The sequence below is a fragment of the Fibrobacter sp. UWB11 genome (assembly GCF_900143015.1).
Lineage (GTDB): Bacteria > Fibrobacterota > Fibrobacteria > Fibrobacterales > Fibrobacteraceae > Fibrobacter.
Window position 1 is genome coordinate 1,787,819 of record NZ_FSRT01000001.1, and the last position, 57,671, is coordinate 1,845,489.

43 protein-coding genes and 1 tRNA gene (2 of these 44 running past the window's edge) are annotated in these 57,671 nt (G+C 46.2%); 15 read left to right on the forward strand and 29 right to left on the reverse strand.

What is annotated here, in order from left to right; translation table 11 throughout:
• The 6 genes from glyA to BUQ91_RS07490 all read right to left on the reverse strand — a co-directional run.
• On the reverse strand, positions 1-607 hold the 5' end (the start) of the coding sequence (glyA, locus tag BUQ91_RS07465; RefSeq protein ID WP_074208729.1) for a serine hydroxymethyltransferase. Its footprint begins 677 nt before the window's first position; the window shows 607 of its 1,284 coding nt (coding positions 1-607); it begins with the start codon at positions 605-607; its stop codon lies beyond the left edge, outside the window.
• 205 nt (positions 608-812) lie between these two features.
• On the reverse strand, positions 813-2,507 hold the full coding sequence (locus BUQ91_RS07470) for a pectate lyase family protein (protein ID WP_074208730.1): 1,695 nt from the start codon (positions 2,505-2,507) through the stop codon (positions 813-815).
• On the reverse strand, positions 2,504-3,454 hold the full coding sequence (locus BUQ91_RS07475; RefSeq protein WP_254842280.1) for a TIGR02147 family protein: 951 nt from the start codon (positions 3,452-3,454) through the stop codon (positions 2,504-2,506). Before BUQ91_RS07475 ends, BUQ91_RS07470 begins: the two co-directional genes overlap by 4 nt.
• A gap of 412 nt (positions 3,455-3,866) precedes the next feature.
• Complete coding sequence (locus tag BUQ91_RS07480; protein ID WP_074208731.1) at positions 3,867-5,615, reverse strand: GDSL-type esterase/lipase family protein; 1,749 nt, start codon at positions 5,613-5,615, stop codon at positions 3,867-3,869.
• Between the two features lie 23 nt (positions 5,616-5,638).
• Positions 5,639-7,480: a GDSL-type esterase/lipase family protein gene (locus BUQ91_RS07485; RefSeq protein ID WP_074208732.1), complete on the reverse strand. Its 1,842-nt coding sequence runs from the start codon at positions 7,478-7,480 to the stop codon at positions 5,639-5,641.
• An 11-nt stretch (positions 7,481-7,491) separates the two neighbouring features.
• Entirely contained in the window at positions 7,492-10,122 is a 2,631-nt protein-coding gene (locus BUQ91_RS07490) for a rhamnogalacturonan lyase family protein (protein ID WP_074208733.1), read from the reverse strand.
• A 273-nt stretch (positions 10,123-10,395) separates the two neighbouring features.
• Between BUQ91_RS07490 and BUQ91_RS07495 the strand changes: the two genes are divergently transcribed.
• Both BUQ91_RS07495 and BUQ91_RS07500 read left to right on the forward strand, forming a co-directional pair.
• Entirely contained in the window at positions 10,396-11,361 is a 966-nt protein-coding gene (locus tag BUQ91_RS07495) for a YihY/virulence factor BrkB family protein (RefSeq protein ID WP_074208734.1), read from the forward strand.
• Positions 11,361-11,963 (forward strand): hypothetical protein, encoded by a 603-nt coding sequence (locus tag BUQ91_RS07500; protein ID WP_074208735.1) that lies wholly within the window; start codon positions 11,361-11,363, stop codon positions 11,961-11,963. The genes BUQ91_RS07495 and BUQ91_RS07500 overlap by 1 nt, the downstream gene beginning before the upstream one ends.
• A 188-nt stretch (positions 11,964-12,151) precedes the next feature.
• Here the strand turns inward: BUQ91_RS07500 and BUQ91_RS07505 are convergent, their stop codons facing one another.
• Positions 12,152-12,901: a fibrobacter succinogenes major paralogous domain-containing protein gene (locus tag BUQ91_RS07505; protein WP_074208736.1), complete on the reverse strand. Its 750-nt coding sequence runs from the start codon at positions 12,899-12,901 to the stop codon at positions 12,152-12,154.
• Between the two features lie 118 nt (positions 12,902-13,019).
• Here BUQ91_RS07505 and BUQ91_RS07510 point away from each other — a divergent pair, with 118 nt between their 5' ends.
• The 4 genes from BUQ91_RS07510 to BUQ91_RS07525 all read left to right on the forward strand — a co-directional run bounded on the left by BUQ91_RS07510 (position 13,020) and on the right by BUQ91_RS07525 (position 18,623).
• A complete protein-coding gene (locus BUQ91_RS07510) occupies positions 13,020-15,590 on the forward strand; it encodes an excinuclease ABC subunit UvrA (RefSeq protein ID WP_074208737.1) in 2,571 nt (856 codons plus the stop codon).
• Between the two features lie 24 nt (positions 15,591-15,614).
• The gene (locus tag BUQ91_RS07515) at positions 15,615-16,871 is read left to right on the forward strand and encodes a glycoside hydrolase family 18 protein (protein ID WP_074208738.1); all 1,257 of its coding nucleotides are present in this window, start codon (positions 15,615-15,617) and stop codon (positions 16,869-16,871) included.
• Positions 16,872-16,945: 74 nt separating this feature from the next.
• Positions 16,946-17,371, forward strand: coding sequence for a Fur family transcriptional regulator (locus tag BUQ91_RS07520; protein ID WP_074208739.1), 426 nt, complete (start codon positions 16,946-16,948; stop codon positions 17,369-17,371).
• Between the two features lie 94 nt (positions 17,372-17,465).
• The gene (locus tag BUQ91_RS07525; protein WP_074208740.1) at positions 17,466-18,623 is read left to right on the forward strand and encodes a CobW family GTP-binding protein; all 1,158 of its coding nucleotides are present in this window, start codon (positions 17,466-17,468) and stop codon (positions 18,621-18,623) included.
• 76 nt (positions 18,624-18,699) lie between these two features.
• Here BUQ91_RS07525 and BUQ91_RS07530 read toward each other — a convergent pair whose 3' ends face one another.
• Entirely contained in the window at positions 18,700-20,169 is a 1,470-nt protein-coding gene (locus tag BUQ91_RS07530; protein ID WP_074208741.1) for a glycosyl hydrolase 53 family protein, read from the reverse strand.
• Between the two features lie 159 nt (positions 20,170-20,328).
• On the opposite strand from BUQ91_RS07530, the gene BUQ91_RS07535 reads away from it, so the two are divergent.
• The 3 genes from BUQ91_RS07535 to BUQ91_RS07545 all read left to right on the forward strand — a co-directional run bounded on the left by BUQ91_RS07535 (position 20,329) and on the right by BUQ91_RS07545 (position 23,710).
• Positions 20,329-21,693, forward strand: a complete 1,365-nt coding sequence (locus tag BUQ91_RS07535) for a THUMP-like domain-containing protein (RefSeq protein ID WP_074208742.1) — start codon at positions 20,329-20,331, stop codon at positions 21,691-21,693.
• Between the two features lie 55 nt (positions 21,694-21,748).
• A complete protein-coding gene (gene ung / locus BUQ91_RS07540; protein WP_014547073.1) occupies positions 21,749-22,426 on the forward strand; it encodes a uracil-DNA glycosylase in 678 nt (225 codons plus the stop codon).
• A 147-nt stretch (positions 22,427-22,573) separates the two neighbouring features.
• Complete coding sequence (locus BUQ91_RS07545; RefSeq protein WP_074208743.1) at positions 22,574-23,710, forward strand: cation diffusion facilitator family transporter; 1,137 nt, start codon at positions 22,574-22,576, stop codon at positions 23,708-23,710.
• A gap of 20 nt (positions 23,711-23,730) precedes the next feature.
• On the opposite strand, the gene BUQ91_RS07550 is transcribed toward BUQ91_RS07545, so the two are convergent.
• Genes BUQ91_RS07550 through BUQ91_RS07560 form a run of 3 tightly spaced genes read right to left on the reverse strand, consistent with a single transcriptional unit; the run spans position 23,731 to position 25,843 of the window.
• Positions 23,731-24,474 carry a hypothetical protein gene (locus BUQ91_RS07550; RefSeq protein WP_074208744.1) on the reverse strand — a complete coding sequence of 248 codons (744 nt, stop codon included), beginning with the start codon at positions 24,472-24,474 and terminating at the stop codon, positions 23,731-23,733.
• Entirely contained in the window at positions 24,471-25,100 is a 630-nt protein-coding gene (locus BUQ91_RS07555; protein WP_074208745.1) for a hypothetical protein, read from the reverse strand. The genes BUQ91_RS07550 and BUQ91_RS07555 overlap by 4 nt, the downstream gene beginning before the upstream one ends.
• Positions 25,097-25,843, reverse strand: a complete 747-nt coding sequence (locus tag BUQ91_RS07560; RefSeq protein ID WP_074208746.1) for a hypothetical protein — start codon at positions 25,841-25,843, stop codon at positions 25,097-25,099. The genes BUQ91_RS07555 and BUQ91_RS07560 overlap by 4 nt, the downstream gene beginning before the upstream one ends.
• A gap of 509 nt (positions 25,844-26,352) precedes the next feature.
• Here BUQ91_RS07560 and BUQ91_RS07565 point away from each other — a divergent pair.
• Positions 26,353-26,679 carry a DUF4321 domain-containing protein gene (locus BUQ91_RS07565; protein ID WP_072826975.1) on the forward strand — a complete coding sequence of 109 codons (327 nt, stop codon included), beginning with the start codon at positions 26,353-26,355 and terminating at the stop codon, positions 26,677-26,679.
• Positions 26,679-28,097 (forward strand): Asp-tRNA(Asn)/Glu-tRNA(Gln) amidotransferase subunit GatA, encoded by a 1,419-nt coding sequence (gene gatA, locus BUQ91_RS07570; RefSeq protein WP_074208747.1) that lies wholly within the window; start codon positions 26,679-26,681, stop codon positions 28,095-28,097. Before BUQ91_RS07565 ends, gatA begins: the two co-directional genes overlap by 1 nt.
• A 43-nt stretch (positions 28,098-28,140) precedes the next feature.
• On the opposite strand, the gene BUQ91_RS07575 is transcribed toward gatA, so the two are convergent.
• The 14 genes from BUQ91_RS07575 to ispE form a co-directional block, all read right to left on the reverse strand.
• Positions 28,141-29,229 (reverse strand): expansin family protein, encoded by a 1,089-nt coding sequence (locus BUQ91_RS07575; RefSeq protein ID WP_074208748.1) that lies wholly within the window; start codon positions 29,227-29,229, stop codon positions 28,141-28,143.
• A gap of 74 nt (positions 29,230-29,303) precedes the next feature.
• On the reverse strand, positions 29,304-30,047 hold the full coding sequence (locus BUQ91_RS07580; protein WP_139299710.1) for a hypothetical protein: 744 nt from the start codon (positions 30,045-30,047) through the stop codon (positions 29,304-29,306).
• 119 nt (positions 30,048-30,166) lie between these two features.
• Positions 30,167-31,624, reverse strand: coding sequence for an IMP dehydrogenase (gene guaB, locus BUQ91_RS07585; protein ID WP_073423085.1), 1,458 nt, complete (start codon positions 31,622-31,624; stop codon positions 30,167-30,169).
• A gap of 145 nt (positions 31,625-31,769) precedes the next feature.
• Positions 31,770-32,714 carry an Rpn family recombination-promoting nuclease/putative transposase gene (locus tag BUQ91_RS07590; protein ID WP_074208750.1) on the reverse strand — a complete coding sequence of 315 codons (945 nt, stop codon included), beginning with the start codon at positions 32,712-32,714 and terminating at the stop codon, positions 31,770-31,772.
• A gap of 293 nt (positions 32,715-33,007) precedes the next feature.
• Complete coding sequence (locus BUQ91_RS07595; protein ID WP_074208751.1) at positions 33,008-35,725, reverse strand: DEAD/DEAH box helicase family protein; 2,718 nt, start codon at positions 35,723-35,725, stop codon at positions 33,008-33,010.
• An 8-nt stretch (positions 35,726-35,733) separates the two neighbouring features.
• Positions 35,734-37,554, reverse strand: a complete 1,821-nt coding sequence (locus tag BUQ91_RS07600) for a site-specific DNA-methyltransferase (protein WP_074208752.1) — start codon at positions 37,552-37,554, stop codon at positions 35,734-35,736.
• 54 nt (positions 37,555-37,608) lie between these two features.
• Positions 37,609-40,557, reverse strand: a complete 2,949-nt coding sequence (locus BUQ91_RS07605; protein WP_074208753.1) for an ATP-dependent helicase — start codon at positions 40,555-40,557, stop codon at positions 37,609-37,611.
• A 525-nt stretch (positions 40,558-41,082) separates the two neighbouring features.
• Entirely contained in the window at positions 41,083-42,186 is a 1,104-nt protein-coding gene (locus BUQ91_RS07610) for a glycoside hydrolase family 11 protein (protein ID WP_074208754.1), read from the reverse strand.
• A 106-nt stretch (positions 42,187-42,292) separates the two neighbouring features.
• Entirely contained in the window at positions 42,293-42,847 is a 555-nt protein-coding gene (pth, locus tag BUQ91_RS07615) for an aminoacyl-tRNA hydrolase (protein ID WP_015732305.1), read from the reverse strand.
• Between the two features lie 22 nt (positions 42,848-42,869).
• Positions 42,870-43,022: a hypothetical protein gene (locus BUQ91_RS15685; RefSeq protein ID WP_175566614.1), complete on the reverse strand. Its 153-nt coding sequence runs from the start codon at positions 43,020-43,022 to the stop codon at positions 42,870-42,872.
• Positions 43,023-43,043: 21 nt separating this feature from the next.
• Positions 43,044-44,102 (reverse strand): virulence RhuM family protein, encoded by a 1,059-nt coding sequence (locus BUQ91_RS07620; protein WP_074208755.1) that lies wholly within the window; start codon positions 44,100-44,102, stop codon positions 43,044-43,046.
• Positions 44,103-44,219: 117 nt separating this feature from the next.
• Positions 44,220-44,849, reverse strand: a complete 630-nt coding sequence (locus BUQ91_RS07625; RefSeq protein ID WP_074208756.1) for a 50S ribosomal protein L25 — start codon at positions 44,847-44,849, stop codon at positions 44,220-44,222.
• 31 nt (positions 44,850-44,880) lie between these two features.
• A tRNA-Gln gene (locus BUQ91_RS07630) sits at positions 44,881-44,952 on the reverse strand.
• Positions 44,953-45,034: 82 nt separating this feature from the next.
• Positions 45,035-45,907: a 4-(cytidine 5'-diphospho)-2-C-methyl-D-erythritol kinase gene (ispE, locus tag BUQ91_RS07635; protein ID WP_254842281.1), complete on the reverse strand. Its 873-nt coding sequence runs from the start codon at positions 45,905-45,907 to the stop codon at positions 45,035-45,037.
• 165 nt (positions 45,908-46,072) lie between these two features.
• On the opposite strand from ispE, the gene BUQ91_RS07640 reads away from it, so the two are divergent.
• From BUQ91_RS07640 to BUQ91_RS07655, 4 genes are all read left to right on the forward strand, one after another.
• Positions 46,073-46,861, forward strand: coding sequence for an outer membrane lipoprotein-sorting protein (locus BUQ91_RS07640; RefSeq protein ID WP_074208757.1), 789 nt, complete (start codon positions 46,073-46,075; stop codon positions 46,859-46,861).
• Positions 46,862-46,870: 9 nt separating this feature from the next.
• Positions 46,871-49,300, forward strand: a complete 2,430-nt coding sequence (locus BUQ91_RS07645) for an efflux RND transporter permease subunit (protein WP_074208758.1) — start codon at positions 46,871-46,873, stop codon at positions 49,298-49,300.
• A gap of 35 nt (positions 49,301-49,335) precedes the next feature.
• Positions 49,336-50,721: a DUF1302 family protein gene (locus BUQ91_RS07650; RefSeq protein ID WP_074208759.1), complete on the forward strand. Its 1,386-nt coding sequence runs from the start codon at positions 49,336-49,338 to the stop codon at positions 50,719-50,721.
• A 65-nt stretch (positions 50,722-50,786) separates the two neighbouring features.
• Positions 50,787-51,782 carry a hypothetical protein gene (locus BUQ91_RS07655; RefSeq protein ID WP_074208760.1) on the forward strand — a complete coding sequence of 332 codons (996 nt, stop codon included), beginning with the start codon at positions 50,787-50,789 and terminating at the stop codon, positions 51,780-51,782.
• Here BUQ91_RS07655 and BUQ91_RS07660 read toward each other — a convergent pair.
• The 4 genes in view from BUQ91_RS07660 to BUQ91_RS07675 are tightly spaced (at most 8 nt apart) and all read right to left on the reverse strand, a layout consistent with a single transcriptional unit that may run on beyond the window.
• Positions 51,779-53,239 (reverse strand): PP2C family protein-serine/threonine phosphatase, encoded by a 1,461-nt coding sequence (locus BUQ91_RS07660; RefSeq protein WP_074208761.1) that lies wholly within the window; start codon positions 53,237-53,239, stop codon positions 51,779-51,781. The two genes, BUQ91_RS07655 and BUQ91_RS07660, sit on opposite strands and share 4 nt — an antisense overlap.
• Positions 53,236-54,966, reverse strand: coding sequence for an MATE family efflux transporter (locus BUQ91_RS07665; protein ID WP_074208762.1), 1,731 nt, complete (start codon positions 54,964-54,966; stop codon positions 53,236-53,238). Before BUQ91_RS07665 ends, BUQ91_RS07660 begins: the two co-directional genes overlap by 4 nt.
• Before the next feature lie 8 nt (positions 54,967-54,974).
• Entirely contained in the window at positions 54,975-55,274 is a 300-nt protein-coding gene (locus BUQ91_RS07670) for an STAS domain-containing protein (RefSeq protein WP_014547052.1), read from the reverse strand.
• On the reverse strand, positions 55,274-57,671 hold the 3' portion of the coding sequence (locus tag BUQ91_RS07675) for an AMP-binding protein (RefSeq protein WP_254842282.1). The gene runs 527 nt beyond the window's last position; only the last 2,398 of its 2,925 coding nucleotides appear in the window; its start codon lies beyond the right edge, outside the window; its stop codon occupies positions 55,274-55,276. The genes BUQ91_RS07670 and BUQ91_RS07675 overlap by 1 nt, the downstream gene beginning before the upstream one ends.

Sequence of the window (57,671 nt, forward strand, 5' to 3'; positions counted from 1 at the left end):
TGTGAGAAATGTCGGCCATGGTGAGGGCGCCGACTTCGTCTGCGATTTCCTTGAAGCGCTTCCAGTCGAGGTTGCGGCTGTAGGCAGAGAAACCAGCGAGAATCATCTTCGGCTTTTCGCGGAGAGCAATTTCGCGAACCTTGTCCATGTCGATGCGGCCAGTTTCCTTATCGACTTCGTACTGCACGAAGTTATAGAGCATACCGGAGAAGTTCACCGGATGGCCGTGAGAAAGGTGTCCACCGTGGTCGAGCTTGAGGCCGAGGACCTTGTCACCCGGTTTGAGAACGGCGAAATAAACAGCAGCGTTAGCCGGAGAACCGGAAAGCGGCTGGATGTTCACGTGGTCGCAACCAAAGAGCTTCTTGCAACGATCGATAGCGAGAGCTTCCATTTCGTCGATAACTTCGTTACCGCCATAGTAGCGCTTGCCAACGTAACCTTCACTATACTTGTTGGTGAGGACGGAACCCATGGCTTCCATCACAGCCTTGGAAGTGTAGTTTTCAGAAGCGATAAGTTCGATACCATATTCCTGGCGTTCGGCTTCCTTCTGGATAATGTTATAGATTTCCGGATCTGTCTGTTGCAATGTAGATTTAAGCATTATAGCTCCTTTAAAGTTCGCGCTGCAAATATAGCTTTTTTAGACGAAAGACGAGAGACGAGAGACGAGAGATTTTTCTTAAAACTAGCGCAAAGTGCAGTCTTTTTATGGAAGGGGGATGTATCCCCCTGGTTCGCACGTTGTTACTCTCCACCCCCTCTACGGGCTTCAAACGCCAGCCCGTAACGCCCGGCTTAGCAAGATTCTACCGGGGACCGGCTTCGTTTTTCACACGAACGGCAAGTTCTGCACCAGCTTCATCAACAGAAACCTTGTAATCGGGCTTATAGCCCTGGGCATCGCCAGCAAGTTCCTCGCCACCACGACCAAACGTATTCGAATCCATGTAGACAAATCCAACCGTTGATTCGTCCAGCGAGCCATCTTCGTTTTTCAGGCGATATCCCCGAACTGGCACATCGTTATTGTAGACATTGCCCTCGATGTAGCAAGCCGCATAATCAGAACATTCCATTCCGGCATCGCCCACGCCGTAAATGAAATTGTTGTAGGCGTGGATTTTACCACGACGAGCAAGCACACCACGAAGTTCCAAATTCGAGAAATAATTGTGGTGCAAAGTCAATGTCTGCGCAGAATCGATGAAAATGTCCGGTTCAAGCCCAAATAAAATGCCGGACTGTGCATTTTCAAAACGGTTCCACGAGAGCGTGACCGCATTCGAGCCTCGCTTGACATCAACCAAGATTAGCGGATACTCTTCAAACGTGCAATGGTCCACCCAGACATGGTGCGTGCGGTTATGAATCGAGAGAGCGCGACGGCTTGTTGTATCATGAGCTGTTATCGCAGGCGCCGTAAAAGTCAAGTTTTCAAAAATAAGATTGGACGATTCATTTGTCAAAACCCCCATGCCCGTAATGCGAATATCACGCCCACGACCATCCACAGTTTTATCAGACTTTATGCGCAATGGCGAACGCAAATTGTACGTTCCATCTTTTTCAAAGAGAATCCAGACTGGAGTATCCTTCTCGGCGCATTCACGGAAAGAGCCCTGGGACAAGGCGACCTTAGTTCCGTAATTTCCCAACGAATCCACCTTTGAAGAGTCGACAACATCAATTAAATCTTCAGTTGTCGTGACAATGCAAACTTCGCCTTCCACTTTCTCAATTTTTCCCGTGCTGTCGGTTTTTCCAGTAGCACCAAGCGTTCCAACTGCATAGCCTTGAATTTGTTTGAGCAAGGCTTCATGAGCACTCCAGTCGCTCTCGGGATATTCTGTTGCTGTTGCGATTTCAGGCTTTACGACCTTGATGTCCGAAGCCACATCGGAGCCGTCAACAAATAAAGTATCACCTGCATTGGACTGCACTAACGTCGAATGAACTTCATCAGGGTCACCAATTTGCACATCGAAACTCCCCTGCGGAAGCGAGTCAATTACAAAATGTCCTGTACTATCAGGAACAACATAACGGTCAAGACCCGCCACGCGGACAACAGGCGATTCACCAAGGACTACATAGCCTTCAATAGACGTTAGTTCGCCCAACTTGATGGTATCAACCTTGGAATCGGCCTTGGCATCAAGCGCTATAGAATGCACTGCACCCGAGGCATCTGTTTCGCTCACATTGCGAGCTTCAATGGTGTAGCGACCTTTGCGGACTTCGAACAAAACGTGCCCATCCTCATTGGTTTCGTTCCAAGTTTGTTCCGCAGGGCCGCTAGAAAGGTAGTCATCAGGCAAAATGCGGACGCGCGCCATCGAAGCGGGCGTTCCATCCGCCATTTGTATGTACAAAGCAATTGTCGATTCGGCTTCTGTTCCACCGGCAACTTTATTGTCACCACAAGCAGCAAGGAATACAGCCAATGCACCGAATAAAACGTATGCACGCATTCGAGCAACCATCATCCATTCCTTTTTCATGATTGCCTCCCTTGAACTTCGGCAGGTTTGCGTGACTCATCCACAATTTCACGAGACGCACCCTCGCCCGAAGATTGTTGCATTTCAGCACCGCGAATACGGCGTTTGCGCCCGCGCCTTTGCGGCGGCGGATACGGGTCCGAAAGCGGGAAAAGCTGCATGCCCAGTTGGAAAACGCGATTCGGCTTTTGGCAAGCCCCAACCTTCGCTAAGACCTCTCGACGGAACCGGCGAACCATTTCCACAAGTTCTTTATAAGTCGTTTCATCACAACCAAACGCAAGCGTCGAAAGATTGCGCTCACTACGATCAAAACGGTCCATAGCCGTCTGCGCCACGTCCAGATTCTGTTGAATGTAAGCGTTCACCGCCGTATTGTACGATTCAAAACCACTTGAAACCAAGCCTTGCGTTTGTTCATAAAAGCCAGTCGTCTCGTTTTTCTTAATCATTGAAAGGCGTTCCAAAAGCGCAATCGAAGACTTGACCTGACTTGCAGAAATCGGCGGACGCACCATGAGCCCCAAGGCTGCATCGTCACCCACATACGGATAAAACGTCACCAGTTCACGAACAACGGCGTGGTACCAGTGGTCAAAATATTCAAACTGGTCCTTTGCCAAGTTTTCGACCTTGCATTCCTTAGAAGCCACAAGCTTTTCTAAGAACAGGCGACTTTCGGTATGCGTTTTCGCCTGGTTAAAAGCGACCATGTCAGCAAAGTACGCTTTTTCGCGTTCATCACTGCAAAAGATAGACGCAAAGACCTCGACAATGCGGTCGGTCAAATTGCGCTTGCCTTGCAAAATCTTATTGAACATCGATGAATCAAAACCTGCTTTATCGGCGATATAACGATGGCTAAAACGCCAATCACTCGCATGGCGTTCTTCGTATGCGTCCTTCAAAAATTCGCGATAATTCAGATATTCAAAGATGTTGATCATGTTTTAGTAGGCTGTTAGAAGTAGACAGTAGGCAGAAACTGCATAACTTAATATACATTATTGTCCACAGTTTTGCAAATTTAAAGTCCACATTATTTTGTAAAAAAACGATTTTTCGCGAAAAAAATTTTAAGAGGCGTTTTTTACGGGAAAAAGAGCGTTTTTCGTTCATATTTCCCGCAAAATCACAAACAAATTCGCCAAATTTTACAATATCGCCACTACAAACAAAAACAAAAAAGGACTTTTTATCTTTAAAAAGCCCTTTTCAGTTCGATTTTTGCAGAGACACGCCCTAAATTTGCGCCATCGTTACATACAACATTAAAATTTCACGTGAAAAGCGATAGAATTTCTCGATTTTTCACGTAAATTTCGGCATTATTTTTGTTTTCCGCTTCTAGCAGACTTTTTAATAGCGGAAGTAGTTGCCTTTGGGCAAGTTTCGCAAGTCCGACTGGTCACGCACATTCTGCACCTTCTGGCCAAGCGCATTGACCGTGATACCGCTAGCTCGCGGCTTAGTCACAATTTTTTTCGAAGCAACCGAAACAGGTCCCTGCTGTTTTTCGCGGACAGCCTTGCAACCCGTACGGTAAACGTCCTTCATGTCAAAGGCAATCATGTCCACATTCGGGCCGCCATCAGCTGTCGCCGACTGCAGAACCACCTTGAAATCCAAGGCATCCACCCAGACATTGTCGATATAGACCGTGTCCCATTTGTCCCAGCTGCCTGTCGGCGGAAACACAACATCGTAAGTGCCGTTATCGACTGTAACTTTCATATCGCGGTTTGCATTCCCCGCAAACGAATAGCGGATCATCACACGGGCATGTTCTGCCGACTGGTCCGACGTTACCATGTACGTAGCCTTGCTGTAAGCGGAATTATCAAGATTGAAGAATCCACCGCCGGTATAGCTTTCATGGTTCTTTTCGGTCCAGCCATCACCAAATTCTGGTTCAGCCATATCAATCACAGAGGGCCAAGCATCCGTTCCGGCATCAAGCGAGCACAGAGCTTCGTCAAGTTCCTTGACTTCCACTTCACCGCTTGAACTGCTCGAACCGCCACCAGGACCTTCTTCGTAAGAATCTTCCGAAGCATGAGAAATCGGCGTGCAAGCGGCACCGCCCTTGAACATCGCCGTGTACGTGATGTCGCGAGCCTTCGTCTTGAAGCCGTAATAAATCATGTCCTTCGAGAGCTCGTTGCAGTCATCATCGACCCACTTTTCAAACGTCTGGCCATTCGGTGTCACGCGGAGCGTCATCGGGGAACCCGCCGGGAAATACTGCGTCTGCGTAATGAGGCCGTTGTAATTCGAGAGGTTCGTCTTGACCTTGATGGTATAGCGCTTCTTAATCGCCGACACAAGCGTCGTAAGAGCAGTCTTAGCTTCGGCAGAAAGGTTCGTGTTGGACTTGAGATTATCTGCAAGTTCTTCGCAAATCATCTGAGCGTGCCCCATGGAACCCATTTCCTGGAAATGTGTTGTTCCGTCATTCACGCCATCCGGGAAATTAGGATATTCGCCCTTTTCAAGCTTTTTATAAAGATAACGGGTCACATAATCCGCCATTCCTTTATACGTATTATTATACGTGTTGTACGATTTCATGTTCAAATCGACAAACGGAATCTTGTTGTTCTTGGCGACAGTCTGCATCATGCCACGGGCATCGTAGTTGTTGCTTCCCGTCGAGAACACGTTGCGGCTACCGTTCAAGTTCATCGGCGAAACGAGAATGACATTTGCGCCCTTCGCCTTACCCGCATCTACATACTTCTGGATGTAGCCTGAAAATTGCGATGGTTCCACATAGCGGGCAGCCTTGCTGTAGTCACGGTCGTTGTGTCCGAACTGCACAAAGAGGTAATCGCCCTTTTGGAGTTTACCCTTGACTTCGTCAAGACGGCCTTCTTCGATAAACGTTCTGGAGCTGCGACCGCCAATAGCGTAATTGTTCACTTTGACACGAGAGGCATCAAAGAAGTAGCCGAGAACTTGGCCCCAGCCGGTTTGCGGATAAACGTTATCCTTATAAGTCTGGACTGTAGAATCGCCCACCACGTAAATCGAAAAACTCGTGGAATCGCTCACGGCAACACCCGTGAACACAGCAGCAGCAAGGAGATACTTTAGTATAGGTTTCATAATACGGTTCCTCCCCCCCATTGCTATTTCACCTTCGCCCATGTTGTAGCGTAATTGGTTTTACCTTGGCGAACCATCACTCGGTAGAGGCCATTTGCACGCACGATAGAAGACAAATCCATCACGCCAGCCGAGGCGACCTTACGCACCACCATGCGACCGCTCATATCGAATACGCTTACTTCGGCACGATCCGTCAGCGAGAGCAAATCACCGCGAAGTTTCAAGCCAGCTTCGGTTTTAACAGTTTGCAATTTCGTTGTTTGGCAATCGACACCCACGCGACAAACGCCATCCAAGCTAAAGCCAAACGCATCAAGGTTCGGAGCACCATCAGACGTAATCGACATGAACTTGAGTTCTGCTTCGCCCTGCGGCACGTCCAAAACAACATAAGCAGTATCCCACTTGTCCCAGCCACCTGTTGGAGGAGCACTCAGATAGTAGTCATGGTCAAGATAAGCGTTGAACATGCGGTCTGAGGAGCCGCCATTGGCGTAGCGAACCGCAAGCGTCACGTAACCTGCGCCAGGGAACTTCATATTGAAAGCGGCAAACGAAGCGTTCGTGTTATCCAAGTTGTAGTAACCATCGCCCGTAAATCCGGACCATTCGTCTTGAGTCCAACCGATTCCGGCATCATCCGGTTTAGCGGCATCAAAGAACTTCTTGATGTTCTTATCCACCTTGAGAGTTATATCTTTCGGGCCATCAATCGGCGTAAACGGTTCGAACGTCACGTCATCAAGACTCTTCGGAGTCGTGGTCGGGAAAGCGGTCAAAGCCTTGCCATCGCCTTCGTACTTCTGAGCGGTACCGCCTTCGTAAACTGCAGTGTACTGCGTCGAGGCATCACCCATGACAAACGTATGGATATACGGAGACTTCACATTGGAACGGCTCGGAGCTCCAACCTTGTTGCCTTTACCATCATACCAACCGAGGAACTTCTTGCCGGACTTCGGGATGGTCTTAAGCATCACGGTCATGCCCTTCGGGTAGTAAGCGCTAATGGATGTCGCTTCGGCAGCGCCTTCCGGGCTCACCTTGACGTCAACCTGATACATGGGGGCCATGTAGTCGCCAAGCTTTTTCACAATCGGGTCCTTGTGGGCGCGCATCTGTTCGGTGATGATACGGCCAAAAGCGTTTGCACCGTTCATCTGCAGATGCACAGCGTCCGTTTGGTCGCCGCCAAGATTGCTGTATTCAGACTTGCTCGCATAATTGAAGACATACTGTTCAGCATAGCGTTCACCCACAGAAATCATGTAGTTCGCGACCATTTCGCTCATGTCGATAAACGGCACGTTGAGCTCTTCGGAAAGCTTTTGGTTCAGCGCCGGATAGCCACGATAGCTGTTATGAATCTGCGTCGGAGAATCGTAATACTTACGACGAATCGGACTCATAATAATCGGATAAGCGCCTTTCGCACGGACATCGCTCACAAGCTTTTTCATATTGGAGGCAAAGAATTCCTCTGTACTGTAGTTCACGTCGTTGATGCCGAACTGGACAACCACATAGTCGCCTGCCTGGAGTTTATCCGCAATGCAGTTGCCCGCACTGCAGCCTTTCCTAAAGAACATATCGTAGTAGCCGACTGCGGTATTGCCCTTTTTGTCTTTACCACCGCCACCAAGCGACATGCCTCCCTGGCCACGATTCACCACCACAGCCTTGTTCACATCGAACCAGTAATGAAAATCCTGGCCCTGTCCCTGCTTGGGGTAATAACCTTCGGCCCAATCTTGCATGGTGGAGTCACCACACATATAAATAGTGACCTTAGCCATCGCAATCGGTGCGGCCAACATAGAAGCCGTAACAACTCCTTGCCAAACTTTGCTAAACATTCCCATTTTCAAACCCCTTACTTCAAAGCGTTGTGCTTGGATTTCGAGATTACATGGCCATTCAGCTTCACGACCATCATGTAGGCACCACGCGGGAGCATTTCACGATCAAACATGACCTTAGACGTTCCGGCAGTTACGTTGCGGGAAATTCCGCTAACAAGCTTACCCGTCATATCGTAAGCGTAAATTTCTGCAAGCCCGGCTTCACGAGTCTTGAGAATTCCCGTCACCGGATTGTAGACATTCGGCATAAACATCTGCGGAGCAATCGACACAGGCTTATCGAGAACCTGCGTTCCGTCATAAAGTTCTACACCATCGATACCAAACGTGAACATATCAACATTCGGGCCACCATCGCTTGTCATCGACGTAAGCTTGAGCGTATTGACGCCAGCCTTCAGCTTCACATCTACAGAGGCCTCTTTATACGTTGTCCATCCTGTAGCCGGGAAACTAACCGTACCTGCCGACTTGCCATTCACGCTAACAGCCATGCTACGATCAGCATTTCCACCATTGGCGTAACGGATTGTCAAAGTCGTCTTAGCCTCGGTCTTCGAGAAGATTTCCCAAACACCATAGCTAGAAAGTGTGTTATCAAAATTGAAGTAACCGTTCTTGAGGAACCCTTCGTTTGTTTTTTCGGTCCACCCCACACCATCCTTCGGCGTAGAAGCATCGAGCATAGACAAACCGTCGTTCACAACCGGAGTCGTATCGACCGGCACTACGACATTTTCACCGACCACGTAAATATCCGGCTGCTTGAGAGATTTCGCCATATCGGGCAAGAAGTATCCCGGATGCGGTGGCTGGTTGTAAGCTGTATTTTCGGAAGCGACTGCCGTGCGGTAGGTGGCATCGTGCATCAGCGTATAAAGGCGATACGGAGATGTCACCGGAGTAGAGACAATGTACATCGTGGTCGGGTCCTTTTCGCTACGCACCACCAGTTCTTCGCGCCAGTCGCCGAAGAGATCTGCCACGAGGCTCGGCGTATTCTTGGTGCCATTGCAACCCGTCACGCCAAGCGCGGCAGGGCCATCAAAGTAAACTTCTGCCTTGATATCCTTAGAATTGAACTTGGTCACGTAGGCGCCATCCAAGAGTTCATCCTGCAGGTCACCGTCAAAATAAATGCGGAAATTCTGCGAAACAGCCGGAGAACCGATTTTTTCGTGCTTTACGGTAAACATTCCACCGCCCTTCGCAGACCACATTTCGTAACCGCGATGGGTCGAATCTACGTCAGCAGCCATGCCACGGCCGTTGTCTACGCCAGGGTTCGGCTGAGGCGTTCCCCAGATAATCGTGCCATCGTTTGCACGAAGTTCATCGGTATATTTGGCATCCTTGTGTTCGTGTACGTCCCAGGATTCAAGCCCCGGACGGTCCGGATCCATATCGGCAATATGGTGGGCATCGCCATGACCAAGGCCAGTGCGGTAACGCAGGGTGCCATCGTGATTCAAGGCTGCGGCACCGAAAAACACTTCATCATAACCATCGCCATCGAGGTCAGCCGCCTGAAGACTGTGGTTACCCTGTTCATAAAGACCCATGCCAGGATCTTCGGACTTATGCAACCAGCGGAGTTTCAAGTCTTTTCCATCAAAATCGTAAGCAGCTACATACGCAGAGCTATAGTAACCACGGGCAAAAATGGCACTCGGATGTACGCCATCCAGATAACCCGTCGCCGCCAAGTAGCGTTCGCAGCGGTTGCCGTAGTTGTCCCCCCACTTGCCTTTAGCCTGCGGAGAAGAATGGCTCAAGATGTTTCGGCTGGGTGTATATTCGATTGTCGTAATAGCAGCACCATCAGTGCCACGGAACACCGTCAGATATTCAGGCCCCTTGAGGATAATTCCGTTACCATCGCGATAATCCGCAGACTTGTCACCAATCACCTTGCCAGTTCCGTCGATTGTTCCATCGGCAGTCTTCACAATCATTTCGGCCTTGCCGTCGCCATCGTAGTCAAATACCTGGAACTGCGTGTAGTGTGCACCGGCACGAATATTCTTGCCGAGGTCGATACGCCACAAGCGCTTGCCGTCGAGCTTGTAAGCATCGATAAACACCGTGCCCGTGTAACCCGTTTGCGAGTTATCGTGAGCATTGCTCGGATCCCACTTCAAAATCAATTCATATTCGCCGTCACCATCAAGGTCGGCTGCACTCATGTCGTTCGGAGTGTACGTGCAAGTTTCGCCATTCGGCATTTTCTGACTTGCAGGAACTTCTAGTTTAATCGCCTTATACGGGAAAGATTTACCGCTGTTCGAAACCGTTTTATCTAAAACGAGCGACAAACCAACCTGAGATTGCTCCTTGCCATCGACAACGGCAGCCACCGTGTACTTGGAGGTAGCGGTGCCAGCAGCATCAAGGTAGCTCGTGCCGGCAGACTTGCCAATCGAGGCAAGTTTCTTGCCATCGCGATAGAGAACGAATTCCGTCGTTGGGTCATCGGTGCCAAGCAAGCGCCAGCTGACAAGCATACCCTTGCCCACATTTGATGCGACTAGGCCGCGCGTCAAGTTTTCCATTTGACGCGGTGCGGCAAAAGACGGAACAGACAAGCCCGCAGCCAACAACGAACTTGCCAAAATAGCTTTGATATTACGGTTATATCCCATATACAACGCTCCTAACGGTATAAAAACCAAACTCTTGTTTCTTTCAAATATAATCTCTTTTAAATAAAAAGTCCACATTTTTTAGTATATTTTAATCTTTCAATCCGCAATTCACCGAAAAAAGTCCACAAACTTATTTTATTAATTGTCCACATTAATAGACCTATTCCAAGGAAATTTTGACCACCAAAGTACGTTTTTTCGTAAAAAATTGAATGGATGGGCATTATAGGGGCTCGTAAGTCATTCCTTTAACTATATTTAACGGCGAGTATGCCGCATTGGTGGGAAAATTTTTCGTGGGAATGGTTGTTCGATAACATCGCAGCCCGGTCCCCCACATTTGTGAAAGTCATGATTGTCACGGGTAAGTCGTTCCTGTATTATCACGGAATGACTCGTGCGGCGTCTTTGACCTATACGACGCTAGTGGCAGTCGTCCCCCTGCTTATCATGCTCACATCTATTTCGCTTGCAGTTGGGTTCGGTAATTTCATTTCGGACTACCTCCCCATCGTCATCGAAATGCTCAATTTGGACTGGCCGACCGAGCAAATTATGGATCTTGTGGAAAATGCCGAGCATATTCCCATCAGAAAGCTCGGGTTTATCGGTGCCGGTGGTCTTTTTGTCACGTTCATCCTCGCATTTGGGAGCCTCGAAACGAACTTCAACGTAGTCTGGGAGAACAAGACTTCAAGAACATTGGTGCGCCAAATTAAGGTTTACACGCCGTTTTTGCTCATCGGAGCGATTGTCGTCGGGATGTTCGCCGGGTTCGTGAACCACGTGCAAAACGTACTCTCAGTTATTATTGTCGACGGTTTCCATTTTTCGCCAGAAGTCATCAAGGCAATCATTACGGCATTCTGGTATTCCGCGTTCCACATTGCGGTCCTCCTCGTCATTTTCATTATGCTTTACTTGCTGCCCGCACGCCCCGCAGGACACAAGCCCTACACCCGCAAAAAACTGTTCCTGGCATCGATGCTTTCGACCTTGATTTCTTGGCTGGCCATCAATATTTACGTGAAAATTTTGATGCTCATCCAAACCGCGATGGTCACGCGCATGTCCATTTTCTATGGATCGTTAGCTTTTATTCCACTATTCCTCTTCTTGCTCTTTGGCGTTTGGTCTATCATTTTGTGCGGCAACAGTCTCGTGTGGACAATTTGCCACTGGCCAGCAGTCAGCACAAAGAGCTGGAGATGGGAAGGTCAATCGGAGGATTTATAATGAAAACAAAACTTTTGACATCACTCCTTATGGCACTCACGCTCGCCGTAAGTTCCCACGCAGAACTCCAAGGCTCCAAGGATTACGAACCGGGCAAGGTCGAATCGTCTGAATGGAGCGCACTTTTGGGCGTTAGTGGCGGCAACTCCCTGATTGCTCGCGACGGCACCATTTTCATGAACCTCCGCGTCGGTGTCGTGTTGAACCCGCACATTAGCCTGGGCGCATACTTTTCCACCATCCTCAGCGACGTGAAAAACCCGAAGGTTCGCCACCCGCAAATGCTCGACTACCATTCTTACGGCATTTTCGCTGAACCGGTCGTTTTCCGCAATGGACTTTTCTCTATTTCGCTCCCGGTGAGCATCGGTGGCGGCAGCGTGAATTTCTTGAACAAGGGCGACGAAGACGGCTTCAAGTCTGACGACGCTTTCTTTACCTCTGACTTTTCGGCACAGTTCAACTTCCGCGTAACCAAATTGCTTGAAGTTTCTGTTGGCGGCGGCTACAGGCTGTTTGCAGGCATCGAAGAAAACAACCTCAAGAACAAGGATTTCCGCACGCCGTTCGGCGAACTGAGATTCACGTTTAAGGAATTTTAGCTCAGAACAGGAATGCGCGCCGCATCCGCAATCGGAGCTGCGCGAGGATTCCTTGCCTCTGTCATCCTGAGTGAAGTGCGAAGCACGAAATCGAAGGATCTAGTGAAATTAGAAACGCCCGGCAGAAGTGAACTGCACGGGCTTTTCGTTTTTTAGAGGCTAGTGGACTCCTACGGAGTCCCTCGCTGTTAATCCTTCAAGCAACGAACACTAAACCCGAGGAACTTGTAGTTGCCGTTCAGGAATGCATTGTCATCGTTGCCGTTCAAGGACATGCTGATTGCGCGGTTGTTATCTTTCTCAGTAGAACTCCAGAAGTACGTTTTGGATCCCTCGAGGTCGTAATCTCCACGGACGAACCTGTAGCCAGCTGACAACGCCGAGAACCCGAAATCATCCGTGCCATTACCATTCCAACTAGATGTGGACTTGAGCACCTTGCCCGCGGTCGATACTCCACCGACTGCAATAAGCATTGTTTCCCACTCGGTATTACTCGGCAGGTGCCAGCCCTTGGGGCATACACCGCGAACAGGGTCCGTTGGCGAACAACTTGTAAGATCACCACAGTCTTTGCCGTTTGTACTCCATGCGCCCACGCTATCCATGGCTGCGCTCCACAGGTAAAGCCGTCCATATTTTTCGCAATTCTCAGCAGAACTCTCATAGCAGAAACTGTTTGCCGCTTTGTAGTTCAAGTTCTGAGCCATCCAGGTCTGAGTGCCGATGGTCACCGTCTTATATGTTTGGCCATCGCGAGAGTCGGTGAGATTCTCGGTCGAGCCAAGAATGACAACACTGCTAGAGGATGTCATCTTGACACTGCTGCTAGATTTAGACGATTTTTCATCATCATTCGAATTGTTCGCTGAAGTTGACGAATCGTTGTCGCAAGCAATAAGAAATAACGCTAGCAAAGTAGGAATAAGCAATTTCATAACATACGCCTTTCAACAAACATTTTAGAATAGTTTTCTTTATTCTAAATATAGCTTTTTCGCACTCGCGAACCTCTAAAATTTGCTTTGGGCGACCACATTAATTATCTTTTAAACGATGCTTGATTACATTTCAATTCGCGGTTGCAGACTCCATAATTTAAAAAATGTCAACGCCCAGTTTCCGCTGGGAAAAATTACAGTAGTGTGCGGACCATCGGGTTGCGGAAAATCGACGCTCGTGATGGACACGCTCCATGGAGAAAGCAAGCGGCGTTACCTTGAAACGCTCTCGCCTTTTGCAGCCGATATGCTCGGAGGCAAGCGAAGCATTCCGCTCGACAGCGCCGAAGGGCTACCTGCCAGCTTAGCGATTGCCGCCACGCGTGGCGAAGCTCCTGCGAAAGCAACTGCACTTTCAATTGCCGAATGCGATAACGCCTTGCGTACATTGTTCGCCGCATTCGCAAAGCCTGCCTGCCCGATTTGCGGTGCTCCAATGGTAAGCCAGAGCCGCGAAGAGATTATCCGCGAAATTGCGGGGATGCCAGTCGGGACGAAGCTACAGTTCTTGGCAAAAATCGAGTTGCAAACGGGAATGGCGACCCCGGAACAAGTCCGGGGTGACATTAATGCCGGCGGGAATGACAATAAGAAAGCGCAGGGCAAGAGTCGCACGACGTTGGACAAGCTGTCGGCGGTGTTTTTGGCACAAGGTTTTACGCGAGCGTTGGCCGATGGCACGATGTATTCGCTAGCAGACTTGCTTCCCGGCGAAAAAGTCCTGACGCCCAAAGAATTCTACATCATCGTCGATAGAATTATTGTCCGCGAAAACACGCGCACGCGAATCGCCGAAGCTGTTGACGGGACGTTAAAGCTTACGCATTCTGCAATTACGCTTGACATTGCTGGCGAACGCAAATTTTACAGCACAAAACCGCGCTGCCCGAACGCAAATGACGAGCAGCACCAATCGCAAATATCCAGCGAAACCGTTGCCAACTTAGATGCATGCGCATTCTCGCCTTACAACCGTACAAGTGTTTGCGAATACTGCGAAGGCACGGGAAACATTCAAGAAGTTTTCGCAACCAAAGAAAAAGGAAATAGCCGCAAAAACCGCGCCGAAAACGATGTTGAAAGCAATGAGGACGAAAACGCAGAATGTCCGCACTGCCACAGACTCCGCCTCAAGAAAACATACTTGAACGCCACCGTAGATGACGTCAGTTACAAGCAAATTCTCACGACGGAATTTGCAAATTTGCCGGAGCTTTTGCACAAAATTTTCGACAACAAAATAGGGCAAAATTTAAAGGCGACATTCAATTCACTACTCGACCGCATAGAAGCCATCAACGATTTGGGCATTGGCTACCTCACGCCAGGGCGCGCGGGGCAAACACTTTCGGGCGGAGAATTGCAAAGACTCAAGCTCGCAAGTCTCAGCACAGGGCACTTGAACGGTCTTTTGATTGCGCTTGACGAACCCGCCAGCGGCCTGCATGCAAGCGATGTCACCGCACTTTGGAATGTCCTCGAGAAAATTCGCAAGCGCGGCAATACGCTCGTACTCATTGAGCACAATCCGCAAATCATCAAGCGAGCCGATTACATCATTGAAATGGGTCCTGGCGCAGGTGAAAAAGGAGGCGAAATTTTATTCCAAGGCACTCGCGACGAAGTGCTTGAAAATCCGGGATCACCCACAGGGAAATGGTTAAAAGATTTAGGAATTCGGAATTCGGAATTCGGAAATAATTTAAAACGTCATTGCGAGGAGCAAAGCAGAGCCTGCCACGAGCAAAGCGTGGTGGCGGCAATCCATAAAACCAAAGAAGACACAGCAATTCTCGTCGAGAACTTCGCGAAGTTCGACATGGCACCCGTTAACGCCGCCTTCCCCATCAACAAATTCAGCGTGATTACGGGCCAAAGCGGCAGCGGAAAATCGACACTTCTTTTTGAAAACATCGCCAAACGCGCCAAAGCCGAAGAATTCAAGAGCCTCGGCATCGACGCACTTTCCATTCTCACTACGGGAGATTTTCACGGGAGCAAGCGCAGCACCGTTATGAGTGCCATTGGCCTTACAACACTGCTCCGCGACTTGTTCGCCAAACTCCCCGAAAGCAAAGTACGGGGCTACACGGCATCCAAATTCACAACGCACGCCCCCGGCGGCCGCTGCGAAAACTGCAAAGGCGAAGGTGTCATTTACGATCCACTCGGCTACGAAGAATCCGAATGCCCCGTCTGCCTCGGCAAGCGCTTCCGCGACGAAGTCTTGGAAGTCCGCTTCAAGTCGCTTTCCATCGCCGACATCTTGGACATGGAAATCGGTAGTGCATACAAGCTATTTACCAACATGAAGCCGTTCGCCGAAAAGCTCAAACCGCTTGTCGATACAGGCCTCGACTACCTCAAACTCGGACAAACGACAGCGCACCTCTCCGGTGGCGAACGCGCAAGACTCCGCCTTTCCATTACGCTTGCACGAGCGAAAGCCCCGAATACATTGTTCCTCTTTGACGAACCCGCCCGCGGTCTACATCAAAAAGACATCCAACAATTGCTCGGACTCATCCATGGACTTTGCAACGCAGGACACACGGTCATTGCCATTGAGCACGCCCAAGACTTCGTCGACGCTGCGGATTACGTGGTTGAATTGAAGAGAGGCTAGCAGTCGTCAATTAGGAGTTTAAAGATGAAGAATAGAATTTCACATGCATTTGTAGCGTTCATCGCTAGTTCTCTTTGCACTCTCGCCGGTATTAGTTCCGCATGGGCCGCCCCACTGTTTATCGGCTACTATCCCGATTGGGGCAAATGGCACAAGCCCGCCTACACTGTAGATAAAGTTCCGTACAACAAATTAACGCATGTGCTGTGGAGTTTCATTACGCCAAACACGGATGGCTCTTTGCGTGGCGATGCCGCAGACAACCCGAGCGCTTTAGACGAAATGGTAAAGCTCGCCCACGCTGCCGGCACAAAGGTCATCGTCTCGCTCGGCGGTGGCGGACAAAGCGAAAATTTTGTACCCGTGGCCTCAAACGATGCGCTCCGCCAAAAATTCGTCGCAAGCCTCGTCAAATACGTCGCCGACCACAATCTCGACGGACTCGACATGGACTGGGAATGGGAATACAATCCCGTCCCCGAAGCGGACACAACAGCCTACAGCAAATTGCTCACAGAGCTCCGCGAGGCCCTCCCCAAAGACAAAAGCCTTTCGGCAGCGCTCCCCTGCTCGCCCTATTACGGGAAGTGGTTCACAGCCGAAGTCCTCGTGAAAAACTTGGACTGGTTCGGATTCATGACCTACGACATGACCGGCGATTGGGACGAAAAAGCCATGTTCGATTCGCCGCTATACCCGCACGAAGGTTACACCACATGGTCGTGGGAAGAAACGCGCAACTACTGGAAAAAGCGTGGCGTCCCGACAGAAAAGATGGTCTTTGGCATACCCTCATTTGGTTTTCAATTTCAAGGAGCAACAGGACCGGGCACCGACTTTACCAAAGGTACCGCCAAGCAAATCGCATACAAAGATATCGTCGCGAATACCGCGTGGAAATTCCATTTCGATAGCGTATCCGTGGAACCCTACGGAGTCTCTTCGACTGGGTACGTCACCTTCGAAGACCCGCATTCTTCCGCCATCAAATCGCGTTGGGTCAAGGAGAACGGTTACGCCGGCATCATGGTCTGGGAAGTTTCGCACGACTACATCGAAGACGTCGGAAATCCGATTCTCGACAGCATTGCCATTGTATTGCGCGAAGAAACTACGGGAATCCGCGACTTCCACAAGAAGCACACGGCAGGCTCTCGGCTAGACGCATCACAATTGCAAAATTCGCAAATCAAACGCGTGGATGCACTCGGAAAAAGCGTACAAAACAAAGGCCGCGAAAATCGCCTAAAGAACAAATTTATTTTCAAAGTAAAACCGTAAATATTCCTTTCCCCTTGCCAAATATCTCTTACTTTAGTATAATTTGATAGCGGTTATCAAATTTCGAGATAAGCATGGGCATTATTAAATACAAAACCAAACAGCAGGAACTACTTCTTTCTTGCTTCAAAGCGATGCAGGGCCGCCATTTTACTGCAGAAGATGTGTCGGCTTATTTCCAGAAAAAAAACATTTCTATCGGCATTGCAACAATCTATCGACAAATTGAGAAGTTTGTGGCGCAAGGCGTCGTCCAAAAATATTTTCTTGGCGAGCAGAACGCCGCCTGCTTCCAATACATGGGCGAAGAATGCCACAAAGAAGTTTCCCATTTTCACTTGAAGTGCGAAAAATGCGGCACGCTCATCCATCTCGAATGTCATGATCTTGAAAAGCTGAGTTCGCACCTGATGGCGGATCATGGTTTTACGCTAGACCCCTTCCGCACAGTTTTTTATGGACTTTGCAAAAATTGCAGCCACGCCGCCAATAGCTTATAACGCAGTCGATTACATCTAAAATATTTGCCGAAATAAATCGTCATCCTCGTGATTACGAGGATCAATAAAGTTTTTACACAAACAAAGGATTCTTATGAAAAAGAATAAGAAACCGGTGATTCTCATCACTGGGTATTTGGGCTCGGGTAAAACGACCCTTTTGAACAACCTTCTCAAGCAAGAGAAACGAAAAGTCGCCCTCATCGTTAACGATATGGGAAGCATCAACGTCGATGCCGAAATCTTGAAAAAGAACGGCTCGAATGTTACCGAATGCCCGATGTTCGAATTGCAAAACGGTTGCATCTGCTGCACGTTGCGCGATGAATTCATTGAACATGTTGAAAAAATTTCCAACCTCGATTCCATTGAAGTCGTGTTTGTCGAAGCATCCGGCATCAGCGACCCGGGCGCAGTCAGCGCAAGTTTCCTCGCTTACGAAGACGACAATCCCAATACAAATGTCTACTTGACTTCCATCGTCACTGTTGTTGATGGCGACAGAATTTATCGTGAATTCCTTAGCGAATTAAAACAGAAAAAAGAAGAAAGAGATTCTCTCGCCGAAAAATACGATTTAAGCGACGAAGAAATTTCGACACTGATTGTAGACCAGATTGAATTCTGCAATTTCATCATTTTGAACAAGTGCGATTTGCTCAGCGCAGACCAGCTCAAGGAAGTGGAATCTATCGTTCGCGATTTCCAGCCTCGCGCTCCGATTATCCATTCCGTCAACGGTGATATCGACATCGAAAAAATCATGACGACAAAGCCGTTCAACTATGATCAAATTGATTCCTCTTCGGCCATCCAGAAGGCTACCGCAACATTAACCCAGCCAGGTCGCAAAAGCAATGGTTGCGTTGACGAATATGGGATTACGTCATTCGTTTTCGAAGCTAGACGCCCGTTCAACAGAGACCGTTTTATGGAATTTGTCAACAATCGTTACCCATCGCAGCTCATCCGTTCCAAGGGTTACATCTGGTTTTCAGACGCCAGCAAGGACGTGCAGCTTTTCGAACAGGCAGGTCGTAATTCCTCGATTTTGCCCGTTTCGTATTGGATTGACGCATTGAGCGAAGATGTAAAGCAATCGTACATTGACGACAATCCAGAAATCAAAGAAAACTGGGACACTCAATTTGGCGACCGCGAGAACCAGGTTGTCTTCATCGGCAAAGGCTACAACAAGGACGACATCATTGTCGAGCTTGAAAAATGCCTTGACGAAAGAGCGTATGCTTAAACATAATACAGAATATTTGCATAACCGCAAAAAACGAGCTGAAAAAAGTAGGGACCGAAAGGTCCCTTTTACGTTTTTAGAAAAACTCTTCAAAAGCCTTAGCGTTTGCGTAAAGGTCTTTACCGCGCCAGTCAAAAAGCCCTGCGCCCCAGGCACCGCCAATTGTCGGTTCCCAGAAGAATGTTCCAATCCAGCGGTTCATTTTGCGGACGGATTCACGAGTCTTTTGGCGGGATTTGTCGAAATTGTAGTGGTTATCGGAATCACCACCATTGTATTCTGCAACGATAAATTCCAAATTTGAATACTTTGTTGTAATCGTATTGAACAAATTACTCCACTTATCGGGAGTACCGTCGCCGTAAGCGGTGTAAGCAGAGAAGCCCATCACATCGGCGGGGATTTTATAATCGTCAAAGATGACGCCCATCCACCATTTTACCGTTTCTGCCTGGCGGATACGTTCAATGTGAAGCACCGTTTTCGTTGTCGGTGAGACTTCTTTAACAGCCTTGATGCCAGCATTAAAATACTTGGCGGCATTCGCCTTGCCTGCGGCAGTTCCCATATCGCCATTGACGGAAGTCGCCGCCTTATCAACGCCGTTTCCCCAGCAATCTGTTTTGCTGTTCGGCTTGTGAATCAAGATGCCCGGAGTCGTTTCATTGCCCACTTGCACCATGTCCGGCGTTGCCCCCGCATTCTTGAGAGCAAGCATCAAGTCCTTGGTGTATGCGTAAACGGAATCCGCCATTGCATTGGCATTATTCACGCCGCGCCAGCGTTCGGGAATAATTTGTTTACCAGGATCCGCCCACACATCGCTGTAATGGATATCCACGAGAAGCCCCATGCCAGCCGCTTTGACTTTCTTGGCAAAAGCAACAACGTGGTCTTTGTCACCATACGCTTCGGAATCGTGGCCGCAACCGCTTGCCGCATAGCCGTACTTTGCCTTGGGCGAAACAAACGTGCGCAAGCGAATGGAGTTGAATCCGTGATTTTTCAGGATTGTGAAGATGTCGCTTTCTTTGCCATCGACATCGTAAAACTTTGTGTTATTTCGTTCGTATTCCTGGACTTCGGAAATATCGGCGCCGTTGTAGAAATCAATTTTTATAGGTTGTACAGAAGATGAACTGGGCGCTTGCGATGACGAGGATTCTATTGCAGAGGAGGGTTGCGACGCATTAGAAGACGACGATGATTCAGCCGCCGATGACTGAGCTTCGGACGATGAAGAATTCTGCGACGTTTCAGACGACGTCGGTTCTATTTCAGATGACGTCGCCACGGATGAAGACGATTCAGTCCCAGCCGACAAAGATGTTTCCGAAGACGAGGAGTCACCATCTTGGCTAGAAGACGATAAATTTTCAACAGACGACGAGGATTCTTGAGCCGAAGATGATTCTAACGATTCCTGCGCAGACGAAGAACTTAAAGCATAAACAGGCGACGAAGCCGTATCGTCACCACAAGATTGCATTAGCAAAGCAACAGAAGCGCAAGACACGCACATTGTAAGATTTTTAAAAAAATTCATACCAACCCAATCCCTTCTAAAAGGAGATTCCTGCTCGGAGGCAGGAATGACATTTTCACGCTATACATTCACAGGAATGACTCTATAAAAATACATCTTAATCGTTAATCCTCAAAATTTAAAATTGTAAAATTCCCGCATAAAAATTAAATTTCAAGCATGTTCAACGCGGATTTACTCATTTCGGCAAAAGTTCAGGATTTCATCAAGCTTGCAACCAAGAAAAAAATGGATGCATTGCAAGTTTCGACGCAACTTGCCAAGGAATTCAGCAACGAAGAACGCGCCGCCATTATGGATTACATGGCGCTCGTGCCGAAATTCCGCGAAAAATTCGGCATCGAAAAAACCGCATTCCTCCTTTGCGACAAATTAGCGCTGGAACAGAGCACCGCCCAAGATATCGGTCGATGGAAATCGACGCTCTGGGAACGCGCTCGCCAAGCGAAAAGAAACGGCTACAGCGAAACCGCCCCCGTCGTTCATGACCTTTGCTGTGGCATGGGTGGCGATTCCTTCTTTTTGCCGAAGGAACTGACTGCAATTGGCGTTGACCTCGACGAAAACCGCCTTGCAATGTACCGCTACAACAGTTGCGTAATGCGAGGAGTCTCGCCAGAAGCCAGCAAAGCACATACCATCCTCGCCGATGTCCGCGAAGTCGCCCACCAAAACGTTTCCGAGAGCGCGCCCCTCTCTCAGCGCAAAGCCGACTACTTTACGATTGACCCCGCCCGCCGCGCCATCGAAGGCGAAAACCAGCGTGATTTGCGCAATCTCACGCCCACATTCGAAGAAGTCATCGAGATTTCAAAGCATTACAAGGGCGGCATGGCAAAAATTCCGCCCGGCTACCCCATTTGCGAAATTCCCCGTAGCACAGAAATTTTGTACATCGGTTCCCGCACGGACTGCCGCGAATGCTTAGTGCTGTTCGGCGAACTCGCCAAGAATCCCGACCACGTGCGCGCTGTGATGGTCGATAAAACAGGGAATGAAATCGCCAACTGGACATTCGCCCGCGACGAAAAGCGCGAAGCCCGCAACGAGAGCGAACAATCGCAATACGACCACAACTATGAACTCGAAGGCCGCGACCGCGTTTACCGCACATCGAGCAGCGAATCCGACTTGCCTCTTGGCGGGATTTCAAAGTTCATCGCAGAGCCCGCACCGGTGTTGCTCCGCAGCCACCTCTTTGGAGTGGTCGCCCTCGCCCACGACGAAACCACGCATCTGATTTCGCCGGGCATCGCTTACGTGACGAGCGAAAAGCCGCTCCCTGCCCCCGCTTTCGCCAACTACGAGATTTTAGAATCGTCCGAGATTTCGACAGGCGCCGTCCGCGCGATGCTCAAATCGCACGACATCGGAAAACTCACGCTCAAGCTCCGAGGCGTCAAAGTAGACCCCGACCAAGAAATCAAGCGACTCAAGCCCAAGGGCAAGAACGCAGCAACACTATTCTACACGCGCCTCGACGGCGAGAAAATCGCAATACTCGCAAAGAGGCACGAGGTATGAGCACAAACGGCGAAGCCACCCCTAAAACCTATAACCTAACACCTACAATCTAACCATGTCCGTAAAACTTGAAGAATCTTGGCTAAAACTGCTCGCCGACCAATTCGAGCAACCGTATTTTAAGCAAATTAAGGCAAAACTTTTGCAGGAACATGCAGAACACCATGTGGTGTATCCTCCCGGACCGCAGATTTTTGCAGCCCTCGACTATTGCCCCGTCGATAAAGTCAAGGCTGTCATCATCGGACAAGACCCATACCACAATCCGGGGCAAGCTCACGGGCTTTGCTTCTCGGTGCCGTTCGGAATTGAGCCGCCGCCCTCCCTCATCAACATTTTCCAGGAACTCCACGACGATCTCGGCATCACGCCGCCGCCACACGGGAACTTGGAAGGCTGGGCCCATCAGGGAATTTTGCTTTTAAACGCATCGCTCACAGTGCGCGCCCACATGGCTGCCAGCCACGCAGGCATTGGCTGGCAGCAGTTCACGGACACGATTATCCAGCGCCTTTCGCAGGTTCGCGAGAACCTCGTCTTTTTGCTCTGGGGCAGTTTTGCCATCAAAAAGCAAGTGCTCATCGCGCCCAATCGCGGCCACCTGATTCTTACCGCTCCGCACCCGAGTCCACTCTCGGCTTATCGCGGATTCTTCGGCTGCAAGCACTTCAGCAAGGCAAACGCTTACCTTGTCAGCAAAGGACTTGAACCCATCGACTGGAGCATAAAATAGACGAGTGAACGCCGCAAGCGGCTACAGACGAGAGACGACAAATGCGAAAGCCGAGAGTCGCGACAAAACTTGTTTTGGCATGACCGAGGTTAGCATTTGGGATTAGAGCAAAGCGATAATCCAAAGAAAAATTAGTAGGAGAATCATATGGCAAAGAACTGCAATGAAGAAAAGCACAACGAAGAAAACCGCAATAAGGTCATCGTCAAAACTAGCATTGTCGGGATTGTCACAAACGTCATTCTCGCCAGCGTCAAGGCGGTTATCGGCCTTATGGCAAATTCCATCGCCGTCGTTCTCGATGCCGTGAACAACCTCTCGGACGCACTTTCATCCATCATCACAATTGTCGGCAACAAGCTCTCGCGAAAATTGCCCAACGAAAAGCACCCGCTCGGTTACGGACGCATTGAATACCTGACCGCCATGGTCATCGCCTCCATTGTGATTTACGCGGGCATCACCTCTTGTGTGGAATCCATCAAAAAAATCATCCACCCCGAAGAAGCCGATTACTCCACCGTTTCACTTGTCATCATCGCCATCGCCGTGGTCGTGAAAGTAATCCTCGGGCGTTACGTAAAATCGCAAGGCGAACGCGTAAATTCCGGTTCGCTTATCGCCTCCGGCTCCGATGCGCTCTTTGACGCCATCCTCTCACTTTCCGTTCTCGCCTCGGCACTCATCTTCATTTTCACGGGACTCTCGCTCGAAGCTTACGTCGGCGTTCTGATTTCCATCTTCATCGTCAAAGCGGGCTTTGAAATGTTGAAGGATACCGTCAGCGACTTGCTTGGCAAGAAAAATGATAACGAACTCACCAAGCAAATCAAGAGCCTCATCCGCAGCGAAGAAGGCATCCACGGCGCATACGACCTCGTCATCAACGATTACGGTCCCGAAAAGAAACTCGCCTCCGTGCACGTGGAACTCCCCGACACCATGACCGTCGCCGACCTGGATTCCCTCACGCGCAAACTCGAAAAGAAAGTCTATCGCGAAACAGGCGTCATCCTCACCGCCATCGGCGTTTACTCTTACAATACCAAGGACGACGAAGCATCCAAAATTCGCGACACAATTTCAAACAAAGTCAAGTCACACGATTGGGCACTCCAGATGCATGGTTTTTATGTAGATATCGAAGCCAAGGAAATGCGCTTTGACGTGGTCATCAAATTCGGCGTGAACGCCCAGGAAGCCCTCGAAACCATCAAGAGCGAAGCAGCTGAGCTTTACCCCGACTTCACGATACAGGTTTCACCCGATATCGATTTGGGATAACGCAATTTACGCTCCGTAATTTACTCTCCGCGACTCAGTTTTTCTTCCTGTTCGCGGAGCTTTTTGTATCCAGGGCTTTCAAGCGGAAGGATGGACGAATCGAGTTTCAGGGGCTTGTAGCCTTTATGATCCTTGGGATCGGTGCGAACAGTCAAAGAGAAAACAGGCTCATTTAATGGAATATCAAATTCAAAAATGGGGCCTTGCAAAGTTTCTCGAATTCGTCCTTGTTCATCTTTCACAGCGAGATAATTTTGTTCTATTCTTTTGTGGTTTCGAACTTGTCCAGACTCAATAAGAAGGCTATCACCCGCATAGAAAACACGAACATTCTCATCTGTTGTATCCAGCACTATATTTCGTCCAAACACAGCACTCATAACATTTCCCAAAGTCAAAGGAGTCATTTCATATACGCACTCCGCATCTAAACCTTCATGATTTTGATTAGAATCAAACAATTTTTCACCTAAAAGAACAGACCTTTGCAAGCAAAAACTGGGATTATAAAGACCATCTTTATTCCTTGATGCTTGACCAAATGAATAAACAAGTGCTTCCTTGTCAATATTCCCAATCATTCTAAGCGAAGAACAGACCAATCGCAGCATATTCCATTCCGCATAAACGTCAATTGTTTGTTTTTCAGGAATCAAAAACGGTTCTTCGGAAGAAAGCCGAGAATGAAGCCATTCGCCAGAAACAGGCTTTTTTGCACATCCGCAAATAAGTAAAATAAACATTAAGGCAATAATTTTTCTCATTCGCAGCCATCCATATAAACATCAAACGGATACTTTTTTAGCATATCATACAAAGGAATCAGCATATCCAACGGTTTCTTTAACACGACACCATTGCTCCGAAAATCATTGAAATAGAAATTTTTGATAAAAGAGCCTTCTTTTACAAACCCTAAATATTGAATATTTTCTATTTGCGGTAATTCAGGCCAATCTTTCATAACAGACATTTGAGGATACCGTTCAAAAGTAATTTTTTTCAAAAAAGAAAAAGCGTTCCCATCATCATTAATTCTTTGCAAACATTTACCAATATTTAATCCACGAATTTTCTTTTTTCGTTCATCCATATACTCTTCGGGATTTGTCCAACGAGATTCTTTCATTTTCGGATATTGAAACAATTCTACACCAGATTCATTTATAAAGAAAAGTTTCAGAGATTCCTTTTGAGATACAAAAAGGTATATTCCATCGCGGTTCCAATTATACAAGGAATCCTTAAAAAACATTTCCATCGAACCTTTTTTTAGTGTTATTTCGCGATTCATCATTTTCTTTGGAACTTCATCAAAAGAACTTTGATTTCCCATTGCTGAATTCACTAAAAAGAAAAAAAGAGACACAATAAACTTTATCTTTTTCATAAATCCGAGCACCTTATTTCTTTAATTTTGCCTTCATTCGAACGAATGGAGAAATGTTCGGGATTATCCACAAGTTTATCCCACCAGCATTGCGGAAACTCATAATTTGCAAACTCACTAAGCAACAGATAAACTTCTCTATAATAATCTAAAATCACAGATTGAGATTCTTTCTTTATTTTCGAAAAGTCGGGAATTGTAAAGATCTTTTCTTTTCCACTCTGATCAAAAGCCAACACATAAACATCGTCACCACTACCAGCAGACAGTATCTCAGAATAATTTTTACTCAACAATTCAATCCATTCCCTGAGTTTAGGCTTTAAAGGAAATGCTTTCGCACAAGCATTTCGATATCTTTCGATATGCTGCAAAAAATGCTGTTTCATGCAATTACCGATACGAGTAGATAAAGAAGGATCCGCAGAATATTCCGACGGATCTACAGCAAAATAGAGAGAATCTTCTTCAAATGAAAAATATGCATATTTGTAAACAAAGAAACCATCTTTTCGATAAGATGTATAAAAGAAAGTTCCTTGATTGCCAATATTCTTTTCTGGGAACAAAGGACTGACAGCATTAGCAACGCTTTTTGAAATATCAAAATATTTGTATAATTCGCTAGCGTCATCTCTATACGAAATATTGTGCGAAAAAGATTTCTGAACAAACAGAGTGTCATTCGCACATAAACAAGTCACTAATACAAGAATCGTTAACAAAGTTACAATTTTCGCCATGCATACCTCAAAAAAATTTCATAAAAAAATACACAGCAAAAATCAATATAGGTAATTCGACTGCAAGCGAAAATAATCATCCTCCAAAATCCAAGTTGAACAAGTAAAAAAAGCGATTTTTGCATTTTTATGCTACCAAAATGTTTTTTTGTCGTGTTTGGTATCACATTTTTTACTTTGTACTACAAAATATTCATTCAACAGGCTTGCATTATGATACCAAATCTAACGTTACGCTCCATTTGGTAACACATTTTTCATAAACAAACTCATATTTAGCGAATTTCCATTAAGTTTATCTGCATTTTTTGTTACCAAAAGAGTTATTTTCATGCATTTGGTAGCAGATTTTCACATTTTTACATACCAAACCACCATATTAGCCTCAATCTCCCCAAAAAACGCTTAAGAAAGCTTTAACCGCCGACCACCAAGCAACACCATTGATAACAACCAACAACTAACGACCATTGACCAATGACTAATAACTAAAATACTATATTTGCGGCATGACTCACAAGAACTCATTGGCACGTGTCGTCCTTTTCATTTTTGTCGGCCTTATTTTAGGCGGCATCATGAGCGAAGCTCTCGGAGCTTTGTTTGGCGAACTCGGAGTCCTCTTGAACGCCGGTGGCTACGATAACAGCGTTCACCACATTTTTACGGCGGCAGCCGATTACAGTATCGGTTTTTCTGGCGATACACCGCAGCCCGTCGTCATTGATTTGTACCTTGTCAAATTTGCACTTGGATTCGGCATCAAAGTGAACTTTTTAAGTGCTATTGGCATGTTCATCGCCCTTTACATTATGAAATGGTCCGGAGAAAGATAATGCAGACTATTCAGGAACTTCAGGCTCAACTTGCTAGCGGCAGCACCACTGCCGAAAAGCTCGCACAAGCTTCCCTCGAAAAAATTGAATCTACAAAGAATTTGAACGCCTATATCTCGGTGCTGAACGACCGCGCTCTCGAACGCGCTAAGGAAAGCGACAAGCGCCGCGCCGAAGGCAAGTCTCTGGGAGCCCTCGATGGTATCCCAGTCGCCGTGAAGGACAACATGTGCTTGACCGGCACACGCACCACCGCCGCTTCCAAGATTCTCGACAACTTTGTTGCCCCGTACACTGCAACGGCACTCGAAAAGCTCGAAGCCGCAGGCGCCATCATCGTCGGCAAGACGAACATGGACGAATTCGCCATGGGTTCCAGCAACGAAACCTCTTACTACGGCCCGGTCAAAAATCCGCTCGACGAATCCCGCGTTCCGGGTGGTTCCTCGGGTGGTTCCGCAGTCGCCGTCGCCTCTGGCACGGTTCCTTGCGCCCTCGGTTCTGACACGGGTGGATCTATCCGCCAGCCGGCAGCATGCACGGGCGTTGTCGGTTTGAAGCCAACCTACGGCCGCGTTTCCCGTTACGGTCTCCTCGCCTACGCAAGCTCACTCGACCAGATTGGTCCGTTCGGCTCCACCGTTCGCGATTGCGCAACGCTCCTCGGTGCTATTTGCGGCATTGACCCGCACGACAACACCACAAGCACTCGCCCGACCGAAGACTTTACTGCAAAGCTCGGCACTGGCGTTAAGGGCAAGGTCATTGGCGTTCCGAAGGAATACTTTGGTGAAGGTCTCGATGCAGAATGCAAGGCCGCCATCGAAAACATGCTTAAGAAGATGGAAGCCGAAGGCGCCACCATCAAGGAAGTGAGCCTCCCGCACATCAGCTACGCTGTGTCCAGCTATTACATCATTGCAACTGCAGAAGCAAGCTCCAACCTCAGCCGCTACGACGGCGTGCGTTACGGTTACCGCAGCCCCGAAGCTCGTAAGCTCTTCGACCTTTACGCCAAGTCCCGCAGCGAAGGTTTCGGCAAGGAAGTGCAACGCCGCATCCTCCTCGGAAGCTACGTTCTCTCCGCCGGTTTCTATGACGCTTACTACGTGCAGGCCCAAAAGGTTCGCCGCCTCATCACGGACGACTTCACCGAAGCATTCAAGACTTGCGACGTGATTGCAAGCCCGACGATGCCGGGTCTCCCGCTCAAGTGCGGCATGAACGAATCCGATCCGATGGCAGTTTACCTCTCCGACATCTACACCGTTAGCTTGAACCTCGCCGGTCTCCCGGGCGTGAGCGTTCCGTGCGGTATGGCAAGCGGCCTCCCGGTTGGCCTCCAATGGATTGGCAAGCCGTTCCAGGAAGCAGACTTGCTCAGCGTCGCCGAAGCAACCGAGCGTTTGAACAAGTAAAACAAAATTATACGAGAAGCGGCGCCCACGAGGCGCCGTTTTTCTATTCCTTCCGATGTTCGTACAGATAAAGGTTCGCCTCAGGCACCGCAAGCTCCGAGCCCTTGATAATCCACTCGTCATCCGTGCCGGTGCGGTATGTCACTACGACGCGATAGCGGTTATCCGTCTTGAGCACAGCCACAGGAACCGTCCAGAAGTTTTCCGTCCCGACGACCATTTCAAGCATGTAGTCTTCGTCGCTATCCATTCCCTGAATCGCAATTTTCTTGACCATATCCTTGGGATTGCGCACTTGAATAATGCTCCAGAATTCGCTTGCGCCTTCCTTGACCCAAATGGACGTGGAATCGCCCCACACGCCTTCGACACCTTCGCAGCTCACGAATTCCCATTCGCCGTAATAGCGACCGACCTGAATTCCCATGATATCGCTAGCGGGCGCACCGCCCAAATCCACGCCGCAGTTCGCATCCGGGCAACGGTCTGTAATACGCACTGTCACTTCTTTCCAACCATCCGGCGTTTTGGCCTTCACATGAACGCAGCCGCCACAAGCTGCACCGCCATCCCACGGGCCTTTATCATCGCCCGGAGAAACATTCACATGGATTGCCGCATAATACCGGATATTCGTCTGTCCGTAATTGCAGGCGCCACCGAGACTCGTTTCTTTCGCAGTGATGCTCCCGTAAGTCGTCACGGAGCCCTTACCGCCATTTTCCACAAGCGTCGGGTCTGCCGCCGTATAGCTATCGCAGTTCGTGCAGACACCACTGTCCGATGATTCCGTAGACTTTTCAGAAGAAAATGATTCCGCGACCTTCTCGGAGGACGAAGATTGCGCAGGTTTCACCGAAGATGAACTTGCAAACTTTTCCGAACTAGAGCTTGCGACATTTTTCGCAGACGAGGATTCCGCGGACTTTACTGACGATGAACTTGCAGGCACTTTTACAGAACTCGACAGCGCAACCGATGAACTCGATTTCTCCGAAGACGAAGAACCCTCACCCACAGCAACCGGCGAACCATCAGACGAATCGCCACACGCCACAAAAACAAACGGAACCGCAAGCGAACCTGCGAACACCGCCGCCAACAACAATCTCGAACGCAACCTATAATTCATAAAAAAGTCTACCTTGCTGTCATGCTCTTAATATACATCAAAAAACGCAGCCTGGCGAAGCTGCGTTTGCTTATTTAAAACTGCGCGATTGGAGTTTTGTCTATCGCATGTAAAACCAAGTCTCGTAAAACATTTACCCAATCATGTTCAATTACAGTTTCCTTAGAACACTGATCTTCTTCCAAGCGTCCAAAATCCATTCGTTTTCCGGCCTTTGCATCGTAAAATGCGTACGAAGCCGATATCTTGACGCAATTGTTTGTTCGATACCCCATGACAGCGATCGGAAACGCAGGTGTACCAAGTCCCGAATTATAAAGACTTAAGTTCTGATAAGACTTCATTTCTATGCTATCTAAAATCATATAGACTTCGGCATCAGACATGGAAGCCGGTTTCGAGACACGAAGAGAATCGCCATCAAGCAGTTCATCAGAATATAAGACGTTATCCTTCGAAATTTTTTCCACCGTATAATGCACATTCGAATTGAATTTAAGCGTATTGTCCACATTACTCGAGAACCACTCCGACAATTTTTTCATATTTTCGGATATCATGAGCGTGTCTCTAGAACCTGCCGTTGTTCCAGGAACAGCGATTTCACTCGTACTTGCATAGTACCACGGAAAAACAGTCCACTCATTAGAGCCATCAGAATCTTTTTCTTTATTCAAAATTTCTGGCGTGGTAAACACCACCTTCAAACTAGATGGCTTTTGCGTCCACGAAGCATCCTTGTGCTGTTTAGAACCCGAGCAACCGACAAAAGCCATACCAAACACGGCCATTACAACGAACAATTTAAAACATCTCATTTTCAACTCCTTCTAAAATTTGTTTTAAACAATATAAAAAATCCGGTACGCATTTTGCGCATCGGATTAAAGTTTTTGATATGGCGCCCCCGCAACAAGTGCGTGGTGACATCAAACGATTAGTCGCCTGTGCGGTAGTTCGGAGCTTCCTTCGTGATGGTCACATCGTGCGGATGAGATTCACGGAGGCCTGCGCCCGTAATACGGACAAACGTTGCCTTCTTGTAGAGTTCTTCGAGGTTCGCAGCACCGGCATAACCCATAGCAGAGTGGATACCGCCAATGAGCTGGTAAACGGTGTCGCGGAGCGGTCCCTTGTACGGAACACGACCTTCAATGCCTTCCGGAACAAACTTGCGCGGTTCCTGAACGCCACCCTGGAAGTAACGGTCAGCAGAGCCTGCCTTCATGGCGCCGAGAGAGCCCATGCCGCGGTAGCTCTTGTAGCTACGGCCATCAGCGAGAATGACTTCGCCCGGAGCTTCTTCGGTACCGGCAAAGAGAGAGCCCACCATCACAGCGTGACCGCCAGCAGCCAAAGCCTTGACGATATCGCCAGAGAACTTGAGGCCACCGTCAGCGATAATCTTCACGCCGACCTTGCGAGCCATCTTGCCGCATTCCACGACAGCGGAGAACTGCGGGTAACCGACACCAGCAATGATACGGGTCGTGCAGATGGAACCCGGACCGATACCCACCTTGACGATGTTGGCGCCGCACTTGGCGAGTTCTTCGACAGCTTCCGGCGTGCAAACGTTACCGGCGCAAATCGTGAGCTTCGGATATTTCTTGCGAACGGTCTTCACCATGTTACGCACACCGATGTGGTGACCATGAGCCGTATCGATAATCAACAGGTCAACGCCAGCGTCCACGAGGGCTGCAACGCGTTCAAGAGTATTTGCAGAAGTGCTAACAGCAGCACCCACAAGCAACTGACCATTCTTGTCAAGGCTTGCGTTCGGGTTGTTTTCGCGTTTCAAAATGTCCGTCATCGTGATGAGGCCCTTCAAAGCACCAGAAGCGTCCACGAGCGGGAGCTTTTCAATGCGCTTTTCGGCGAGGATTTCCTTCGCCTTGGCAAGGCTCACCTTCGGGCTTGCCGTCACAGGATCCTTGGTCATGACCGTGCTGATCTTCACGTTCATGTCGCTAACGGTGCGGAGGTCGCGGCTCGTGAGCATACCGACGAGCTTACCCTTGGAGAGAATCGGGAAACCGCTCACCTTGTTGCGAGCACGCTGTTCAAATGCAGCAGACACCGGTTCATCGGCATCAAGCGTCACCGGATTGGTCACAATACCGGACTGCCAGCGCTTGACCTTGCGGACTTCTTCAGCCTGGTCTTCAATGGACATGTTCTTGTGGATAATGCCGAGGCCACCCTGCAAAGCAAGGGAAATAGCCAACGGAGCCGTCGTAACGGTATCCATTGCAGCACTGATTATAGGAATGTTCAGCTTGATATTCGGGGCGAGCTGGGTGCTCACATCCGTCTGAGCCGGAAGAACAGAAGATTCAGCGGGAACGAGTAAGACGTCATCAAACGTCAAAGCTTCTGGCAAAAGTTTCATAAAGTACCTCTTTTGCGCATAGAATATAGTAATTTTCCCGCGCAAATCCTAGCTCTAAGCCCCTAGAAATATGTAAAAAAGAGCATAAGCAAGGCGAGCAAGCCACAAGACAAGAATCAATAGGCTCGGCAAGGACTACAGGATATTAATCCGACTCGCACATTTGACTCCGCAAAACGACAACATCTTCTACGGATAGACCAGAATAGTCTGCAATTTCAGCATCAGACAACTTGCCTGCGACAACCATTTTCTTGGCTATTTCACGATTTCGATCGGAAATACGTTCTTCAATCTTTGCGTTGATTTCCGTCGCGAATTCCTTGAAAATGCCCGGCACCATGACATTGTGATCCCATTTTTCGTGATGCATACGCTGATAAGCCTCTAATTCCTTTTTTGAAAAGTTAGACACTTTCGAACTTTCCGTCAACTGTTGAAACTTGGACTCGTTCAACTCTTCGGGGAGTTCCTTGAGGCGGTTCAAGTAACGGAAGAAGAACAGCCATTTGCTTAAATCACTGGATGTTTTCTCAATGAAAAACGGAACCTTAGAAAGCTCAATTATAGCATAGTTGTATGTATCCATAACTTGTTTGCCTGTTTCCAAATCTGTCACGGCGGCACGGTGAACAGCATTTTCGTCATCAAAAACATGAATACGAGTCAACGCGATTACGTATGTCGGCTGAACATCGTAATTCCACTCTTCACCAGGTTCGGCCTGATTGGCCACCAGCTCACTCGCATAGAAAGCCAGACGCTTCATAAAATTATCCATCTCGCGAATTTGCACCTCAATCTCAATCAAATTACCCATATCGTCTTTACAGTGCAAATCGAAAATTGCCGTGCGAGATTCTTTGCTACCACTCAGATTCTTTGCGACATTGCGAGTCCACACGTTTTTGATTGGCCGCTTAAGCTGCGGTTCAAGCAGGTCATTCAGCAGGTTGATGAGATTGTTGCGGCTAGTGGGCTTGTCCGGATCGAATGCTTTCTTGAACGCCAAATCAATAAGAAGATTTGCGAAGGGACTCTTCTCGCCCGGTTTCACGATACAGTCCTTGAGGGACTTACGTTCTTTCATCTTTCACTCCTTCCTCGCAGACAAGCGTAAAACAGCGAGGCATTTAAATAGTGCTTACCATAAAATGAACATTTGTTCACTACATAATATAAATTAGGAAATTGCGATTGTCAAGAGGTCTAAATCTTTTTCCGCAATTTAGGCAACATTAAAGCCTCTCAAGATTTGAGAGGCCTTAAGCTTGATTATTCGTTTAATATAAACTCTTATACATTTTTGCAATATGTTTTGAGCAAAAATCGTTTTTTATGAAAAATCCACAGGTTCAAATACTGCGGACTTTTAAATCAGCTCTACACCTGATACGCTTTACTCATCTCTTCTGAATTACTCGCCTTCATTTGTATCACAAACTCCTGCAATATCATGTCAGCCAAGTCATCTGGGATGAACACATACTCCATTTGACTGAGCGAAGCCATCTGCTTTGCATACTCTTCTTTAGCACGTGTAGAGGGAGCATTTATTAAATGACGTCCCTTAATTTCAACGATGTAGAATTTACCTTCATTATCCTCTATTAAGAAATCAGGATAATACGAGCGAAGCGAATGCGATTCCGGATCGATATAATGCACATAAAAATTAGATTGACCATTTGTAAGCATACCCGTAAACCAAATGTGCTTTATTTGGCGATTGTTAAAAAGATTGCGATCAAAAAACTTTCGTTCAGGACCGGAATCAAAGCCGTACCCAGATAAATCAAAGCTTTTTTTGTTGCCATCCATCTGATTAAAAGCATTATAGCGAGCCGATACATCCGATATGAATTTATCATCACTAAATCGCATAGTGTAATATGCAGTATCTTCGTCAACACCATTCTTAGGAGGATCTTTTACAATATACTTGACGACTTCCTTGATTTCACCCGGTTCATATTTAACACTATAAATTTGTTCAAAAAGCTTCGGTACAACAAAATCATAAAGAATTTCATTAGCGTAATTCACTTTCTCCAGAATTTTATCTATTCCATCTGTCGATTTTTCCAAAAGTTTCCGAATTTCACTTGGGGGGAATAAAATTCCCGAAGACTCGTGTTGAGTTAAATAAAGCGAGATTTCAGCCACAAGGCTATACGGAGTAAATGTTCTGTCAACAGAACTGCGAATTTCTTTACGAATCGTTGCAGAATCAATGTTACTTAGAGAATGTGTTCCAACGGTTTTACGCCAATTATCAAAATCGAAGGATTCATCAAAGATGGTATAAGTTTCAACCTGCTTCGGTTCAACTTTAAATGTTGAAATCTGTTCCATCATTTTAACAGGAACCTTTTTGCGAACATAGATTCGACGTTCTTTTGCTGTATCTTCGTTTTTATGAGTAAGGTCATTGACAGTCATTCTGAAATTACATTCCAATTCATTTTGCAGAATAGCAAGATTTTCACTCGACAAGCAAACAAGACCTTTCTGCTGCAATTCCGTAATTGAACGCAAGCAACGCATCGTAGCCTGTAAAACAAAGATGGTACTATTGGGTTTTCGATACAGAGCGACCGAGAACAGCGAGCGGCAATTCCATCCTTCCTTACCCTTACCAACAAGCAAAATAAATTGTTTTTGCGATTTGACCGTATCAAGCAACTTGAATTCTCGCAAATCATCCGATTTAGTAACCTTATCGTCACCGACATTCACAAGAATTGAATCAAGTGAAAGGTTATGCTTTATAAGCGCTTTTTCAACAGCAGGTTTTAAGTCGTTCGTCAATTCATCAATGGTATTGGCAAAGAATGCCATCTTCGGGAGCATACCCTCATAACGTTTGAATACTCCTTTTTCATTTGCATGTTGAGCAACAAACAAATCAATAGATTTATCAATAAATGTTCCACTCTTTACATTATCGTAATCCTTGATATCAACTTCCTTGAGGTAGCGATTATCGATAGCACTTCGCAATCCATATTCATAGACAACTTCAGGCATAAGCTGATTATCGACATAAGGCGTTCCAGTAAAGTTATAGCACGCCACCACCTTGGAGCCACTGCGTTCCAATTCCTTCGCCAAATTATCAATCGTCAGTCTAAGACTAGTGTCCTTACTGCGATCAAGCATATCATTTTTTAGCGACTTACCGAATGCATGGTGAGCTTCATCTACATAAATGCCAAGTTGTTTCAACCGAGTAATCTTGACATAGCGTTGATTCGCGGTCAATTCCGTTTCATCAAGTTGGTATAAATCGGCATTTGGATTATTTTCCATCGCAGTTTCCCAACTTTCCTTAAAAAGCAAAACACCCGCCGAATCTTCCTTATGCTTCTTTTTCAAGATGATTTTTTGACTCGTTGAAATAATCACGTTGAAATCGGAGCCGTCCATTGTCGAAAGAGTGATTCCATCGTCTTCCAAGAAATGGAACTTTAGAATGGTATCTAGCGTGTGAGCGTATTCGGCAGCAAAGATTTTTGACTTATCAAATGTGAGTATTTCCTTGAGCGATTGCAACACCGTTGTATCTGGAGCTAGCACCAAAACATTATGACAGAAGCGCTCATCTTTCGGAAACTTTTTCGCCAAAAGGAACTCATAGAATATGCAAAGAGCCATAAGAATGGTTTTGCCTGTTCCCATCGTAAGCGAAAAAATGTAGTTCGAATAAACTTGCCGCAAATTTTGAAGCTGTAATATAGCAGGTTCAATAACCTTCGCATCGGAAATTCGACGCAACTCATCTTCTTCGGCAAAAAGGTCAGTTGCCCCAGAATCCGTCAAATGCGTATTCTGAATTTGGAATTTACCCTGATTATGCCGCCAGTCATTAAACAAGTCAAACAACTTGGGGTTACCCAAATACTCCTTAAGGAACACATAGATTTCAAAAGCTTCGTATTGAGGCTTACGCAAAAATGCACCCGGATTTTCGGGATTGGCATGAGCAAGAATCCGTCGTGTCAGCACGGTGTATTCTTTCTTGATTTCAGACTTGTTCGCGGAATAAAAATTCCAAAGGTATTTGTAGAACGGGAGTTCCACTTTATTTTTCTTGGCCATATCTCCCCCTACACTTCAAAAGTTCCTTCCCAGCTTTCACTCAGAAGGTCAGTAATTTTCACATGGATGCTACCCGCACCTTGCGGAATCTCGTACTCACCCTTGACCATCTCATTTTTCGCAGGAACATCGGTAATTGCAGGCGAAAATGTAGTACCATCGTAATTCCAGTCAATCATGATGGAATCCACAAGTTCACGCCAATCTTCAACATCTTGGCATTCGATGGAAAGCTTCTGCAAAAGGTTCATCGGGTAGAATTCCTTGACGGTCAACTTACCTTTTGTCAACTTGATGTAGGCATCGGAATCACGTTTGAATGTCAAATCCTTCTTATCTCGAAGAATATCGACGATTTCCAAATCCACCTTAAAACCGAGTTTCTGCATTTCTTCAAGGAATAAAGCCTTAAGATTAGGATCGTGGCCCATGCAGACAAAAGTAATCTGCTCAATGGGCTTATTCGGTGTTTCAGCCTGACGACGAGTCCAGTCGGCAATATCAATATTATTTACGATTTTAGAGAATTCGGCAGCCGTTGCGATGCGATTGATCCCAAGAATGGCAACCATACGGCCATCAAGTTCCGCATCCCAAAGATTATTCTCAGGCAAGGCCTGCATTCCCAAAGCCTCAATAATAAGACGTTTGGCTTCAAGTTCATTACGGAAGAAATCGTAGTCATTTACATTATAGACTTCGAAACCAGTGTAGCAAGGGAGTTGATTTTTTTCATCCGTCATTCCCGCCTTTGCACATTCTTTTACTCGATTGACAAGGCGTTTTGTCGTGGTTTGAATTGCACCGAGGTTGATATCGGCACCAAGGAACTTGCGACCGAGTTTCATGGCAACAGCTTGGGTTGTTCCACTACCCATAAAACAGTCAAAGACAATATCGCCGGGATTAGATGAAGCCTTGATAATTCGTTCTAAAAGAGCTTCAGGTTTTTGAGTGGGATATGATACATTTTCAGGACTTTTAGGATCAACAACCTTTATATACCATACAGATCCAAGAACAGAACCTTTAAAATCAACGATAATATCTTTGCCTTTAGGTTTTCTCCCATTATTTTTTTCAAACTGATTCACATAAGTCGTAAATCTTGAATCATGATATGGAGCATTATCTGCATAAATTCTATTATTTACAACATAATCATACCATCGATTATAATTAACGCCACCTGAAATATCATCATCATTCAAAACATTAAACTTGTAGTTTGGAGATTTTGAAAAAAACAGCAAAGAATTATGCCTTCTAGGAAACCAAGAATCAGAATTGACCCAAGCACCTTGATTTTCCCATATAATTTCGTTTCTAAAATTATTTGCACCAAAAATTTCTTCCAAAATATTTCTAAGAACATGGCTTCTATGCCAATCACAATGCAAATAAATACTTCCGGTATCACTCAGCAATTCCCTGCATAAAATCAGTCTTTCATACATGAACTGCAAATATTCATCATTCGTCCAAATATCACCATACTGTTTTTCTTCAAAGTTACTGGAATCGCTTTCGGCCTTTTTGCCACGGAGTGCAATGGTCTTCTTGTAATCAGCCTTGCTATCAAACGGCGGGTCAATATAAATCAAGTTTACCTGGCCGCGGTATTCTTTGAGCAAATGACTCATTACCTGCAAGTTGTCGCCCCAATAGAGCTTGTTCATCCATCCATCTTCGTCAGGTTCGCCGTATGTTTCCTTCAACTGTGCTGGATAATAAGGCGTTCCTGTAAAGGGACGTTTGCCTCTCCAGCGAAGTTCTGGATAACCCTTGATAGGTTCTGCAAATTTGTATGTTTCTTGTTCCTTGCTCATATTCTGTTCCTTCTATTAAAAACTCTTTTATTTCTTCGGTAAGCTCAGAGCCTACTACTTTTTTGAACAATTTTCACAGTAATGCCTAAGGTCGCATTCCGCACAGGTTTTCGCAATGCGTTCCTTTGTTCGTGTAAAATCTTTCTTTTCGATTTTTCTCACAACTTCATCAACATCTCCAATGGTATGCTCAATGGATTTTGAATTGAAGTCATAACTCACAAAAGGAGAGCTATCAGTCGTTCCCGTATAAAATAAATGCATCTTGCTCACATGCTTGCCATACTTTCCTTCAACAATGTGTGCGTAAATTTCAAGCTGTCGCCTATATCGTTTCAACTTTTCACGATCCGAGGCACTATTCACATCAGGTTTGCTATCCGTTTTAAAATCAAGAATTTCCAAAGTATCGCCTTTACCTTGAATCAAGTCAATTCGCCCTTCCAAGATGTAATCATCCTTCAAAAGCGTAAGCGGAACTTCGGCTTCCTTAACACGGCTCCAATCCTTGCTTGCATATTCCACATAGTTTTTGACATGACGTAACACAGCATCCAAAGAACTCTGACGCAAATACACCCCCAATTCCTTGGAAATTTGGCGGTAATTTTCTTGCATCCACCTTTCCATATTCTCTGGAGTTACATTTTGCACATTGCCAGCAAGCACTTGCCTATGAGCATTTTCAATCGTTTCATGGACTAGCGTACCAAACAATACTGCGTTCGTGCGTACAGGGCTAAATTCCAATTCCCTAAAGAATTTGTATTGTGTCGGGCAATTTTCATAAAGAAGGATGTGGCTCGTAAACGAATACTGATGTTTTACATTATTCGGCTTAACAACATCAAGAGTTACCTTCGGAGCACCTGATTTAAAAAGAGTCGCACAATCCTTTACCCCTGCATAGACCGAGGTAAAATATTTAGAAGGGCTTCTAAACTCACCCTTTTCACGCACCACGCCATTATCAATGCCTGTCAGCACCAATAAATTTCGGGCTCGGCTAAAAGCAGTATAATACAATCGCCAAAAATCAAAAAACTTGGTCCGCTCCAAAGGTTCCCACGGTTCTTGTTTATGATAGTATGCGGCGATTTCGACATCCAAATCTTCGTAATTTTTTCGAGGTGAAGAATCCAACGAATCGACACATGTTACAGGGAACTCCAAGCCCTTACTTTGGTGAATCGTCATGATGCTAATGCAGCCCGAAGGCGTTACCATATCGAAATCTTCGAATTCAGCAATGGCACCATCATGCAAAAATTTGAAATATTCGTTAAAAAGTCGGCGAAGAATCTGAGTACGTTTCTTTTGGTCAGCATAAATACCCGTAACGCCATTCATGTTTTCAAAACGAGCAAGTAATTGGCTAAATAAGCCCAAATTATAAAGCGGACGCAAATCCTTCACACCACTATTCAGTTCCGTATCCATGTATTCTGAAAAAAGCGGGAACTGCAACATTTCATAAAAAAGATTCGCAAACGTGTAGTCCGTATTTCTTGACGCCTTCAGAATTTCTTTGGCTTTTGTTACCGCCCACACTCGCAATTTTTTAAGAGCATCCGGTTTATCTCGAAGTTTCTGGATAAACTTGTCTAGGCATAAATCGTAATAAGCCCAAATACCCTCCATGTACTGTTCATTTTTTCCATCATTCAAATAATCTTTTTCACAATTCGGGAAAATGAAAAGCAAAGCACCAATAGCAAGCTGTATTTCTTCTCGATTAAAAAATTGTCCAGATCTCGGTGAAAATACGGGAATATCATGTTCTTCCAAATAATTTGTCAAGGCTACAATTCTTTCGTTCTTTACGGAATAGGCCAACAAAGCAACTTGGTTATAATCGGTCAAAGATCCACTAAGTTCAAGATCACGAATAAACTTGTAAAAAATTTTGCACCACTCATCCGTATTTTTCCCCATACACTTTACAACACCAATATAGGGAGAATTATCCTTATTCTGTCTGCCAGCACATTTTACAGTTTTCTTATAGCGAAATTCACCCCATTCTCCATCATAAGGCCGTTCCATCCATTTGTTGTAAAAATCGATAATGTCCGGATGCGAGCGATAGTTTTTATCCATCTCAACTTTTTTGCATTTACTTTTGAGAAGACCCGGAAATTTATCACGAAAACGCAAAATATTTTCGACAGTCGCTCCACGGAATCGGTAAAGAGCTTGGTCATCATCTCCCACCACGCAAATGCGATTTTGTGGAGCCGCAATTTTCAAGAGAATCTGTTCCTGAATACGGTTCGTGTCTTGGTATTCATCAACCATAATGTAGTGAACTTTTTCTCGAATTGAATTCAATACATCCGCATTCTGCAGCAACAGCCACATTTTCGTTTGGATGATTGAAAAATCAAGCGCATTCTCTTCGGAAAGAATATCCCTATAAAGCTGGACAAGTTTGGCCAAAGTAACCAAGGGCTTTGATTTTTTACATTTGCTCAACTTGTCCAAATCCAAATTTTCTTCGGCAACCTTATTTACCAATGAACAGATCTTTTTAGCAGATTTCCATCCATATGCAGATTCGTTCCCTGTAATTTCAACAAGGTTATCAATATCATTAAAGCGACGGGCGTTACGGTAAATCAAATACTGCTGTTCGAAATCATCTAGGACTCTATAGCCTCGACGCAAGTCCGTATATTCACGATATTCTTCCAAAAAGTCAAGGAAAAGTGAATGGAGCGTACCGACACGGATTTCAGAAATATTCTTTTGAATATCGTATGTGGCAGATACTGTAGAAATGCGAGAGAGCAGTTCCTTTGCGGCTTTTTCTGTAAAAGTGCCCACAAAAATGTTTTCAGGAGCAACATTCAAATCATAAACCAAGTGGCACACACGGTCCACCAAAGTTTTGGTTTTGCCAGCTCCGGGGCCCGCAATCACCAACAGCGGAGATTCCGTTGTTTCTACCACCTGTTTCTGTTCATCGTTGCTTTTTACAGTCTGGGTTGCCGAACGTGCCATCTACAAATCGCCTCTCGCACCAACAGCAAGGCGACAATCGACAATGCGATAGCAACCAAACCACGAGCGCGGATTACGCTCTCGTTCGGCAGGGATTAACGCTCTTTTTCTGGAAAAGAAAGGGCGCAGGTCGCTGCAATTTATCACGCTGAGGCTCTGCATTGCCTATGTACGATAAACGCGAGCGACCCACGCCCCAAAAGGGTGATATATCTATACACAAAAACGCACCGGCCCCAAGGGAGTCGGACAGATATACCAAAACACACCGTTAATAACGGGTATTTACGTGAGCGTTCGCCTTGTTCCCGTACATTGGAAATTTGCAGATTTCAGCGTGAGAACAAGAGCAAAAAAACTCTTCAAGCGAGTGATGCAGAAACACAGATTCCCGCAAAACTCTATGTCAATGGCAAAAATAATATAAAATCGGCATTTTAGTTCAGGAAAAACATAAAACCGAGCCTCAAAAAAACAGCCCCGGACATGTTCCGGGGTAACAACGAGGCTTATTGATGCAATGAATTATCGCTCGACAGCAATCGTCTTGGCAAAGGCCCCACGCTTGACCAGATAAACGGACGAGCGGGCGAACTTGCTTTCTACAGCCTGCTTAAGCGACACACCATTCTTCAGCTCCACCTTGCCGAGGAAATTCCCCTGCATATCGAACACCTGATAAACACCCGCCTTGTCAAAGAGCTGAGCCATAAACGGAATCGCATCGGTCCCCGAACTCGAAGAACCGTCAACGCTACTCGAAGATTCCGCGACCTTCTCCGATGACGAACTCGACACCGTTTTTGAGGAACTCGACGCCACAGAACTTGAACTTAAAGCAACGGAACTGGACGACGGAACTTCTTCACCTTTGACGTAAACCTTTATGTGCGGGAAATCAGCCGTACCGGAAACGCCGTTACTCATGCTCCCCGCTTCGCCAAGAACCTTGGCTTCGTAGAGCTTACCCATTTCCATGCCCAGCTTTTCCCACTGTCTCATGTGAGCGCTAATATTGATGACTCCGCAATCACGGGCATTTTCACGAATGCTGAAATACTGCAAAAAAGTCGTATTGCCCTGTGTCTTGATGGCCGGCCCCGTATGTTCGCCCCAATAAACGGAGTATTTGGCACCATCGATTGTGTAATCGCCCATCTTATGGCTAGCGACCCAATCGCCAGGCCTCCACCCCGTCAGCCAGTTATCGACAACATAATATTCGACCAGTTTGCTCGGGGATTTCGAAACTTCTTCCATCCAACCGTAGACACCGACATAGGAGTAATCGGCACCATTGATATTCTGCTTCACGAGCTTGAATTCCGCAAGCATATCGCCGCCAAGTTCGTTATACTTCTTGTCGCTATCGAACGAAAGCCCCGCACGGCAAAGGTAGTCTCCAGCATTCTGGAAAGAACATGCCATGGATCCGTCTTCATAAATTGTAAGCGAACCCGAAGTAGCCCTATCGTACCAAAGCTCGTAACCGACACCGTTGAACGAGCTCACTTCGTTTCCATTCACTTTTTTGCTTGCACCTGTATGTTTAGCTGCATTACAAAAATCCTGTGCCAAGACCCCCGCCGTGAGTCCCATACTCAAGGCGATAATAATTTTATTCACCATACATACCTCCACCAAAAGGTTACTTTCAATATAATAAAAAAGCCCGACAAGTTAATCACTAGTCGAGCTCATAACAATTTTAATGTATCCGTTGCATATAACGGCTTTACTTACCGTTGTAGCGTTCCATGCACTTCTCGATGCCGAGCTTAAAGTAGCATTCCACAAGCGCTGGGACCTTTGCGATCGCTTCGTCGAATTTCGGGCGGTCTTCAGGAGAAAACTTCGCCAAAACCCAGTTGCTGAGGTCAAATTTCGGAGGGCACTTGCCCACACCAAAACGGATGCGCGGGAACTTGTCGCCCACGTGCTCAATGATGTTGCGGAGCCCGTTCTGACCGCCGTGGCTGCCGTCCTTGCGGCAACGGATACGGCCTACATCCAAATTAATATCATCGCTAAAAACGAGCAAATGATCAACCTTGACCTTGTACCACGTCATAAGCGCCTGAACCGCTTCGCCGGAGAGGTTCATGTAAGTCTGCGGCTTCACGAGGAGGCATTCTTCGCCTGCAATGTTCACCTTCATGGTGAGCGCCTTATGTTCCGATTTCCAGTCCTTGCTCGGGTCGGCGAGCTTTTCAACTGCCATAAAACCGGCATTGTGGTGCGTGTTCGAATACTGCGTTCCAGGATTTCCAAGACCGACGATTAAATACATAATAAGACCTTAAAAAATATCGTTACTTTTCCGCATCGAGTTCGCTATACGCTTTTTCGGCATTTGCACGAACTTCATCTGCATTGCTATCCTGCTGCTGTACGACAGGTTCAGAACTAGCACACCCTAAAAGTGCGATAAAAGAAAGGCAAGATAAAAGCTTGAGTAATTTCATATCTAGAATATACAAAATCGGCTACGGCTTGTATTGAGCCATTTTTTCATGAAGCTCAAGGAAGTAATCAAAATCGCTATGGAATAGCTTATCCTGCACAATGCGGTACTTTTCCCATTCTGTAATCGCATGAGCCTGAGCCACTTCCATCGAAATCTTTCCCGCATTAGTCAAAAGTTCGTGTTCTGTAGCATCTAGAATCCGATCAAGATGTTTTGCCCAATCTTCCATCGTCATCGGGATATGCCGATTCGCTTGCATTTCAGCAAAGTCTAAATAACCCGAAACAATCAGTTCCAAAGCCTTAAGTTCATCCTTTTCTAAATAGTTTTTGGCAATAATAACATCGGATTTCAAAATTTTCCCATTAGGGGACGCAACCCACGTTTTTAGCCCCATATGTTCTTTTTTACAATCTGCACGCTCCACTATAAGTTCTGCCGCAGTATGTCCATGAATTGCCCAATGCAATTTGTTCTGCACTTTCTTGAAAAAATCTTGTGTAATCTTAGCCGACGAATCGTAATCTAATGCCGTTGAATAAATATCCGTCACTTTTTGATAAAAACGCCTTTCGGACACACGAATTTCACGTATAGCTTCTAACTGACGTTCAAAGTAATCCTCGGTAAGAATTGTCCCAAAATTTTTGAGACGATCCTTATCCATAACCCACCCCTGGATGGTATAATCTTTGACGACTTGTCCCGCCCACTTGCGGAACTGCACCGCACGTTCATTATTGACTTTAAAGCCCACAGCGATAATCATTTGGAGATTGTAATGCAATACATCACGGGATACTTGCCGAGAACCTTCGGTTTGAACTATCCGGAAATTCCGGATAGTTGGATCTTCAGGCAATTCTCCATCACTCAAAATCTTGGAAATATGCTCGTTTATCGTTCGAACATCAACCCCATACAACTCAGCCATCATCTTTTGCGTCAGCCAGACGTTTTCATCTTCATAACGCATCTCGACACTCTGCTCAGAACCACCTACCGCAGAAATATAGGTCAAATACTCCGCAGCCGAGCTGCGAATCGATACAGGATTTATCTTCTTATCTTTGCTCATTTGAACACTAATATAAAATTAGAAGTCAAGATTGTCAATAGACTCAGAATTTTCAACGAAAAAAGACCCACCCCAATCGGAGCAGGTCTCTTAAAGCCTTTCAGCTTGTTGCCAGAATTAGTTGGCAGCCGGAGCAGCGGCAGCGGCAGCGGCGTCAGCAGCCGGAGCAGCAGCAGCATCATCCTTCTTCTTGGACTTAGAAGAAATCGTAAAGATAACGGTGCGCGGGCCAGAAGCGAGCGTAACGTTTTCCGGAAGCTTGAAATCCTTAGCGTAGAAGGTCACGTTCGTTTCGAAGTTGGAGATGTCCAATTCGAGAACAGACGGGATGCTTGCCGGCTTAGCAGCGAGCATGAGATAACGAGCTTCCTGAGAGAAGAGACCGCCCTGAGTCTTCACGCCAACCGGGAGACCGGAAAGCTTGACCGGGATGCGAACCTTAACGAATTCGTCATCAGCGATCTTAATGAAGTCAACGTGCGTGATCTTCTGGGTGAGAGCGTCCTTCTGGACACTGTAGACGAGAGCCGGATTGCCAGCCTTGCCATCGATTTCGAGGTCAAGAAGCGTGTAACGCTTGCCCGGAGCAAGAACCTTGCGGAGGTCGATTTCGCTTACAGCAATGTTCTTAGCTTCGATACCCTTACCATAATAGACGGCCGGAATCTGACCAGCCTTACGCAAACGGGCGTTTTCGCGGTTTGCACCTAGCACTCTCGAGGTAGCTTTGAGCGTTGTGAGTTCCATTGTATTATCTCCATTAGATAAAAAAAATTCATTGGGGTAGCTGGACTCGAACCAACGAATAACGGAATCAAAATCCGTTGTCTTACCACTTGACGATACCCCAATGGTGCGACAAAGATAGTAAAAATTTGCCGATTATCAAAGACAAACGTGCAAAAAAAAGCGCTTTTTCTTTGAAAAAAGCCCTATCTATGCCAGAATTTCGTGATGGTCTGGTAGCGAGAAATCGGTTTCATCGCTACAGCAGCTTTTTCGGCAAGTTCCCGGGTCTCGAAAATTCCGAAAACAGAGGCTCCAGACCCGGACATCAGGGCGACCTTAGCCCCCAGTTCAAGGAATTTCTGCTTCATCTCGGCAACAAGCGGGTGCGTCGGGAACACGGAAATCTCAAAAGCGTTGAAATACGACTTGGGATCGAGGAAAAGCGGCGTCGCGGACGAGGACGACGCGGTCCAAGAGGCCTTGTACTGTTCCCAGCGGTCCGGGCCAGATTTCGGAACGCCCGCGTAGGCATCCTTGGTCGGGACCGCGTCCAGCGGGGTTGCAATGAGGAGAGCTGCACCTTCAGGCAATTCAAGCGGTTCCACGAACGTCAGGCGCTCGCCGATGCCCTCGGCAAAGGCGGTTCCGCCTCGAACGAGGAACGGAACGTCGGCGCCAAGCCGAGCGCCGATAGATTCCAATGTTTCGAACGGAAGGTTCAAGTTCCACAAGTTATTGAGCAAACGGAGCGTTGCTGCAGCATCGGCACTGCCTCCACCAAGACCAGCCCCAAGCGGCATGACCTTCGTCAAATGAATATCGGCACCAAGATTGCACTTCGCAAATTCCTTGAGCGCCTTCGCCGCCTTGAACACAAGGTCCGATTCCAGCGGATAGTTCTGCGGTTCGTTGTACGTCAGGTGGATTTCGCCATCTTCGCGAAGCGTCGCCTCTACCGTATCGCCCGCATCGACCGTCTGGAACACGGTTCCCAAATCGTGGTAACCGTCTTCACGTTTACGAATCACATCAAGAAACAGATTGATTTTTGCAGGAGCGTATTCTTTCATAGTCATTAGTCAATGGTCTTTAGTCGTTAGGACAATTGCATGCTGAGGTAAACTTAGAAAAGTTAGTTCGCTTGCTATTCCTAGTTGGAATAAAAAATTTGGTCTTACTCGGGAAAAAATTTTTCATCCACCCAAAACCGTAATATATTTATAACATTCAAGGGGAATTTTATGAAGAATTTTGTTTTCAAAGCACTCATTTCAAGTGCGTTGTTGATTTCCACAAGTTTCGCACAGACTGCAAACGAAATTGCCAAAAAAGTCCACGATTTGCCATCCGGAAAAACATCGTCTTACACCGTTTCGCTCACTCTGGTCGATAAAAACGGCAAAACCCGCAACCGCGAACTCGTCTCTTACTTCATGAAGGAAGGGACAACCGAAAAAACAGTCATCGTATTCAAGACACCACGCGATGTCGCTGGCATCAGTTACTTAACATACGACTATCCCGACAAGGCTGACGGCTCTTCCGTCGATAGCGATAGCTGGATTTACCTCCCCGCCATGAAAAAGGTGCGTCGCGTTTCCGGTTCCAGTAAAGACGATGATTTTCAAGGAACGGACTTTACTTACGACGACTTAGGCACCCGCAGTCTCAACAAAGACAACTTCGCTATCCTTGGCGAAGAAAAGGTAAACGGTGTTGATTGCTGGATTCTCGAAGCCAAGGCCAAAGACCCCAAGGCCAAAATCAGCCGCCGCGTCTCCTGGATCGACAAGAAAACCTACGTGACCCACAAAGGTGAATACTACGACAAGCAAAACCGTCTCCTAAAGACGCTTATTTGCGATACCATCAAGCAGGTAAAGGGCTACTGGAGCACGCAGAAGCTGACCATGACCAATGTCCAGTCTAACCACAAGACCGTGTACGAAGTCAAGGACTTGAAATACGATGAACCCGTAAACGCAAGTTTCTTTATGGTCAGTTCATTGGAACGTGAACTTGTCAAATAGGATACAAGTATGCAAGTCAGTCGCCTGAATCAATTTTTCGGCAAGATTGGACGCGCCCAGCTACGCCATCGCTGGAAAGTTCTTATTGCTCTGATCATCGTTACCGTCATCTGCAGTTCCGGCTTAAGTCAGTTTGCGCTCGATATTGGCGAAGAAGGCTGGTTCGGCGATTCCGACGACATAACGCTAAACACAAAGAAATACGAAGAAATTTTCGGAAACCTGAATGGTGTGGGCGTTTTGCTCGTAAAGCAAGGGGACGGAGATGTCTTTAGCGAAGACATGCTGAAGGTCATCGACAAAATCGGAACCCGGATGAAGGACGAGATTCCGTTTGCAGACCGACTCACCTCGATTATCGATGTTGACATTCCTGTTGGCAATGAAGAAGGTTTCGAAATCAAGAAACCTTACGAGAACGGCATCCCCTCGGATTCTGCGGAGCTGGCTCACGCACGCGCACTCGTGATGCGCGGAAGCGAGAAGACGAATGCACTCGTAAACGCCCTCGTGAGTGACGACGGCCGAGAAACTTGGATTTCCCTATCGCTACACCCGTTCAAAGGAAAGGAACTCGACGAAAAATTCAACGGCGTGCCAGATGAAGTCTCGGTTGCCATCGGATACAAGCTGATGGAAATCATCGAAAGTGACGAATTCCAAAATAAGGGTTTCAAGCTTTACGGTGGTGGCATGCCGTTTGACAATGCCAACGAAGATCGCTACGAAGTCCCCGAATACAGCATCAGGGTTCTCTGTAGCATCGGCGTGATGCTTTTGTTTTTGGCCTTGTGCCTACGCAACGTTTTTGGCGTCGTTGTGCCTGCCGTTGCAACACTCAGCGCCATTGCATCGGTCTTTGGCGCAATGTCTTATTTTGGAGCAAAAGCCGATTCTGCCCTCGTGACACTGCCGGTCGTTCTCGGCATGGCCCTTGCGGTGGGTTATTCGGTGCATTATATCAAGATGTTCAAGCTGTTCTTTAGACGCACAGGCAAGCGCAAAGAATCGGCAATCAAGAGTGTCGAGGAATGCGGATGGCCGGTGCTGTTTACCGTTCTTACGACCATGGCATCTTTCGTGAGTTTCCTGTTTGTCGACATGAAACCCCTGGAATGGATGGGCAAAACATCGGCCCTGGTCGTACTTGCCATCTATCTCTATGTAACCACATTAATTCCGATTTTACTTTCTTTCGGCAAAGATCGCGCCCCCAAGGCGAATCTCGAAGAAGGCGCCACCAAGTTAGACACAAAATTCTCTGGTTGGTCGAAATTCGTCTATAAAAAGAAGAGGGCCTTTATCGTTGTTACGGCACTGATTATCGCCGCATTTATCCCCGGGATGTTTAAAATGACAGCGCAACTGGACTACCTTACTATAACAGGCGACAAAATGTCGTACATCCGAGAAACAAAGGAAATGCTCAAGACCAAACTCGGTAACCAGTTCAGTTACGAGATCATGATTTCCTATGACGAAGAAGGAGCCTTCAAGAAACCGGAAAACATGAAGGCTCTGTTACAGTTGGAAGATTACCTGGGGACACTTTCGCTTACCAAGTGGTCGGGCGGCAAGGCACGTGTGGAATCAGCGACAAGCATCTTGAAAGAAATGAATCGCGCCCTGAACGAAGGAAAAGATTCTTTCTACACCGTTCCCGAAGACGAATATGTGCTTGCTCAGCTGATGGAACTTTCATCTATCGAAATGCGTGAGGATTTCAGCGACGCGATGGACGAAGACTTCAAGACGACCGTTGTCAATGTGGACATGACTCAATTCGCCACAGAAGAAGCGCTCGCCAATATGGAGTCGTTGAAGGCAAAACTTGCTGAACTGTTCCCGGACGCTAAATGCACCCTTTTAGGCGACATGATCCGGTATTCCGAAATGAGCAACCGCATTATTTTTGGAGGCCTGAAATCCTTCGGATTTTCGCTTCTGATTATCGCCATCATGCTGATTTTCGCATTCTCTAGCCTAAAGCTTGGGCTCATCGGCATGATTCCGAACGTGGCTCCGGTTATTTTGGTAGGCGGCGTCATGGGCTACTTCAACTTTGCGCTTGATTTCAGCACCATCACGGTAATGCCGCTAATTTTAGGCATTGCCGTCGACGACACCATCCACCTTACGACGCACCTTAAAATGCGCTACGAACAAAGCGGTTCCTGCGTCAAGGCGATGGAAGCGACCTTCCGCGAAATTGGTTCGACCATGTTCCTGACGACAATTATCCTATGCTCCATGTTCAGTGTCTACCTGTTCAGCCCGATGCGTTTCTTGATGGTACTGGGCATTCTGATCATCATAGGCCTTTCGAGTGCATTGCTTGCCGACTACACCATTACACCGGCGCTCTTGCATGTGGCCAAACCATTCGGCAAGGAAAAACAAACATCATTACGAGTTCCAGAGGAACAAAGCAATTCATAAAACTATTTATCGGAGTCATACTTATGAGTTTAAAAATGTTTAAAGAGCTCTCCATTTATGGACTTATCTTTGGTTCATCAATTTTCGCGCAGGAAATCAATTTCACAGGAAGTTTCACTTCTCAAGTAGGGATTGGTTTGCCGCACACGCACGAAAACAAAGGTGACTTTTTGCTCGGCCAGAATATTTTCGATGGCACGATAAAATCTTACATTGACGAAGCAACCGTTGTCGTGAACGCGCAATTGGTTCATGACGCTTTAGGCTCCCAATCTGCAAACGGATATTCCGCACTAGTCTCTGACGACGGCTCGTTTGCACTCAAGCTGAAAGAAGCATACATCGACTGGAAAGGCGAAATGCTCGCCCTCAGAGTCGGTCGACAATTAGTCTCTTGGGGAAAAGCAGACGATATTCAAATAACAGATGTCATTTGTCCTAAAGACGAAGCCAGCTTTATCGCTAGCGATTACAATGAATCCAGACTTGGGGTTGATGCCGTGCGTCTTTCACTTTTGACGGAAAAAATCCAAGCGGACGTGTATTACATTCCGTTCTTCACGCCTAGCATTCTGCCGCTTGCAAAAGGCAACCCGCTCAAAGCAAAAGTTTTCCCAGCAAACGTAGATGGGATTAGAATTTACGCACCGGAGGACTACCGCGATTTAGAACATCCAAGCAAACATGTTTCCAACAGCGAATACGCATTTAGGGCAAGTGCCTACACCTCTTTTGCAGACGTGTCGCTGTATTACTTTTACGGCTGGGACGACACCCCATTTTTCAAGTACGACCCCCATACGGTCATATATAATTCTGCGGATTCCAAAGACAACTCAAGTATTTACGATGACATCTTTGAAATTGATATTTCCGGCAAGTACAAACGCATGATGATGATTGGCCTCGATGCCGCCATCCCGGCAGGGGAATTTGTAATTCGACTTGAAGAAGCATATTTCCCCAAACGCCATTTCCAAACAACGGCAGAAAATCAAATACAACGTCAATTCAGCGGTAAAAACGTGAAAACCAGTTTGCAGAAGCACCAACTCATAAGCCTTGCAGGGCTTGATTGGACCCCAAGCGGCGGCTGGACACTTACAGCGCAATACATCTCCGACATTGTATTCAATCACGAAAAAAGTATCGACCGCAGAAACTTTGAACACCAAGCAACATTGAGTGTCGAAAAAACGCTCCTGAACGAAACGTTAACACTCATGGTTTCGGGCGCACTTGATTTGCGTAATTTTTCTAGCGCAGGCGAAATTGAAGCAGCTTACAAGCTAACGGACGCCATCACTTTAAGCATCATCGGAGACATTTACTACGAAGGTCCCGATGAAAACAAAAAAGGATTGTATAGCGACTATCGCAATTTAAGCAGCATTACGTTTAAAGGGAAAATGAGTTTCTAAGAATGAGTTAAAAACATCATTGTAAGAGATATGGCCCCAAAGCAAACCATAAAAGGAGAATTATAATGGATAAACTCACATTACCTATTGCTACACTAATAAGTTGCAGTCTCCTTTTCGCAGAAGAGAGCGCCTCCGCAAAATCATCCGACGCTGCACAGGAAAAATCCCCTTGGGAGTTTTCAGCAACGACATCAGCGGCATATTACCCCGAAACAGAACACCACCGCGGAGCAACTCATTTTTCGGGCTTTAGCAGCCCTTACGATGGCGTTGAAGTCGTTGTAGAATTTGATGCTGCCTACTCGCTCCCCTTCTTGCGCGGAGACGACGAATTCACAGCGGACAATCATGTGACATTCAACATGGGGCTAGAAATTTCACCCGTCACAATTGCACCAATCGCCCAAATTACCGTATCGCCCATTGCTTTTTTGGAGCTTGCCATCGGTGGCACGGCAGGAACCGGCTGGAATACTTTTGGCTTATTCCAAGGAATGGCCAAATACAGCGCCATAGAACCTGAATATAAGGACTTGACGCCCTTTGCACACTGGTACTTGTACGGCTGGGCGAGTGCATGCCTTATGTTTGATTTGGCGGCCCTCTGGGAAGGCGACTGGCACCATGTCGTGGCTACAGCTACCTACAAGGCCGGGTACCAGAAATTAACCGGCACCGAAGCCGACGTATGGATCTGGCGGACCACAGACGGCTTGGCTAGCGGCTGGGTGTACGAGCAGGAATACTTTGTCGGTTACCAAATGCCTTTGAAACTTTCGATGATCGGCATCGGAGCAACGCTTTCCGGCCATTACAAATCGAGCGATTACGGTAATTATTCGTCAAACTACAAGGGCGATTTCATGACGATTGACATTTGGTCCATGGCAGAAATCGCCCTCAACAAGAAAGACAAACTCTATGTGCTTTTAGATTTCGAATCCCGCAGAAGTTTCCGCGAAAAATACAAAGACATAGAGCACGAACCCCTCATGACCTACAGCGGCAGGGAATGGATTTTCTACATGTTAGGCATCCAGTGGAAGCATGTATTCTAGTCAACTCTGATAACCATCATCGTAAGGTCATCAAAAGGATCCGTTCCTTTAGCAAAAGCATTCACATCTTCGGCGATTTGCTTCAAGAAGCTTTCGCCGCCGCGCGTTTCGATGGCATTTAGCTTATCCAAAAGCCGTTTTTCGCCGTAAAGTTCAGCGGACGCATTGTGAGCCTCGGTAAGACCATCGGTATAGAGGAAAAGGCAATCCCCGCTTTCGAACTGGATTTCGGCTTCTTTATATTGCGTAGTGTCAAAGCCGGCAAGGAACACGCCATGCCGTTGCCTTAAGAATTCGAACTTGCCATCTTTTTTGGCAAAGCACACGGCATTATGCCCTGCATTGGTGCATTTCATGATTTGGGTTTTAGTATCCAGAATGCCAATCCAGGCGGTCGCAAACATTTCTTCGGCATTGTTTTCGCACAAGAGGCGGTTCACATCATTGAAGATTTCCGCCGTAGAAAGTTTCATGGATGCATGGTCACGAATCATCGTTTTCACAACCATCATGAAAAGAGCCGCAGGCACACCTTTTCCCGACACATCGGCAATCACAAAACAAATGTGCGTATCATCTATTTCAAAGAAGTCGTAAAAGTCACCGCCCACTTCTTTTGCTGTAGTCATTGATGCAGAAACACAGACCTCAGGGTGCGTCGGCAAGGCATTTTCTACCGCAGGAAGGGCTGCCAACTGGATATTTGTTGCGACAGCCAAATCCGATTCTACGGCAGCAATTTTTTCACGATTTTTAACAAATCGATCCGTATTCACATACGTCGTAAAGAATACAAAGCCTATCGCCCAAGAAAGGCTTGTTATCAAATAATTTCCATCATTTCTAAAAATATAGGTCTGAAAAGCCTGGACACACACAGTCAATATAGCAAATATCAACAGGTTTCTTGCATAAACCACTTTTTCTTTTTTCTTTTTACGATGCATTATCACATAATAAATTGCAAGTAAAATCGAAAATAACATATAAAGAAAATATACAGGGACAAGAAAGAAGTCAAACAATTCCTTATACTGAATTGATCCGCCCTCATCAACGGAATACACTAAACCAGTCCAAGGCGTTGTGAGGCACAAAAGAAGAGTCAAAATAGTAGGTGTTACCAAAAATAAAGCATTCAATTTTTTAGGATTAAAATTCAATTCAAAACGTTCCAAGCTGAACAGCGTAAACATGGATACGGCAATCATCAAACAGACGCTGTAAACATCGGCACAAATATAGTTCAGCACTCGAAAATTCGCATTTCCATCTACATAGTGCCAAATCCATTCAAAAGTCGACAATACGATTGTCGACACAAGGACAACAGAGAGTTTATCTTTAATACTTATTTTATACAGAGCGATATTGTTATACAGCAAGAATAAAAGCAACAATATTGAAAACAGGGACAATTCAGCAAAAATGGTTTCCGTAATGCCATATTGAATCATACTCGCACCTCGTTGTTTACCTTGAATGTATTCCGGTTATAGCTCATGGTCGTCAAGTATTTTTTATTTTCCTTCAATTTTTCCATATAGCCCGAAACCATAAATTCAACAATTGACCCGGCGATGACATCGTCACTGGACAAATCGAACAATATACCGTCATCCTTGGTTATAATCTGTACGCCCGTTTCGCGAATAATAACAGTACACTCTGCATAGACCGCTTTGTCGGCACCATTTTTTTCATAAATCAGCATATAAATGTCTTCTATCAATAACTTCACCTTTGAGACAATCTTACGGTCAACACCATTTTCACAAAGAAACTTTTCTGCCTGCTGCTGAGTTTTAACAATCGATGCCGGGTCCAATTTCAACTCGTAAAATTTATGCTTGAAGCCTTTCAGCTTATCCGCAAGCAGCAATGGATAATTCTCTGCTCCATAACGAATGCGGATATACAGAACCGATATCACATAAGCCAACGCAGGGCTAACGGCGACACCGGCAAACATTCCATACACCCCAAAGAAATATCCCAAAATCACACAAACCGGAGTCACCACAAGTACATCCCGGAGCGCACTCATCATAAATCCAAGTTTAATCTTGTCTATGAGCAAATAGTAAGAGCTCAACAGGTATAGCAAGCTCAAGAATACAAGCCCCAAAACTTCAATTCGAGCACCACCTACCGCATAAAAATACATCGACGGATCAGAGATATCATAAAGTTTCACAACATAGGGCGCCAACAAAAGCAGCAACAGCGTCAACGCAAGACCTTCGGCTACAGCCGTGTTTCGAGAAAGACGATAACATTTTTTGACGGCATCATAGGATTCTTCGCCCAAGTAGATGTTCATCAACGGAGTGAACGACTCCCCCACACCATCAAACAAGATTTGTATCTCTTTTATAAAAAGGACTATAGCACCAAGCACCAGCATTTCAGGGCCGTAAGCGAAGGTTATAAAACGGTTCATCACCGCAATGAAACAAGCCAAAAAAAGATAGGAGCCCGCATCAACCGCGCTATATTTTACAACATCGACAAGCCACCTAAACGAGAAGTAAAAGCCAAGCTTTAGCGAATTGCCTTGACGAAGAAGATGTGCAAAAGAAACGAGTATCGCCGCAGCAGTTCCAATAAACGAGCCAAGTCCAATTCCCGCAATACCGATAAATTTTACAAGAACAATTGAGCAGACGATGTTCCCTACAATCTGCACGATTCCTGAAACCATTGACAATGTTTCATCGCCATCGGCAAGGACCATCACATACATCAGAGTATAAAGCGGCAACAGTAAAAAAGTAAACTTGTACCAAAAGAAATAATCCTTTGCCGCACCGAAAACAATTGAAGACGGTTCATAAAAGCGAAGATAAGCATCCCCGATTACCATAAAGGTGACAAACAGAATTACTCCCATCAAGAGAGACATGAATAATCCAAACGCAAAACAACGATCGGCCTTTTTCTTGTCAAACTCTCCCATGGCCCGGTTATAAATAATGGGAACACCCAAGGCAACCAGACATCCCCAAAAACCAGCCAACGAATAAGCTGGGACAACTAGGCAAATGGCAGCAACGGCATCTTCACCGAGCATTACACCAGCAATCATCGAGTCTGAAAGGGTCAGCACCGTAATAACGAGTTGACCAATTGTACTCGATAGCAAGAGCGAAAAAAACTTTCTTGAAAGAAATGTCTTGAACATTGCTTCTGTTACAAAATTCCAAACGCCACATCTAGCCCGGTCGCTTCGAGAACGTCCTTAAAATTCGGGCCCACATTTTCTAGTCGCATATTGCCCTGATTCTTTTTCAAAGTCTTGAAAGAAGAAAGCAACACGCGGATTCCTGCCGACGAAACAAAGTCGCACTCCTTGAAATCAAAAACAAGGGACTTTATCTTTTCGAGATGCGGAGCAAGGTATGTCGAAAGCTCTGGAGCCGTCACCGCATTCAACTCCCCCGAAAGTTCTACTTTCAATTCATCGCCATTTAAGTTTGACCTGATTTCCATTACATCTCCTTCAGTAGTTTTTCACAATTTTGAACGAATATCTCGGCAAATTTTTCCATGCTTTCTGGTTTATACAACGCTCCGTTGTAGTCAAAAAGAGCCTCGAATTCTTCAGGACTGTCAATAATTTCTAAATCCAGAGGACTTTCGCAGGCTGTAGGATACTTATCCGAAAAGATTCCCTCCACACCACTTATAATTTCATCTATAACACGATAATCATAAACATCGTTTTGGAATATGACCGTTGCAGCCCCGTTTTTTCGCATAAACCATTCGTCCAAGCAATACGAAAGGCTCGCATGATTTATCCCTTCTTCAATCTGTTTTTGTGCATTTTCCAAATACACGCGAGGGCTTTTTTCTTTTTCCATCGAAAAAGCAATAGGAATCTCGCGAATAAAAACACCTACCGAATTCATGGATTCTACATCGTTCCTGCCGTTCCAAACCCAACCGAACCGGACTAATTTGGAATTGTTGTACTGGCAAACCGACAACGCAAAAGCGGCACAATAAAACGCATTCTCTCCTATTTTTATTTTTTCGCAGAATTCTTTCACTTCATTTTTTGAGAACGGAAAGGGCTTTGTGACTTGACCATCTACATTTTCTTTCAAATCAAAATCAACCCTTGGAATGGCGTCATAATTCTCTTTTCTATAGCGGGATATAAAGAATTCCCTATCTTCTTCAAATGTCATTGAGTTTCTTAGTTCGTAATCCTTTTGAAGAAGCGGATAAAAATAATCCTTGGAGGGTTCATCTCCATGGTAAACACGGGAGAGATCTTTCAAAAAATGCTGTAACGAAAGACCATCACAAACAGTATGATAAACACATAAAAGAAGAAATTTTTCGTTTTTTGAACGGACAAGGCGACATCTGAAAAGTGGAGAGCCGTCTAAATTGAACGGGCGGGAAATTTCTTCTTCGGCAATCTTCAGTTCTGAGGCATTCATTTCCTCAACAGGAATTTCGTGGGAATTGTCTGCGGGTTTTCGAATATAAAACTCGGGTCCCCGTTTTTCAATGACACTGGACAAAACAGGACGGGCCGCAATTTCCTTTGAAAGGGCAGCAGAAAACTTATCCAAATCAATTTCGTCCGATAGTTTAAACTTATAGGCAAGATTCAACATTGTTGTTCCTGGCTGCTTGAAATCAAGATTCAGGAAATTCAGTTGCATCTCGTTTACAGGAACGCCCTTTCTTTCAAGCACACCACTCAAAAAAGCAGGACCTTTTTGAAAATGATTTTCTGCTTTTTGCCTTTGAACAAGTTCTGCAATTTTACGCGGAGTTCGTCCGCCATAGACAAACTTAAAAGAAAATGATTCTATAACATTGCGGCTTTCTGAAACAAGTTCCATTGCGCATATAGAATCTCCGCCTAAAAAGAAAAAGTCGTCATCGATTCCTATTTTGCGGTCTACATCAAGGACTTTCTCAAAAAGGTCGCATATTTTTTTCTGCAATTCATTTTCCGGTACAACGTAGCACAAGTCTTCAAGATTATCCGGTTCTTTTAGGGCTAGCTTGTCCACCTTGCCATTCGCATTGAAAGGAATTTCATCCAGCTTGACAAAAAACGAGGGAATCATAAATATCGGAAGGTAAGATTCCAATTTTTTAGCGGCTTCGGCAACATCTATTTCTTTTTCATCTTTATAATAAAGTCCGAGCCTTACTAAGCCGTTTTTTGCAAAAGCCTTTACAACGCAGAATTCAAGCGACAATGCCGATTTTGCGGCTGATTCAATCTCGGAAGGATCAACTCGGTTCCCGTTGATTTTCACCATATTGTCGATGCGACCTAGAATGGTGTATTTTCCGTCAGAGTCTTTTTTGGCGTAATCGGATGTTTTAAAATAATTTTTTCCATTATGCAAAATGAACTGGTCTTTTTCGTAATCCTTATTGTACCTTCTGAAAAACGGAAGCGCAATACAGAAAACACCCTCGTCCGCTTCGTTTCCATCTTCGTCAATCAAGACAATATCTGAATTGCAGGTGGCATAGCCAATGGGCGTATTGCGGTAGCTTTTATCCAGCGTAAAAAGGCATGAGGTATAACCAAATTCACTCGAGCCGTAAATATTGACTATATCAAACTCAGGAGAATAAATATCAGAAACAATTTCACCGCCTGTAAAACCCGCCCTAAGCGTAAAGCTAGGCATTTTCAGCATCGCCCTTAAGAAATGCGGAGTCATAAAAGTCGTGTCAATTCCGTTTATTGCAAAATACCGAGCAAGGTCTTTTATATCCCTAAGAAAATTAAAAGACAGAACATGGACTGTATTTCCGACAAACAATTCACCCATGGTAATATAGACGCCGCCCACATAACTTTCAGGAATCACATGCGCAAACCGGGATGGCGGATTGGAATAA

What these genes read in the sequence shown, in the direction of transcription:
- BUQ91_RS07495 (WP_074208734.1), top strand. Translation starts at nt 10,396, where the DNA reads ATGCCGCATTGGTGGGAAAATTTTTCGTGGGAATGGTTGTTCGATAAC.
- BUQ91_RS07500 (WP_074208735.1), top strand. Translation starts at nt 11,361, where the DNA reads ATGAAAACAAAACTTTTGACATCACTCCTTATGGCACTCACGCTCGCC.
- BUQ91_RS07490 (WP_074208733.1), bottom strand. Translation starts at nt 10,122, where the DNA reads ATGGGATATAACCGTAATATCAAAGCTATTTTGGCAAGTTCGTTGTTG.
- BUQ91_RS07480 (WP_074208731.1), bottom strand. Translation starts at nt 5,615, where the DNA reads ATGAAACCTATACTAAAGTATCTCCTTGCTGCTGCTGTGTTCACGGGT.
- BUQ91_RS07580 (WP_139299710.1), bottom strand. Translation starts at nt 30,047, where the DNA reads ATGAGATGTTTTAAATTGTTCGTTGTAATGGCCGTGTTTGGTATGGCT.
- ung (WP_014547073.1), top strand. Translation starts at nt 21,749, where the DNA reads ATGTCCGTAAAACTTGAAGAATCTTGGCTAAAACTGCTCGCCGACCAA.
- BUQ91_RS07550 (WP_074208744.1), bottom strand. Translation starts at nt 24,474, where the DNA reads ATGAGAAAAATTATTGCCTTAATGTTTATTTTACTTATTTGCGGATGT.
- BUQ91_RS07545 (WP_074208743.1), top strand. Translation starts at nt 22,574, where the DNA reads ATGGCAAAGAACTGCAATGAAGAAAAGCACAACGAAGAAAACCGCAAT.
- BUQ91_RS07595 (WP_074208751.1), bottom strand. Translation starts at nt 35,725, where the DNA reads ATGGCCAAGAAAAATAAAGTGGAACTCCCGTTCTACAAATACCTTTGG.
- BUQ91_RS07605 (WP_074208753.1), bottom strand. Translation starts at nt 40,557, where the DNA reads ATGGCACGTTCGGCAACCCAGACTGTAAAAAGCAACGATGAACAGAAA.
- gatA (WP_074208747.1), top strand. Translation starts at nt 26,679, where the DNA reads ATGCAGACTATTCAGGAACTTCAGGCTCAACTTGCTAGCGGCAGCACC.
- BUQ91_RS07475 (WP_254842280.1), bottom strand. Translation starts at nt 3,454, where the DNA reads ATGATCAACATCTTTGAATATCTGAATTATCGCGAATTTTTGAAGGAC.
- BUQ91_RS07590 (WP_074208750.1), bottom strand. Translation starts at nt 32,714, where the DNA reads ATGAAAGAACGTAAGTCCCTCAAGGACTGTATCGTGAAACCGGGCGAG.
- BUQ91_RS07655 (WP_074208760.1), top strand. Translation starts at nt 50,787, where the DNA reads ATGGATAAACTCACATTACCTATTGCTACACTAATAAGTTGCAGTCTC.
- BUQ91_RS07535 (WP_074208742.1), top strand. Translation starts at nt 20,329, where the DNA reads ATGTTCAACGCGGATTTACTCATTTCGGCAAAAGTTCAGGATTTCATC.
- BUQ91_RS15685 (WP_175566614.1), bottom strand. Translation starts at nt 43,022, where the DNA reads ATGAAATTACTCAAGCTTTTATCTTGCCTTTCTTTTATCGCACTTTTA.
- BUQ91_RS07650 (WP_074208759.1), top strand. Translation starts at nt 49,336, where the DNA reads ATGTTTAAAGAGCTCTCCATTTATGGACTTATCTTTGGTTCATCAATT.
- pth (WP_015732305.1), bottom strand. Translation starts at nt 42,847, where the DNA reads ATGTATTTAATCGTCGGTCTTGGAAATCCTGGAACGCAGTATTCGAAC.
- BUQ91_RS07610 (WP_074208754.1), bottom strand. Translation starts at nt 42,186, where the DNA reads ATGGTGAATAAAATTATTATCGCCTTGAGTATGGGACTCACGGCGGGG.
- BUQ91_RS07665 (WP_074208762.1), bottom strand. Translation starts at nt 54,966, where the DNA reads ATGTTCAAGACATTTCTTTCAAGAAAGTTTTTTTCGCTCTTGCTATCG.
- BUQ91_RS07525 (WP_074208740.1), top strand. Translation starts at nt 17,466, where the DNA reads ATGAAAAAGAATAAGAAACCGGTGATTCTCATCACTGGGTATTTGGGC.
- BUQ91_RS07560 (WP_074208746.1), bottom strand. Translation starts at nt 25,843, where the DNA reads ATGGCGAAAATTGTAACTTTGTTAACGATTCTTGTATTAGTGACTTGT.
- BUQ91_RS07640 (WP_074208757.1), top strand. Translation starts at nt 46,073, where the DNA reads ATGAAGAATTTTGTTTTCAAAGCACTCATTTCAAGTGCGTTGTTGATT.
- BUQ91_RS07620 (WP_074208755.1), bottom strand. Translation starts at nt 44,102, where the DNA reads ATGAGCAAAGATAAGAAGATAAATCCTGTATCGATTCGCAGCTCGGCT.
- BUQ91_RS07670 (WP_014547052.1), bottom strand. Translation starts at nt 55,274, where the DNA reads ATGGAAATCAGGTCAAACTTAAATGGCGATGAATTGAAAGTAGAACTT.
- BUQ91_RS07510 (WP_074208737.1), top strand. Translation starts at nt 13,020, where the DNA reads ATGCTTGATTACATTTCAATTCGCGGTTGCAGACTCCATAATTTAAAA.
- BUQ91_RS07575 (WP_074208748.1), bottom strand. Translation starts at nt 29,229, where the DNA reads ATGAATTATAGGTTGCGTTCGAGATTGTTGTTGGCGGCGGTGTTCGCA.
- BUQ91_RS07505 (WP_074208736.1), bottom strand. Translation starts at nt 12,901, where the DNA reads ATGAAATTGCTTATTCCTACTTTGCTAGCGTTATTTCTTATTGCTTGC.
- BUQ91_RS07555 (WP_074208745.1), bottom strand. Translation starts at nt 25,100, where the DNA reads ATGAAAAAGATAAAGTTTATTGTGTCTCTTTTTTTCTTTTTAGTGAAT.
- BUQ91_RS07645 (WP_074208758.1), top strand. Translation starts at nt 46,871, where the DNA reads ATGCAAGTCAGTCGCCTGAATCAATTTTTCGGCAAGATTGGACGCGCC.
- guaB (WP_073423085.1), bottom strand. Translation starts at nt 31,624, where the DNA reads ATGAAACTTTTGCCAGAAGCTTTGACGTTTGATGACGTCTTACTCGTT.
- BUQ91_RS07520 (WP_074208739.1), top strand. Translation starts at nt 16,946, where the DNA reads ATGGGCATTATTAAATACAAAACCAAACAGCAGGAACTACTTCTTTCT.
- BUQ91_RS07625 (WP_074208756.1), bottom strand. Translation starts at nt 44,849, where the DNA reads ATGGAACTCACAACGCTCAAAGCTACCTCGAGAGTGCTAGGTGCAAAC.
- BUQ91_RS07470 (WP_074208730.1), bottom strand. Translation starts at nt 2,507, where the DNA reads ATGAAAAAGGAATGGATGATGGTTGCTCGAATGCGTGCATACGTTTTA.
- BUQ91_RS07600 (WP_074208752.1), bottom strand. Translation starts at nt 37,554, where the DNA reads ATGAGCAAGGAACAAGAAACATACAAATTTGCAGAACCTATCAAGGGT.
- BUQ91_RS07515 (WP_074208738.1), top strand. Translation starts at nt 15,615, where the DNA reads ATGAAGAATAGAATTTCACATGCATTTGTAGCGTTCATCGCTAGTTCT.
- BUQ91_RS07565 (WP_072826975.1), top strand. Translation starts at nt 26,353, where the DNA reads ATGACTCACAAGAACTCATTGGCACGTGTCGTCCTTTTCATTTTTGTC.
- ispE (WP_254842281.1), bottom strand. Translation starts at nt 45,907, where the DNA reads ATGACTATGAAAGAATACGCTCCTGCAAAAATCAATCTGTTTCTTGAT.
- BUQ91_RS07485 (WP_074208732.1), bottom strand. Translation starts at nt 7,480, where the DNA reads ATGGGAATGTTTAGCAAAGTTTGGCAAGGAGTTGTTACGGCTTCTATG.
- BUQ91_RS07530 (WP_074208741.1), bottom strand. Translation starts at nt 20,169, where the DNA reads ATGAATTTTTTTAAAAATCTTACAATGTGCGTGTCTTGCGCTTCTGTT.
- BUQ91_RS07660 (WP_074208761.1), bottom strand. Translation starts at nt 53,239, where the DNA reads ATGATTCAATATGGCATTACGGAAACCATTTTTGCTGAATTGTCCCTG.